Here is a 52,474-nt window from a genome sequence, read left to right as displayed (position 1 = left end):
ATTTTCTAAATCTTTCTTTTGTTTAGGCGTGGATACCCTTGCGTATATATATGTTTTTCTTTCTACACCATCAAACAATAATGAATAAACACTATCTTCATCATAATCATATCTTCCATTATACCCCCTTTTTTGTTCATTTTATCACATTTCCTTTATTAAACATAATATATATTTTTGTACCAAATTTGTTGAAAAATTAAGTTGCCGTAATATCCTGCTATCCTCTCACCTCCATATAAAACGCGGAGAGAAATTTTCTTACGTTAATCCGGCACTTCGTCGTTTTCTCACCAGCTTCCAGCTCCTGCATACGCAAGCGAACTTCCTCAAAATCAAACAAACGCGGGGCAAAGTGCTCGAAGGTAGGATTCGTGTAATCAGTCAAACCAAGTGAAGACAAGTGGGTGAAAGCTTGAAAGACCATACGGCGAATGCGCTGCTCCATAGCACGTATCTCTTTTTGTAACGAATTTTCGTCTTCATTCCCATGAATCTGCCGCAGTACTTGTATATATACTTCCTTCAACGGGGGCAAATCGTTTAACGGCTGAGTTTTCTCTTCTTTCTCAGCGAGCCATTGCATAATGAGCAGCAAATCAGATGCCCCCGCTTCACCGGCAATTCCTAATAACAGAAGAAGCTGGCGTACCTTCTGTTGAAGATGATTCTTCTCATAAACACCTAATCTCGTTTTCTCTGCCTCACTATGACCGTTCTTCCCTTTTTCATCGATCTCCTGCACCAACTTGCGAATGGAATGAAGGGAAGAGACGAGAGACAGATGATTCGCGACCCGTTTCAACACAGACACGACTTCATAACGGTTAATTGGTTTTTGAATATATGTATCTACACCTTGCAGATAAGCTTGACCAATCATTTCTTTGTTTTCTACTTGGGAAATCATCACGAATTGGCCAGAAAATCCTTCTGCTTTTAATTTTTTCATTGTTTGAATGCCATCAAGTCCAGGCATAAGCAAATCAATAAGCACGACATCAACCGAATACAACTGGTCAATTGAGACATCGAGTCCATCTGCCGCCTGTCCCACCACCTCTCCCAGACCGTTTTCTGTAATAATTTTCTCCAGCATTTTTCGAACAACCCGGTCATCTTCAATAAGAAAGAAACGAAGCGACATTAGGCCTCCTCCTCTCGAAGTAATTTGTCAGTTGGTATTCTTACTTGAAATTGCGTTCTATCACCATCATCATAAGTTATTTGTATGCATCCACTTAAACTCTCAACAATCTCTTTCGCATGCGTCAGACCGATTCCTGTTGACGGGTTGCCTTGTTCATCATATTTTGTCGTAAATCCCGGTTGAAACACCCAATCCCAGTCTTCTCTTGGAATTCCCGGTCCAGAGTCAGTCACATAAAACACGATTTCACCTTTGTCCAGTTCTACCCGCAGTTCAATCCAACCCGAAGATGAAACCGCTTCCACCGAGTTAGCCACTAAATTGTTCAACACGGAAAGAAGGGCATAGATTTGATTGGTGAACAAATTCACACTACATTTTTCTTCAAAACGAATACATTTTCCCAACAGTTCCGCATATTTTTGATTGGCACGAATAACCATTCCACAAAGTTCAGCAATATTCATACGTAAGGCAAATTCCTCTTGACGTATCAACTTAGACAAACCGGCTAAAATTCGCTGCGAATCTTTTTTCACTTCATGTACATGCTCAGCAATATACAAAGCCATGCGCGGCTCTACTTTTTCCGACTCGAGCAGCCGTGTATAAAGCTCGTAGCTTTGCCGCGTAATTTCCTCCATATGTGTCATCGACTTACGTAAATAAAACGCTTCTTCATAAAGACTCGTATTAATCATCACAAGGCGCTCGAGTTCCTGCCGCCGAGCTTCGCCTAAAGCTTTGATTTGACGAATCGATAAAATATTGTACAATCCCACTACGGAGAAACTGCGCAAGATGCCGAACAAAAGCAACATGAAAATCGTTTCCTTTGCAATGAGCGGGGATTCACCAACTAGCTGTCGAATCGATAGTTCAACGATGTTAGATGAAAAATCAATAGCCGTTCCAATTAATCCTACTCGAATCGGAAACTCTGCATATTGGGAAATCCTTGTCAAATGAACAAGCAAAGCGAAGCTAAAGTAATAAAAAGCCGCTGGAAAATGAATCAATAGACTATCATGCCATGACAGATGCCCGATCATTACATCGATGACACCCCGAAATCCTGTAATAAACACTCCTGTGCAAAAACCAGCAAGAAGAGTTGGGACGGAATGAAACCATAACAATCCGAAAAAGAAAGCAACACTTCCCAGCGAAAAGCGAAACGTACCGCCAAATGGCGTCACTTTCATTTCCCCGAAAAAAGCAGTAGCCAGCATAATAACCAGCAACAGCAATAGACGATCACGCATTGAATTCTCCTTTTTTACTATGAAAATAATAACTCCATTTCCTAATTATAATAAATTTATATTAGGAAATGGAGATTTCGCAATATGAAAAGTAAAAATACTTACACACGTTTATTTTCTAATCGTTTGGAAATCAAGGACAATGAATAATTCACCGTAAAATACATAAGCGCAACGAGCAGGAAAATAGGAATGACATAGTTTACATTTCTTCCGTTAATAATTTGCGCATGGTTCATTAGCTCTGGCAAAGCAATGACTACAGCCAGCGACGTATCTTTCAATAAAGAGATAAATTGGCTTACAATTGGCGGAACCATGCGGCGCAATGCTTGCGGCAGTATAATGTGCCACATCGTCTGCATATAGGTGAGGCCAGATGCCCGCGCTGCTTCAATTTGTCCTTTTTCAATCGAATTTAATCCGCTTCGCACAATTTCTGACAGCATCGCTGATTCAAAAATAACAAGCGCCAAAATCGCTGCATATAATTTGTCCAGCTTCATGCCTACTTCAGGCAGTGCGAAATAGGTGAAGAAAATAATCAATAATAGTGGTAGATTGCGAATCGTCTCAACCCCTACCGCCAAAACGTGAGCAACGACAGGAATTCGCGCGTAACGCAACACCCCTATGACAATTCCAATCGCAAAACTAAGCACAATCGATATAAATGCTACTTCAAGCGTAACTAAAAAACCTTCAAGCAAAAATTTAAGATGAATAGGAGAGTATGCGCCAATAAAATCCATTTTTTCTCCCCCCTTATCGGCTTCTTGCCAAGCGACGCTCTAGAAAACCGACGCCGAGGCTTAGTGGAACAGTTAAGACAAGATAAAACACCGCTACAAAAATGTAAACATCAAACGTAACAAACGTTTCAGATGAAATTAAGTCCCCGAAATACATTAAATCAAGCCCAGCAATAACCCCAAGTACGGAAGAGTTTTTTACTAGGTTAATAAACTGATTACCCAGCGGTGGAATGACAATTTTGATCGCTTGGGGCAAAATAACGTAGCGCATTGCTTGCAAATAAGTAAGGCCAGATGACCGTGCTGCCTCCATCTGCCCTTTAGGAACCGCAAGAATTCCCGCACGAATCACTTCAGCGATAAAAGCCGCAGTGTAAACAGTAAGCCCTAAAGTTCCGGCAGTGAATGAATCTAAACGAACTCCAAGCGCTGGTAACCCGAAGAAAAAAACAAATACAACTAGAATCAGTGGTATATTCCGGATAAATTCGACGTATGCCGCTCCGAGCCAATTTAGCAGTCTTACCGGCGCAATCCGGAATACAGCGATCACAATTCCAAGCAGCAGACTGCCCAATAAGGCAAGCAGACTGGCTTTTACCGTGTTGCCAAATCCTTGCATATACATATCCCAATGGTCAACAATAATTGAAAAATCAATCATCGTGTTGTCGTTCCCCCCTTTTTCTTTCAGAAGAAGCAAATGAGCGGCAGGGAATCCGCTCATCTGCTTACACATTCTTTATTGCTTCGGCTTTTCGCCAATCCATTTTTCATAAATTTTGTCATATTCGCCGCTCTCTTTTATCTCTTTAAGATATTCATTAATCACTTGTAAAAACTCCTTATCACCTTTTCGCACAGCAATTCCGTAAGGTTCCTCTGTAAACGTTTCATCAACTACCCGATAATTAGGATCTTGCTTTGCCATACCATAGAGCAGCGCGTTATCTGTCGTCAATGCATCACCTTGTCCTGCTTTTAATGCCGTAAATGCTTCCGCATAGTTTTCAAATTCTAAAACGGTCGCTTCAGGAGCTTTTTCACGAATGTTTTGCGCAGAAGTGGATCCCTTTGCGGTTAAAACAGTTACACCTTTTTTAATATCTTTCAAACCGTTAATTTTGCTGTCTTTTTTCACGAGCAATGATTGACCAGCCATGAAATAGACATCAGAGAAGTCAACTTCCTTCTTCCGCTCTTCTGTAATCGTCATCGTCGCGATAATCGCATCGATTTCCCCGTTATTCAACATTGGGATACGTGTTTTTGAAGTTACTTCTTTCAGTTCAATTTTGTTTTCATCCCCAAGAATTTTCTTTGCCAACCCTTTGGCGATATCAATATCAAAGCCTTCTACTTCTCCCGTTTTCGGGTCTTTTAACCCGAAAAGATTTAAGTCATATTTAACGCCAACGACGAGTTTGCCTCTTTCTTTAATTTTCTCTAACGTATTGCTTTCCGTTGTACTCGTTTCTTTCTCTTTGTTTTCTCCTCCTGTTTCAGTTCCGCCGCTGCATCCCACTAACATGGTAGCGCTAAGCATAGCAACAAGTCCAATGCCCATCATTTTTTTCCATACATTTTTCAACTTCATTCAAAATTGCCCCCTTTTCCTTAATTTAATGATTAAGAATTCTGCTCAAAAACAGGCGAGCCCGCTCTTCGCGTGGGTTTGCGAAAAACTCTTCAGGCGGTGCTTCTTCGAGAATTCTTCCTTGATCCATAAAAACGATACGATCGGCTACTTCACGAGCAAAACCCATTTCATGAGTCACAACTACCATCGTCATTCCTTCCTTTGCCAGTTTTTTCATCACATCAAGTACTTCGCCAATCGTCTCTGGATCAAGCGCTGAAGTTGGCTCATCGAACAACATGATTTTAGGATTCATTGCCAGTCCTCGGGCAATCGCTACACGTTGTTGTTGACCGCCTGATAATTCTGATGGATAAGCGTTAGCCTTATCAGGTATTCCTACCTTTTCTAGGTAATACATCGCTGTTTCTTTTGCTTCCTTCTCAGAAATGCCTAACACCTTGGTAGGAGCCAGCGTAATATTTTGCAGAACCGTTTTATGCGGATAAAGGTTAAAGTGTTGAAACACCATACCGATGTTGCGCCGCAGTTTATTAATGTCCGTATTTTTGTCATTCACCTTTACGTTGTCGACAATCAATTCACCGCTCGTAATGGTTTCAAGTCGATTGATACAGCGCACGAGCGTACTTTTTCCGGAACCGGACGGTCCGATAATAACAACGACTTCTCCTTGATTGATGTGAAGGTTTATATCTTTAAGAACATGAAAATTTCCATAATGTTTATTGACCTGATGAAAACTAATCAAAGAAAACCCCCCCTCCTTTTTTACTTTTTGCTCTGTTAACACATCATGCTGATGTTCCGGCTAACTAGATCGTGCTCAACAGCAGCGAAAAATCAACAATTATTGTTTAACCGAGGTGCGTTTAAAAAAGTTTATTTTTTCTGAATTGATTGTAATTATAAATCTACTGAAATCTACACGAAACGACAGTAAAAAACTTAATAAGAGGAGAAGTTGGTCATATGTGTTTGGTCTCACTCGTAATCATTTACTGCAAAGAGCTAAATTTTAAATTAGCCTTTACAACAATGGCTCCATAATCTTTTGTTCATTGGGCAAGCGGTGTTGTATCTTTGTAACCAAATGGGCTATTTCCTTCAGCCTTTAAAAGCTCGTTTATCCTTTTATTACTTTCACGAAAAACGTCCGTTGCCGCGGACCGTCATATTCGCAAAAATAGATCCCTTGCCAAGTTCCGAGAAGAAGTCTTCCTCCTGTAACAATGACATGTTGTGAAGCGCCGACCGTGCTTGCTTTCATATGAGCTGCCGTGTTCCCTTCCGCATGTCTGTCTAATTTGTGCTCCCATGGGTACACTTCAGCAAAACGGCGCATCATATCGCGTTTCACATCTGGATCCGCATTTTCGTTAATCGTAATCCCGGCAGTTGTATGCGGACAATAAACAACCGCAATTCCTTCTTCCATGTTAGCTTCGTTAACGACTTCTTGAACATAATTAGTAATATCAAGCATTTCATCACGTTGTGACGTGCGAATGGTAAATTTCTTTAACATAATCATCCTCCACCGTATATATTGTTTGTCAAAGAAAAAAAGTTTTTGTTATTGTAAAACTGTCTAATTTATTTTAATTGTTTAAAATAATATAGAATTATCATATCAAATTTCCATGATCATGCACACCTTTCGCAAACATTAATAACAAAAAGGATGAAAGTCATGGTACGAAAACGTTATGAAAATCTTGATAACGTATCGATGAAAAAGACATTTTCCGATTTTCGCCGCTGGCAGCGGGAGCGAAAAGCAAAACAAAAAAATAGTTCCTATCAAGTTCCACATGTAGATAAGCCGGAACACTCTCTCTTGCATATGAATCGCTCACATACACTTTTATCATGGATCGGCCATTCCACCTTCGTCATTTAAGTGAACGGAGTAACGATTGTCACCGATCCTGTTTGGGCTAATCGCTTAGGAACGGTAAAACGGTTAACCCGTCCCGGAATTCCGCTCAGTGACATGCCGGATGTTGACATCGTTTTAATTTCCCATAGCCATTACGATCATTTAAATTTCGCAAGCATTAGAAAGTTAAAAGGAAATCCGCGCATTTTTGTGCCGATTGGTCTTGGACGATTATTTCGCAAAAAAGGGATTGAAAACGTTGTGGAATGTTCGTGGTGGCAAGAAAAACATTATAACAAGATCACGCTTACATTTGTTCCTGCCCAGCATTGGACAAGAAGATCGCTATTTGACATGAACACATCTCACTGGGGCGGCTGGATCATTCAAGCAGATGGAAAGCCAACATTTTATTTTGCAGGAGACAGCGGCTATTTTCGCGGCTTTAAAGAAATCGGTGAGCATTTTTCAATTGATTATGCACTCCTTCCGATTGGTGCATATGAACCGAAATGGTTTATGGGGCCACAGCACATTACCCCGGAAGAAGCAGTGCAGGCCTTTATTGACTGTAAAGCCGAAACGTTTATCCCCATGCACTACGGAACATTTCCTCTTGCCGATGATACTCCGGAAGAAGCACTTGATCGCTTGCTTGCTGAATGGACACGGCACCAATTGGATGATGAAAGGTTAAAACTATTAAAGCTTGGTGAGCTTTTACATTGTGATTAATAAAAAATGGGAGCGGCTTTTTCATTTCCGCTCCTAAAGCTTTTTCAGCAAAGAAAGATTCGTGTGGGTTTGGATATGTATATGCAAGATCAAATTGATAATTTAGAACATAGTTCAATTGATTATATATTTGGCATAATAAAAGCACCTGCCTTCAGCAAGCGCTTTTCTCTGAGATACTCCTAAACAAAAAGCCTCAAAGTATAAACAAACCGTTTGCTTGTCTTCACTCACATTTATTGACTCTTATTTTAGTTAGCAAACAGACGTTGTCTTTTCAAATTATTCGTTTTAATCATGTCAATAAACGGTTCGACAAATGTCGGATCAAACTGCTTGCCGGCGCATCGCCTCAATTCCTCGATTGCCTCTTCAAACGTTTTTGTGCGCTGGTACGGTCTTTCCGTTGTCATTGCATCAAATGAATCGATAATACATAAAATGCGGGCAAGTTTCGGAATCTCTTCCCCCTTTAAACCGTATGGATACCCCTTTCCATCGTATCGTTCGTGGTGAAGCTCCACGAGTGGAATCAGTTCTTCAAACCTTTTATCCGCAGCAAGAATCTCCTTCCCCCATGTCACATGCTTCTTTATAATTTCCCATTCGTGTGGTTCAAGCTTTCCTTCTTTATTAATAATGTCCCTCGGCACCTCTAATTTCCCGATGTCATGTACGAGCGCACCTAAAATTAACGTTTGTTTTTCATGCTCCCCTAGTTGGAGTTTTTCGCTGAATTCAATGGCATATTTAAACACGCGCTTGCTGTGCCGATAGGTATATACATCTTTCGATAAAAAGATTTTCAGCTGCTGCTCAATCGCATCAAGCTCTTCTTTAAATTGCATCGCATCAAAACAGACATTTTTCTCATCATACACTTGCACATTGTTTTTTCCTTGCGCTTTCGCATAATATAACGCCTTGTCGGCTTTATGGATTAGCTCACCGGCATCATACGTGCCCTTTTCATATTCGGCGATCCCGCATGAAAACGACAAACAACGGTACGGAAGATTTTCCACTCCCGCAAAATATGTGTCATTCACTTTTTTACGTAATCGATCCAAAACAACGTACGCCTCATCTTTTGTCGTATTCTTCATAAAAGCAGCAAATTCCTCGCCGCCATATCGGGCAAGAACATATTTTTCGCTTTCCATTTCCGTTTTCAAAAATTCCCCGAAAAACTTTAACAGCTCATCCCCTTGAAGATGGCCGTTGCTGTCATTGTATTTTTTAAAATCATCCAAATCAAGCAGCGCCACGCAAAACGGTTCCTTCAGCTTACTCCATTTAGAAAACTGTTCATCCAGCACATTTTTAAAGAAGCCGTGGTTGTACAATCCGGTTAAATAATCTTTGTTCGCTTTTTCTGACACATCTTGATACAAATACAAAAATTTGCTAAAGGCAAATGAGATCAGCACAACTAAAATGGTAAATAAAAATAAACCGAAATATTTTTCTTCTGTCATTAAAATTGTTAAAACAAGAGAAAGCAATAAAGTAACTGAATAACTTACAAATGATTCTTTCAAAATACCTATTTTTAAGACTCCTTTGAACACATTAAACAAAGTTCCTGGAGAAGAAAAAATAAAAAATAAAGACATTAATGTAATATTTAATGTAAGATAAACAATTAAACTGATTAAATGAGAAAAAATATTATGAGTATTGACCCCGCCAATTTCTCCCCCAAAAACTATAAATGAATAATAGGAGCTGATAATCATTAAAGAATACATGGAGAAATTAAAAAGATGCTTCCACCATACAATTTTATTCTTATACAAAGCATAAATTAGATTATTTAAAAATAAAACATCAAGTGTCAAATCTAATCCGTATAAAAATATACAAGCCAAATAAATAGCCGAATCCATTGAAAAGGTATTATCTTTTGGAGGAAGATAGACTAGAAAGTGATTTAGTAAAAGAATTGCTCCAGACAACATATAAATTAAAACCCAATCTTCTAGTGGTTGAGCGTAAAAACTATTCTCTAGTATAAATAATCCTAAGCCTAAAATTGAGATGACAGCTATATATAATTTCTTATAATGTTTTGAAAACGGATATCTGTTAAGGTACATATTTTATCACTCTCATTGCTAAAATTTAATAAGGAGAAGTAAATGTAGTTACTTCTCCTTTAATCAAGATTAACCAAGTTTGTACCCAGATGTCAAAGCTACAATAACGGAACCAATAATAAATAAATTAATAAGAGCTTTTTTCACTGTTGCGTTCATCGCGTTCACCTCCCTTCATTGACCGTTTGAAGGGAAGATTTGTCGTTTTTGTAATCCAGCATAAGGTGCTGGATGAAGATGAACGCACCGACGTTCATAACAACGTCACCGATGCTGATCACTTGCTCCTTCGGATACGGAGCGGAAAGCGGAATAATGTCGCCAAGAAACGGCAACAGCGTCGAATTGTCAATCGCCATATGTTTGCCATATGTTCCAGCTTTTAAAGCATCTATATATTCCAGTCCTAAAAACTGACTCGCCTCAATCGAAACCGGCATTCTTCCGCCGTTTAGAGCCATAACAATAAAATTCAATAAAACTCCAATGAAAATAATCATAAAGCCTTGGTTATGTCGGTTTAACCATAAAAAAGCAAGTCCAACTATGTAAATAGCTATAAATAAATAATTGCTTAAAGAAGCAATTACACTCAACTTATTTTGCAACAAAAATATACAAATTTCGATACCTAACAAGAGCGGAAACAACCATCCCCACTTAAGTTTCATATATGCCAACCCTTTTAAACTCCCGCCGCGAAAAAAACCGATTAACAATGATAAAATAATTCCATCGTAGACCATTTCCATTCCCCTTTTAGCGCGTGCGTGCCGTTCTCTTATTCCGCGTTTTTGCTCAATTTGTATAACCGAATTTTATTATTTTTACAAAAATAGAAAAATAACGGAATTTTTCTCTATTTTTTATTAATATATATTTTTTATAATATTGTAAATAGGTATTTTTACCTATTATATATACGCTTTTACAGAAGAAATTAAAACTCTTTCACTTTACAAATGCGTTAGTGAAATTTTATTGATAAAATAATTTTTATTCTTCTCCAAAACAGATTGATCCAGTTATTTCATGGGAATGAGGAATTTTCTATAACAAGGAGCTAACTTTACCTACAACCTTTATCGACTTTACAACTGATTTTGATTTCCTCATCGGACATCTATTACTGCAAACGCTCCAATTTTACAAGACAGGGAAGCTAAAATCATGATTTAAATCGCTTACATGTTACATGTTGACCATGACGGACTAAAATAAATTCAATGCTGCTTTCCTGCTTCTCTTCGGTCATTGGTTGGAATCGTTGATATAATTCAACTACAGCAGCGTTTTTCCCCTTCCGTTGTCGCCGTTGTTTCAACATCAAAAATTCGTGTTTTATTTTCTTGAACGTAAGCCCCCGTATTATTCCTTCTTTTAAGTCTTTAATTTGTAAAGCCAAAAGTCCGGATTCTAGTCACTAACAACAAAACAACCCCAGAAACCACTTGGATTTCTGGGGCAAAAGGAAGTGTTATTGATTTCGATTGAAAATAACGAGTTTTAATTCTGTCATCTCCTCGACTGCATACCGTAAACCTTCCCGGCCTGTTCCGCTTTCTTTCACACCGCCATAAGGCATGTGATCGACCCTGAATGTCGGAATGTCATTAATCAGTACTCCGCCGACCTGAAGTTTTTCTACAGCCTCCCAGGCAACGTGAATATTGTTTGTATAAATACCCGCTTGTAATCCGTATCGAGAATCATTCACCAATTCTATCGCTTCATCAATTGATGTGACTTTATTAATTAATACAATCGGAGCAAATACTTCTTGACAAGATACTTTCATGTCAGGCCGAGCATGAAGGATGACGGTTGGCAGTAATATATTTCCTGTTCTTTTACCGCCTACGGCAACCGTTGCCCCACCTTGTTTCGCTTCCTCAATCCACTGTAAAGATCGCTCTACATCATTCGGCGTAATCAATGCAGACACATCCGTTTTTGGATCAAGCGGATCGCCAACATTTAATTGTTTAGTGGCAGCGATAAACTTTTCGACAAACTCCTCGTAACGTTTCTCATGCACATAAATCCGTTGCAGCGAAATACAAACTTGACCTTGGAAGGAGAAGGCACCAACTACACATCGTTGAATAATGGAATCAACGTCTACATCTTCATCGACAATGACGGCGGAATTGGAACCGAGTTCAAGGGTTACTTTCTTTAATCCGGCTTTATTTCGAATGCCGATTCCAACAGCCGGACTTCCTGTAAACGTAATCATGCTGATTCGCTCATCGGTAACAAGTTTATCCCCGACCGTTTTTCCGCTTCCCGTTACTACGTTTAATGCTCCTTTTGGAAGACCTGCTTGTTCAAAAAGCTCCGCAATAAAATACGCGGAAAGCGGTGTTTGGCTCGCCGGTTTGAGTACGATCGTATTTCCAGCCGCGATGGCCGGGCCAAGCTTATGAGCAACAAGATTCATCGGGAAGTTGAACGGGGTAATCGCTCCAATGACACCGATTGGTTCTCTTACTGTAAAAGCGACCCGGTTCTCCCCACCCGGTGCAGCATCTAATGGAATCGTTTCGCCATGAATACGTTTTGCTTCTTCAGCGGCAAACTTATACGTCTGAATCGTACGCCCTACTTCCGCTTTGGCCGTTGTAATCGGCTTTGCTGCTTCAAGCGCGATCATCTGTGCTGCTTCTTCTGCTCTTTCTTGAAGGATCTCTGCCACTTTTTCTAAAATGGCTGCTCGCTTGTGTGCCGGCATTTTCGCCATCATGTTTCTCGCTTGGTAAGCCGCTTCAATCGCCCGCTCAACATCTGACTCCGTCGCTACCGGAATTTCCGCAAGTGGTTCACCTGAATAAGGCGATGTTAATGTCGTATATGAAGTTGCTTCCACCCATTCTCCATTGATATACAGTTTCTTTTTTTCCATCGTTTCTCTCCTCTTTTTTCCTTAGTATCTTTTCAATTTAAGTATATTAGCTTAACAGTGCGATAAACAACCATCCGTCTACTTTTTGACTCATCACTTCGAATTCGATTGGTGACAAGTCAACCCGCTGTTCAACTATCGTTTCATCCCTTCCGTGTGTTCCAAGTGACAGCAAGTGACAGTAAGTCGTTTATTTTGGTTCAGTGACAACACCAGTAAAAGCGGATTGATAAATTTTTCTTATATCATCTTCCAACAATGGCAAAGGGCTTCGCGCTAATAGTCTCTTTTGCTTAACAGCATCTTGAGTTAAACTCTCTAAAGCGGTTTCAGGTATATCGAAACCGCCGAGCGTATTCGGAATTCCTACATCTTTCACTAATCTTTCAAGTTCTTCTACACATTTATAAGAAGCTTCTTCTTCAGAAAGGTAAGTTGAATTTCCTCCCAAAGCATTCAAAATATCAGCCATCCGTTTTGTGCAGCTTTTTCGAATATATCCCATTACATAAGGCAACAATACAGCATTTGATTCTCCATGTGGAATATGAAATTGGCCGCCTAATGGATAGGCAAGAGCGTGGACACCAGCCACCCCGGCATTAAAGAAAGCTAATCCTGCCAGATAGCTGCCGTTGCTCATATCAATTCGAGCTTGTTTATCATTTCCATTTTCGACCGCTTTTCGCAAAGAACGACCAATGAGCCGGATTGCTTGAAGCGCCAAACCATCCGTTATCGGGTTGGCATTGACTGACACATATGCCTCAACTGCATGAGTTAGCGCATCAATGCCCGTAGCCGCTGTTACGCGAGGAGGCACAGAAACGGTCAATTCCGGATCGACAATGGCCACATCCGCTAGAAGATAATCATGTGTCACTACATCTTTTGTCGTGTCTAAGGAAAGAACGGAAATGTTCGTCACCTCAGAACCTGTTCCCGATGTAGTCGGAATCAAAATCTTAGGCAGTCCTTTTTTATGCACTTTTTTTGTGCCGGTTAAATTTAAATAGTCAGCAACCGTTCCCTCATGTACAGCCAAAACTGCTGCCAATTTGGCCAGATCCATGGCGCTGCCCCCGCCGACACCGATAACCATATCAAATTTTCCTTGGCGCGTAAATGAAACGAGCTTCTCTCCTACTTCTAATGGCGGCTCTGGAACGACATCCGTATATAGTTCTACATCGTACCCGTGTTCGATAAGAGGGTTCGTTACTCGTTGAACCAAGCCGATTTTCTCAAGTACGGGATCTGTTATGACAAGTATCTTTTTCGGTGAAAAATTTCTTACCTCCGGAAGCAATTGTTCCAAAGCTCCCCATCCAGTATAGCTGAGTGGCGTGAAAACTAGTTTGGCAAAACTCATTGTCTCCCTCTCCTTTTCTTACTCATAATATCCTTCCGTCGATTTACGAAATTTCTTAAATTGTTCAGAATCATGACCAAACCAAACTTGTGAATTTGTTTCCTTCGCAATTCGACGGATTTTTTCAACTGTATTCATATAACCGAGAGAGTCGTAAATAATGCCAGGCGGCTTAATCGGCGGACCATAGCTTTCAGCCGTATAAATAGCATCAGAAGCAAGAATAATTCCACCTGTTTCAGGCAGCTCTACATGCAATCCAAGCATGCCCCATGCATGTCCGCTTCCAAAGTTAAGCACTTTAATTCCCTCTACCAGAAGAAGATTATCTTCATGTCGCTTTACTGTACGCCATTGAAGATTATTTTTAATCCAGGCATCAATATCTGCCCAAATGTATGCTCCTTCTTTTTGATTGCGGGCATAACATTGAAGCGCACCGTTTAACTCATCTTCGTGCACAATAATCGTTGCGTTCGTAAACATTTCTAAACATCCCGCATGATCGAGATGAAGATGTGAGGCAACGACGAACTTAATATCTTCTGGTCTAATTTTTAACTGCTCTAGACGATTGTGAAGGTAACACTCTTCGCTCGCTGTCCACGGAAACATTTGCTGTGTAGATTCCGCCCAACGTCCCTGAGGTCCCATCGAGTTTGGATTGCAGGCGGTATCAAAAAGAATTTTTCCTTCCGGATGATCAATTAACACCGTATAAATTGGAAATTCCACGAATTCTGTTTGAGCATTAGGATTATGAATTGTCGCTGGGTTATGCATCGCAATCATCCAGTTTTTATCCATTCTCATCCGGCCATTATCCATCACATAAAGTTTAGGATGTGTTTTAATAACGTTCGCCATTAAAATTCCCCCTCATAATGTAGTTTTGTTCCTCTAAATGATATAAACATTGTTTTTTGTCCACTTCGTAAACTCGAATAAAGAGAACGATTTTTTCTGTAACAATCCCTCGAAAACGTTGACTGCTTTTCGGTACTTGTTTAAAACTTCTGAAAGCAGTATATTCTTGCTAAAATAAACATATGAAATCAACATTTTAAAAGTCTGTTTTAATAAAAACAAATTTTAGTTCTATCATTTCTTGTATTGAATATTTTTGCCATTTGCTTTCCTCCTTTCTTTCTGCTCACTTTCTATTACATGCAAATATCGTGCCAAGACTAAGAATACGCTTACAATACAAAATTTTTAGAATATTAACAAACAAAAAGGTGAAAAAAATCACCATAAAAAAGGAAAAACTTAAATGAATGCTGAATAAATGAATAGTGATTTTTTTCACCATATGTTGAAGTTTTTCACCATCCAAAAGATAAGGAGGTCTCCATATGAAACAAACAATAATTGATCCTCATATATGGGAAAGCATTTTCTCCTCTATCCATAACGGGGTCATTGTGGTAGATCGAAACAGGAAAATTTTATTAATCAATTCTTCTGCAAAAAAGCTTCTTCAGATAGAAAATGAAAATTGGGAAGGAAAAGATATCCGGGAGCTTATCCCAACCACCCAGCTTCCTCATGTATTAGAGAGCGGAACAAGCTCGATTGGAGTAAAGATGAACATAGCAGGACGCCAATGTCTCGTCAATCGAACTCCTTTGTACCGGGATGGCGAATTAGTCGGAGCAATCAGCGTTCTCCAAGATATATCCGAAATGGAACACTATCATTCTCTTTTCAAGCAAATGGAAACGATTATCGAATTTTCAACAGATGGAATTTATGTAGTAGATAAGGAAGGAAAAACATTAATGGTGAACTCCGCTTATGAGGAAATAACAGGCTTCCGCAGGGAAGAGCTAATAGGCAAGCATATGGAAAATTTAGTTAGACAGGGATATTTTGACCAATCTGTATCTCTTCTCGTATTAAAAGAGAAAAAATGTATTTCCATTTTGCAAAAAATCGGCGGGAAAAAGGATGTTATTGTTACAGGAAATCCTGTTTTTAATAAACAAGGTGAAATCGAAATGGTTGTGACAAGCGTAAGAGACATTTCGCATCTTATCAAGATGAAAACAGAATTGGAAAAAGCTAAAAGTTTTTCTAAAATGAGCCATAATCGCTATACTTTCTCTATTGATGGTTCAGATGAAAAAATGATCTTTCTAAGCGATCCGATGAAACGAATTATTGAAAAAGTAAAGCAAATTGCCCCTTACCCTACAAGCGTTTTGTTAACCGGTCCATCCGGTGTAGGAAAGGAAGTAATTGCCAATCTCATCCATCATTTAAGCAGCCGGAAAGACAAACCGTTTATTAAAGTAAATTGCGGAGCCATTCCGGAACAGTTGCTGGAATCAGAGTTATTTGGTTACGAGAAAGGTGCTTTTACAGGAGCACGGCAAGACGGAAAAATAGGCCTGTTAGAATTAGCGGATCAAGGAACGATTATGCTTGATGAAATAGGTGAAATGCCATTAACTCTGCAGGTGAAGCTGCTGCGCGTTTTACAAGAAAAACAAATCCAAAGAATAGGCAGCAGTAAAGTTAAAAACTTGGATATACGAATTATTTCTGCAACGAATCAAGATTTAAGGAAGTTAATTTCGCAAGGGAAATTTCGTGAAGATTTATATTATCGGCTGCAAGTGGTTGAAATTCATATTCCGCCATTAGCCGAACGCCCGGAGGATATAGAGCCGCTATTGGATCATTATTTTTCTTTTTATTGCAAACTATATCGCATGAACAAACACTTATCTCCTGATACAAAAAATATTTTAAAAAATTATCATTGGCCCGGAAATGTGAGAGAATTAAAAAACCTTATAGAAAACATGATCGTTTCCGTACCGTCACAATCGATAGAACCTCACGATCTGCCGTTGCATATTTATGAGCAAACAAATTCAGGTGCTTCTCTAACACTTAAACAACGGGTCGAACAGTTTGAAAAACGAATGATTAGCGAGGCGATTCAAAAACATTCATCTCTTCGAAAAGCCGCGGAACAATTAGGAGTGGATCATTCTACTCTTGTAAAAAAACTCAAAAAATGGAACATGTCTGTTCGTAAGTAGCTGCTGATTGTAAAATCGAAGTTAGATTTTAGATATTAGGTAAGTACTTTGTTCTCCAAATCAGAGAATATTTTAACATTATTGACTTTTTAAAACCGTTTTAACATGTTCACCGAAAAAGTCTCCCACCTCTAAACAGAGTGTAGGTGGGAGAGATTCATCGGGGTGTTTCATGTCACCTTATGGGGAATTAATATCCGCCATAACCACCATACCCGCCTAGACCTGTACAAGAACATCCTACAATGACAAGTAAGACGAATAAGACAACAATTAAGGCAAACATGCTGCGAATTCCATCGCTCATATATAACACCTCCCATTCATAGTGAATAATCGATTTTTATGAGAATAACAGGTTCGTTACTAGCTCATAAAAAGCGAATGATTAGGGATGGCTAAATATGTTATCCCTGCTATTAAGATATGTTTTAAGAAAAAATTGGATTGGACAAACTCATCAATTAAAGAAAAATTCCACATTTATCTAACCGATATTATTTCGTTTTATTGCTAATCACCCAAATGTTTGCGTTCTTCTGCTTTTTTCGCTTCTTCTCTTTGCTTTTCTTCTTGTCTTTTTGCTGAGTAACTTTTTCTAATATTTCTTTTGATATTTTGTTAACTTGTTCATTAGCTTCTTCAATGATTTTCGCACGTGTCTCAACTAAATTCGTTTGAACGACGGTTCGTTCTTTCTCATATTCTTCTTGGCCAATCTCACCGGATGCCAGTGCTGCCTCTAGCTCAGCGATTTTTCTCTTGCCTTCAAGCTCTTTTTCTTCAAGTTTTGCTAATTTTTCATTCATTTTCTTTTCTAGTTTTTCTTTTGCTGTTGCAATATTTTTCGCAAGATCTTCTTTCTTCTTATGCGCCGTTTGTAAAGCTAGGATATTTTGTGCGAATGCTGCCTCTAATTGTTCACGAATGGAATCCGTTTCAACTGATAAATCTTCTGTTTGTTCCTTCGTAACTTTTTCTGGTTGTTCTTTTGTTACCGACTCAGCAACATGCTCTTCATCCGCTTTTTCTTGTTCAACTTTTTTAGATTGCTCCCAAACTTCAAGCAGCTCGGAAGCTACTCTATTCCAATTGTACCGGGAAACAGCAAGCTCTCTTCCTTTTTCCCCCATTCTTTTCATCAATGATTTGTCTGATAAGATTTGTGAAATCTTTTCTGCAAAACAGCCTGGATCCTCCGGGTTTTCCACGATAAGACCGTTCTCATTTAAGAGAATAACTTCAGGGTTTCCTCCTCTTGCTGTTGTTACGATCGGAAGACCTGCGGCCATCGCTTCATAGTGTACCCGCGCCAACGGCTCTTGCCATTGCGAAGTACATACAAATAAATCAGCTGCCGCAAACCAATTTTGTATTTCATCCGGCGCAACAAAGCCTGTTGTTACAACGGGCATCGGCAGCTTTTTTGCCAATGCCCGTACATATGCTACATAATCGGTTACGTCATTTTGGCTAAACCATTTGCTTCCAACTATTACTAACGCTAAATCTTTAAATTTTTTGGAAAGCTCCGGCAGCGCTCGAACTAATTTATCGACCCCTTTATTACTTGAAAGTCTTCCTGCAAATAAAATAACGGTTTTATTCTCTAAGCCATTTGCTTGCCGAAGTTCATTGCGTATTTTTTGCATTTTTGGATGATTTCTAGGCAAAAATCTCTCGCTGTCCACTCCGGAATAAATCGTACGTATCTTTGATGAAGCTTCTGGATATAGAGCGCTGATTACATTTCCAACATAATTACTAACTGTTACAATATTTGACACTTCTCCTAATGCTGCCTTTGCTTCTTCTGGAGTAATTTTTTCTGGATTGAACATATCATTGTGCATGCTTAAAGTAATTTTTGCTTGAGGGGCTGCATTTCGGACAGGCATGACGAGGCGTGGGCGATTAAAAATGTGGATCAGATCAAATGGATTCGATTCAACATAACGAACAACACCTTCGCGATATATTTCGAATATTTTTCCAGGTACGCGTACATAATGAATTCCATCTATGGTTTCTTGATCCGGAAGCGATGGATCACTTATTCCCAAAACCGTAATATCATGAAATTTGCTTAAATGTGGAAGAGTACCGGAAATATAAGTTTGGATCGCTCCGCCTAATACGGGAGGAACAGGAAGTTTTTCCGTACAAATCATTAAAATTTTCATATTTATTCCATTCCCTTCCAATCATTTTGAATTTCTTCCAACACAGGCCACTTTGACTGATCGGTATCGACAATCGTTTGGATTAATTGGGTTGTTTGTTCATTGAGAAAGATTTCAGGTTCATACACGACTTCTTTTATATTTTTGTAAAATTCGTTTGGCAGCGACAAATCAATTAGTAAAATCTCATATAATTGAGCAGTTATCGGATTGGCTTCATGGTACGCCTTAATCATTTCCCGTACCCACGTCACATCCCATCTGTATAAATCCGCCATTGTCCCGCTAATTAGCTTTCTTAAATCACGAATTGGAAGGTCAAATGCAACACCGTCAAGGTCAATAATCCACATTCCGTTGGCTCCCATTTGTCCATTGGACCAACCATAGTCCTGGTGAACTAACCCCCAATATGCATTTCCTTGCTTGCTCAATTCAAAATAGCTTGATTGAGTGAGCCTCTCTAGACTTCTTCTTGCTTGCTCTTCAAACTCATCGACCACATTCAATAAATGTGAACTTGCCGGCATTTCCTCATAAGCTTTGGCAAGACTTCGAAACCAATCCATTTTCTCTATGACTTTTTCATAGCTTTTTGGCCACTTATGCAATCTCGAAGCAATTTCAGCCCGTTCAGGAGGGATGTATCCCTTGCTTAAACGATGAAATTCTCCGAGGGCGTAACAAAGCTGCTTTGCTCCTTCTAAATCTTTTGTAACCGGTGCCAATGGTTCGATCCATTCGGCCACGAACCATAGCTTTCCGCCTGCCTCAACATAATTTTTTTCATCCTTTGTTTTTATGATTGGCGGCACCCTTGCTTCCTGAACATCAACTAAATATTCCTGAGCTCCCAGACTGAACAAACTTCTAGTTGGTCTTCGGTGCAACAGCTTCAAACTTTTTGGTCCTAAATTTGTCTCAAGCTTCCATATAGCTCCGCCTTTGTCCGGCTTGGTTGTGATTACTTGAATGTTATGAACGGATAAATCATAACTTTGAAGAACCTCTTCTGCTAATTGTTCAATATAGTCAGGTACAAAAAATTCATGAGTCAGTTCATCGACCACCCATGGTTCAATTACCGTCTTCTCCACACTATCCCTCCTATGAAATAGAAAAGCATCAGCTCAAACATTATTCTTGCCGTTCATTCAGCTCATAAAGGAGTTTACTCTCCTATCAAGCCTTACCTACGATAAAAAAGATAATTTGAGTGAATTTTATTTAATCTTTTTTCGAAAGATACAAAAAAGAAACACGAATCTGGCTTAGAATGAATATACTAGGTTATACCCAATAAATAGGAATTACATCAAAAAAAGCCTATAATAGTAGAACCTTCCTTTTTCCTTCCTGTTCAAAGCCCGCCATTCATCACCAGCCCCGCTTCCTTTAACGATGGAATGCTTTAGAGAAAATAAACAGAAATTCATAGGTGCAGTCATCGGCAAAAGCAGCGAACGACATTAAGTCACTTTTTGTATTATAGTTCGTGGAATAGGGCATCTTAAAATAAGGTATGCTGCATTTTTAATAAGGTATAGACAAATATAATAGTAAAGGCTGTTTTTTTAGTACAACTTAACATTGAAGTCATTCAGTCAATTTTATGTGCATGATAGTTTGACGGATGCAGGTATCATAAAACCCAGAAACCGTTTAGGCTTCTGGGTTTTATAATTTCTAAATAATTATCAATACTTCTTTAGGTAACCTTTTCGTTTGAAGCTCAAGAAATCATTGCAACTGCTCCCTCATTCTTGTAAAATGGACTTCTGAATTTAGTACGGGATAAATAAGTTTTGATACGAACCCATACATCTATACAAGGAGTCTTAAGCTATCAAACAGCGGGTTCAATATGTACAAGCCAGTAAAAGAAAAAGCATAAGAAGACCTTGATTACATTTCGAGGAGAAAAGAAAAGGAACCAAAGTCAACTCTGATTCCTTCTACTTAACCAATTTTATACTGTCTACTTTTACGATCGCAATGCACAGGCACTGATTTAACTTTTCTGTCTAAAACAAATTTTCATTTCTTCAGCTTACCCTGATATCCAGTCGAGATATCTATAGTTTGGATGCATTTTTAACAATTCTGATACGGTAACAAATTTGTATCCCCTTTTTTTAAGTTCAGGTAAAATTTGCTTGAGCGCTTCGATCGTTTGACGGCGATCCCCGCCGTAATCGTGAAATAAGACAATATCACCGTTTCGAGCATTAAGCAAAACCTTTTTACAATATTACTGACACCCGGCTCTTTCCAATCATACGTATCTTGATGCCATGACCACATCACGACTGTATACCCTTCTTTGTTTGCTACATTGATGATGGTTTCATTATAATACCCTCCTGGCGGGCGAAATAATTTAGGAGAAAATCCAGTCAATTCTACAATCGTTTGTTTTGCTTTTCTTAATTCTTTTCTAATTTCTTCTTCGGTAAGCCCTCTGAAATTGGAATGATTGTATGTATGATTAGCTAATTCATGACCGTCCAAAATTTCACGTTTTACTATATCGGGGTGAGCTTTTACACGGGAACCAACTATAAAAAAGGTTGCCTTGGCTTTGTATTGTTTTAAAATATCTAGAATTTGTGGAGTATATTTTGAACTTGGTCCATCATCGAATGTCAATGCAATTACTTTCTCTTTAGTTGGTACTTCCCAAATCGCTTTTCCTTGTTCTTCATAAAACCATCGTCCTTTATTATTGTTTGCTGTTATAGGTAATACATAAATAAATGACAGAACAACAGAACAACCTATCATAGAGATGAACCTTTTGAAAAACGTTTTATTTATCATCAAAACACCAACACTTTCTATGTGAATTCGTTGTTTGTGTTAGGATACTTATTTCTCCGTTTTTTTATAATTTTTCACAATCATTATTTTTTATGTTGATGTTGGTAATTCTTTTAAAACCAGTTCATGGAGGGGATGATGTATAAAATTTTGTGTAAGCAATTCACTAAATAAAAAGAAAAGAGGCAGGGCATTCTCAGATTTGCACAACAATTCTAAGAAAGGAGAACCCTGCCTCATGGATAAAAAGTATACCGAATTTTGACTTTGTCAATCAACTAGAAAACCTAATTCGTAAATTTCTTAAGATAAAGATACCGAAATTTGTAAATAACATAAGGAGTATGGGGAGACATGGCGTTTCCTTTCATAAGACTGAATATTCAGTCTTATGAAAGGTATACACGAGACCTCCTCCCCTAATAAAAACAAAATCTGAGAATACTCTAAGTATTCTTACACAAAATTCTTGAGGGTACGACAAAATTAGAAAATATTTGTTTTAGTATCATTTCTAACCTTTAAGCCCACCACATCTCGGTTAATGTTTCTTTAAAAAGAATTCCTTTTAACAGGCTTACCGCTTTGCTTAATCCTTCATCAATGGAGGCGAGCATATCTTCATGCTCAATAGAAAGGACATAATCATATCCTATCGCGCGTAAAGCACTGACGATATCCTTCCAAACCTTTTCGCCATGACCATAACCGACTGATCGGAACGTCCAGGAACGATCTAAGATTTTACTGTAGTGCTTTGTATCTAATACACCGTTCACGCGAATATTCGCTTTATCCAAATATGTATCTTTCGCATGGAAATGGAAGATGGCATTTTCACGTCCCAGTTTTTTAATGGCTTCTACCGGGTCAATACCCTGCCATACTAAATGACTCGGATCAAAGTTGGCACCAATGCTAGGTCCTACATGTTCCCTTAATTTTAATAAAGTCTCCGGATTATATACGACAAACCCCGGATGCATTTCAAATGCAATTTGATTGACTCCATGTAATTCCGCAAACTTCGCCTCTTCTTTCCAATAAGGGATCACCACTTCATTCCATTGCCATTCTAATACTTCTAAATATTCAGGAGGCCAAGAACAAGTCACCCAGTTCGGATATTTTGCATTTGGATGATCTCCGGGACATCCGGAAAAACCATTAATAACAGATACGCCTAAACGTTCAGCCAACAGTACTGTTTTTCTCCATACTTCATGAGATTCAGCAGCAAACTTTTTGTTAGGATGAAGCGGGTTTCCATGACAGCTTAGTGCACTAATTGTTAATCCTCTGCTTTCTATTGCACGCTGGAACGCCTTTATTTTTTCCGGATTTTCAAGCAGCTCATCCGGGTTACAATGACTGTTCCCCGGATAATTGCCAGTACCTAACTCGATGGCTTCAATGCCCATTTCACATATCTTATCAAGCATGTCTTCAAAAGCTAAATTTTGATAAAGTACTGTAAAAACACCTAATTTCATTGAAATACCTCCTGCCCTGTCTGTACTTTCACCCATCTTTTCTCCTCATTGCTTTTCAAAATCGCTTCAATCAACTGCATAATGTGGTGACCATCCTCAATCGTGGCAAACGATGTTGAGGATGGGTTCGGAGATGTTTTTACTGCTTGGTAAAAATCAATGAATAGATTTTTTAAGCCATCTGGCCAACCTTCTTGATGTCCGCCAGGGTAGTGTGCGAGCGAAGCAGGGAAAGCTGATAATAATGAAGGATCACGTACAAGCTCTATATTCGCCTCATCACGTCTGCCAATCCACAATTTATTCGGTTCCTCTTGATTCCAATAAAGAGTACCTGATTTTGCAGCAATTTCAAACGTGAGACAATTTTTCCTGCCGGCGTTCACCTGTGATACGACAAATACACCGTGAGTACCGTCTTCAAAATGAACCATCACACTTCCGCAGTCTTCACTGTCAACCTGTATTTCCTCAAACACTTCCTGGCCTTTGCTTTTAAATGTTTCGACTTCTCCAATCGGTCGTTTTCGTATTGGATGTACAGTCTTTAAATCAGCAAATACTTCTACAATTTTCTTATTAAGAACATATTGAACGGTATCACACCAATGTGAGCCGATGTCAGCAATGGCACGAGATTTACCGTTTCTTTTCGTATCTAAACGCCAGTTGTAATCTGTATCATACAGAAGCCAATCTTGAAGGTAAGTTCCATGCACAAAATGAACTGGTCCATATTCCCCTTTTTGAATGAGCTCCTTTGCCTGAGCGACAAGCGGATAATGCCGATAGTTAAAACATACTCCGGCTACTACATTTTTTGATTTAGCCAATTCCACTAATTCGCGTGACTCTTCACTCGTCATTGCCAGCGGTTTTTCCGATAGTAAATGCTTACCCGATTCTAACACTTTTTTATTGATATGATAGTGTAGATAGTTCGGAGTGCAGTTGTGAATCACATCAATTTCCGGATCACAGATTAAATCATCTACACTTCCATAAAATTTTGGAATCGCAAACTGCTCTGCTGTTTTTTTCGCTTTCTCTAACGTACTGGCACTGATCGCTGCCACTTCAATACCATTCAATCGTCTTAAAGCTTCTATATGCGATTTCGCAGAAAATCCCGTTCCAATAATTCCTACTTTGATGATCGACATATGCTTCCTCCTATTTCTTTAATGTTTTTCTTCCGAATGCTACAGCTAAAATAATGATTAATCCTTTCACAATCATTTGTTGACTAACATCAAGCCCCATTATGATTAAACCATTGTTAATCGTACCAATCATTAATGAACCAATGACTGTTCCAATAACTGTACCAACTCCGCCAAATAAACTTGTTCCACCAAGAATAACAGCTGCAATCACAGATAGTTCATCGCCTTCTCCAAATGTATATCTCCCTGCGTGCATCCGCCCTGCATATAACATTCCAGCAAATCCAGCCATCAAACCGGATCCTACAAAGACTAAAAATTTAATTTTTGAGGTTTTCACACCTGAAAATTTTGCAGCCATCTCATTTCCGCCGGTTGCTAATGTTTGTCTTCCAAAAGCTGTCTTTTTCAAAATAATATGACCAATAATAGTAATAATGAGTGTCCAAATTAATAAAATAGGAATTGAGCCAATGTCACCTGAGCCAAATAAAAAATTAAACGTTGAATGAACAATTGGAACTGGTGCCGTATCTGTAATCCACATCGCTAATCCCTTTACAATTCCCATCATCCCTAGCGTTACAAGAAAAGAGGGGATTGCCACTTTGGTAATAAGAAGCCCATTGATGATTCCAATCGCCAGCCCCGTTCCTAATCCAGCAGCGATTCCTCCAAATAAACCAAGACCCGCTTGGAGTGCTAATGCAGCTGTTAACGAAGCTAATGCAGTAATTGAGCCGACAGAAAGGTCAATTTCACCCGTGCTGATAACAAAAGTCATCGCTACTCCCATAATCGAGATCATCGCGGTTTGTCGTGCGATATTTAATAAATTGGACGTTGTTAAAAATCCTTCATCATGTAAAGTAATAGAAAAATAGATGATAACACCAACGAACGCAATATATACGATATAATTTCGCCAATCAAATGCTTTTAATCGTTTAGCAGGACTTAAATTATTTTGTAGATTGAATGAATCATTCATCTTAATATCCTTGGATGGCATGTTGGAGTACCTCCTCTGAATCAATCTCTTTTCTTTTCAGCTCCTTAACAACTCTACCTTCATGAACTACAATGATTCGATCACTTACTGCGAGAAGCTCAGGAAGTTCTGAAGAAATGACTAATATTGATTTTCCACTATCCGCTAATTCACGAATAATATCAATAATCTCCGTTTTCGCCGCAATATCCACCCCAATAGTTGGTTCATCTAAAATCAAGATATCAGGGTTATTCGCTAACCATTTTGCTAAAACAATTTTTTGCTGGTTCCCTCCAGATAACAATCCAGCTGTTTTAAAAATATCATCCGTCTTAATATTTAACCTTTCAACAAACTGTTCAGCTATCTTATTTGCCTTTCGCTCATCTAAAAAGACTCCTTTTTTTATTTTGGAAAGAATAGGCAAAATAATATTTTCTTTTACACTATGTTGAAGTATGAGTCCTTGCATTCTTCGGTCTTCCGGAATAAGTGCGAGACCTGCAGCAATTGCATCAGTAGGACTTTTAATTGTATGTTTTTTTCCTTTTACAAAAATTTCCCCGCCATCTATTGGATCGATTCCAAAGATTGCGCGGACCATCTCCGATCTCCCGCTCCCCATTAATCCGGCAACACCAAGAATCTCTCCAGGATATAAACGAAAACTAATATCTCTTACTTTTGTTCCAGACGAGAGATTTTTTACTTCTAAAATAGGAGTTCCTTCAATCGAATAAAATCTTTCTTTCCATTCAAATGCTTTATCTAAATCAGCACCTACGATATGCTGAATTACTGTTTCCATAGTGATCTCGTCACAACTTTCAGTAGCAATTTTTTTGCCGTCACGTAAAATCGTAATTCGATCGCAAATTTGAAAGATTTCATCCATACGGTGTGATATATAAATAATGGAAATACCTTTCTTTTTTAGCTTGTTTATAAAATTAAAAAGAATTTCTGTTTCTTTTTTAGTTAAGGATGAAGTTGGTTCATCCATGATTAAAATTTTTGCGTTCTGTGATAAAGCTTTCGCAATTTCAGTCATTTGCCAATAACCTACACCAAGGTTTCCGATAATATCTGTTGGATTGATATCAACTTCCAATTCCTTCAATAATTCTTTTGTTTTTGCAATACATTCTTTATCATTAAGAATTCCAATTGCGTTTTTTGGTTCCCTCGTTAAAAATATATTCTGAGCAACAGTTAACGTCGGAACTAAGCTAAACTCTTGGAAAATCATTGATATATAATTTCTTTTCGCATCTTCAGTATCATTAATAGACACTTTTTTTCCTTCTATAAAAATTTCTCCTTCATCAGCTTGATAAACCCCTGTTAATATTTTCATCAATGTTGATTTTCCAGCACCGTTTCCTCCCATAAGGGCGTGAACTTCTCCTTTTCTTAGTGAGAAGCTTACGGAATCAAGAACCTTAATACCATTAAAAGATTTTGAAATTCCTTCCATCGATAGTAGAGGTTGCTCCATTATGATCACCTTCCTTTAATAGGGGCTACTCTTGTTAAGAGTAACCCCAAAAACTTCTAATTTACATTCACCAATTTCTTATCTAAATTTACCCAAACCCCTTTTTCAGCGGACTCTAAAATTGCGTCACAAATGACTGCAATACGATAACCATCATAGAAGTTTGGTGAGACCTCAGTATCTTCGACAATGGATTTTAAGAAATCATAAATTTCAATGATTTTTGTTTCTCCATATCCGATTCCTAATGCCGGAATTGGCCATAATCCCTCACCATATGGGTGTGCAGGTCCTGTATAAACTGTTCTGAATCCTTTACTGTCACTTGGGTCATCAGCAAAACATACTTGCAGTTCATCACGACGCTCATAGTTAAAATATAATGAACCTTTTTCACCATGAATTTCAAATGTTAAGAAGTTATTACGACCCCAAGCATTACGGGTTGCTTCTATACTACCAATGGCACCGTTTTCAAACTTCAATAAAGTAGAAAATTCATCATCAACATCAACTACACCCTTAGGAGCATCTGATTCACCTTTTATTGTTCCTAACTTATCAACGCCACTAGTTTGAATCGGTCTTTCCGGTACCCACGTTTTCGTAATAGCCATAACCTCTGAAATTTCACCTACAAGATAGCGGGCGAAATCAATAACATGTGTTCCAATATCACCTAATGCACCAGAACCGGCTACTTTTTTCTGGAAACGCCATGATAATGGTGAATTAGGATCTGCTGACCAATCTTGCAAATAAGTTCCACGGAAATTAAGGATTTTACCAATTTTTCCTTCTTCAATATATTTTTTAGCAAGAGCAACAGCTGGTGTTCTTCTGTAGTTGAAAGCAACCATATGTTTGACTCCAGCTTCCCTCACTGCATCCCACATCTTCTTTGCTTCTTCGGCATTTCTTGCTAACGGTTTTTCACAAATAATATGCTTTCCAGCTTTCGCAGCTGCAATAGCGATTTCCGCATGCGAATCATTCGGTGTTACGATATCAATAATATCAATACTTGGATCCTCTACGACTTTTCTCCAATCAGAAGTATAGTTCTCATAACCGAAACGTTGGGCAGCTTCTTTTGCTAATTCTTCTGTTACATCTACTATTGTTTTACGATACGGAATCCCCGGAGCAGGCCAGAAGAACATAGGCATCCCCGCATATGAAAGCGAATGCGCTTTCCCCATAAATCCAGCACCGATCATTGCTATGTTAAACTTTTTCATATTTGTAACCTCCCTGTTAATCTCAAAAATTATTATTAATTGTTTTATTTTGCTGCATTTTGAATAGATTCAGGAGCATCTTTATGATAGACAAGCTTCCATGCATCCAGCACATTTTCTTCTGTCACTTTTAATGACGGAACTGCCACATAAGCTGGAGCCTGTTTTCCAAGCAAAGCATAACCAGCTAAAATCGCCTCTGCGATCCCTTGGTCATACGGTAACTGTGCCCCTAGTCCTTTCACAATACCACCGGAAGCGATTTCTAACGCAACATTTGTCCCTAAATCAATTGTTGTAATAACTAAATCATCACGTCCCGCTGTACGTGCAGCTGCTAATGCACCTTCGGCAGGTACATCCCAAACTACAAAAATACCATCTAAATCTGGATGTTTCGTTAACATACCAGAAGCTACTTTTTCGCCATCACTAGGGGCTGTAATACCACCTCGTGCTACAATTTTAATATCCGGATACTTTTCTTTTATTGTCTTTTCAAACGCCTCTGTTCGCTGTTTTGTTACGAAGAAGTCCGCATCGTGGAAAATAACACCAACTTTCCCTTTTCCACCAAGCTTTTCTGCCATAATTTCTGCAGCTGCAACACCATTTCCATAGTTATCTGCTGAGACAACACTCACATAATCTTTACCTGCTTCTAATCCCTGTGGTGCATTATCCATAAATACTAACTTTACACCTGCGTCCGCCGCTTTTTTGTATGCTTCAGCGGTAGAAACAGGGTCAACCGGAATACTGACTATAATATCAGGATCCTTTGCTAGTACCGTTTCAATATCTGAAACTTGTTTTTCTGCCTTAAAATTGGCATCGGTCACCGCTACTACCTCAATACCCATTCTTTTAAACGTTGCTTTTAGACCTTCAATTTGAGCTGTTGACCAGTCGTTACCTGCATAATGCATAACAATTGCCGCTTTATAGTTTCCTTCTTTAATTTTGTTAACTTCCTCTTCAGTTAGTTGTAACGTTTTTGCTGAAACAGCTGTTTCTCCGTGAGGACCTTTACTTAAAATTTCTTGGTCCCCGGATATATCCGGATTAATTGTAATTGGCCCTGAAGTAGTATTTTCTGCCACCTCTGTAGTTTCTGTATTCCCTGTTTCTGATGACTCATTAGAAGAATTTGAAGCGCTTTCTTTTTGATTACACCCAGCAAGCACAAGACTACTAATAAAAAGAACCGTTACTAACATCATGAAAATTTTTCTCATATACCCATCCCCTTTTCTTGAAATACTAGCCTATTTTAGAGACCCAAACTCTTTAAAAAGTCCCGGCTAATTTCCGCACCTTTTTTTGGGTCCGGATAGCTGTCTAATTCTACAGTAATCCATCCGTCATAATGAAATTCTTCTAATGCTTTCATCATTTCAGCAAAATTTTGATGACCTTTCCCTAAAGGTAAAAATTCTCCATTGTCGTAATCTTTAAAATGAACGTATTTAATCCGAGAAGCGTATTTTTTTATAACATCGACCGGATTACCGCCTCCTGCCTCTATATGCGCGGTATCAGGACATAGATTAATAGACGTTAATGTCATTAACTTATCTAATTGTTCAGGAGATTCGACTATTGTTCCTAAATGAGGATGGTAGCTTGGGATTAAGCCGTATTTTTCTGCAATTTCTACAACTTTATTAAGGGCATGTCCTAAATCCGTGTAATCGCTTTCTAAAATGCCATTTGCACGAATGGCCCCACCCCCAACAACTAAATGCTTTGCACCTAATTCAGAAGCAAAAGCAGCTACTTTTTCAATTTTTAATAATTCTTCCTCTAAAATATCTGGAAAAATAAAATTTCCACCTGAATAAACTGCTATAAAATCTAAAGAATACTGATTCATTAATGCTTTAAACTCTTCTTTTTTATCGATATATTGCATGAGATTTCCATCAAAAATTTCAAATCCTTTGTATCCGGATGCAGCAATATCTTTTAATGCTTCCTCCGTCGAACCATTTGCAAGGTAGTAAAGGTCTTTAACGGACGTAACTCCTGCTGGGTGACCAACTACGCCCCCCCAAGTATTGGTTTGATAACCTAACTTCATTTTTCTCCCTCCATTCAATTGTTTGTCATGTCATTTTAACAACATAACATTCATCTATAGAACTTTCCTCACCTCCTCAATAAATGTAATCGATTACATTTTACTTTTATTAAATATAATTTTCCCATAAAAACAAGCGCTGATTAGGGCTGTTTTTAAGCCCCGATTACAAAAACTGCTCCGTAGATGTTTCTATATAATGTAATCCATTACATTTTTTAAAATTAATTAATTATTTTGAAACATATTCCTTGCATGTCTCACGAATCACCAACTGATCTTCAAGTATATATTGATTTTTTTCTAATTGATCTTTATTAATTAGCTTTATTAATAGCTCCATCGCTTTCTTTCCTATTTCAAACATTGGCTGTGAAATGGTAGTAAGTGCCGGCTCATAAATGGATGAAAATTTTATGTCGTCAAAACCAACAACCGAGATATCATCAGGAACATGCAATCCTTTAGATTTGATGGCTTTTATTGCCCCAATAGCCATTTCATCATTAGCAGCAAAAACGGCTGTCGGAGGTTGATCAAGTGCCAGAAATTTCATCATCATGTTATAGCCACTTTCAAAAGAAAAATCGCCCTCTTGCACTAAAAACGACTCGATTGGAATATTATGTTGTGCCATAGCCTGTCGAAATCCCTTTAATCGATCACGGCTCAATATAACATTTAGAGGACCGGATATAAAACCGATTCTTCGATGTCCTAAATTGATTAAGTATTCCGTCGCTTTTCTTGCACTGCTGATATTATCTATGGAAACGGTTGGAATTGTAGAGCCTTCTAAGTACTCACACGCAAGAACAACAGGAAATTCACCAGCAATCTCCTCTAACAAATGAGATTCAAGTCTCGCTGTCAACAAAATCATTCCATCTGCTTTTTTCTGGCGCAATATATCTAAATATCCTCTTTCACGTTCTACATTATTACCTGTATCCCCAAGAAGGACTTCGTAATCGTTTTCAATTGCCACATGTTCTATTCCTCTCAATACCTTTGAGAAAAATGTGTTCGTAATATCTGGTACGACAACAAGTATTGTTTTTGTTTCCAATTTCCGAAGCTGTCTAGCTAATATATTTGGCTGATAATTTAGTTTTTGTATCGCTTCTAAAACTTTTTCGGTCGTTTCCTTTTTCACATTGCCAGAATTGCTTAAAACTCTGGAAACAGTAGCTGTAGAAACATTCGCTAATTTTGCAACATCACTGATCGTTACCATATTTTATATCTCCGTTTCTTGAGTTTTATCTGAGGTTATTGTAATCGATTACAATTAAAATTTCAACTATTTTTTTATTTGTATATTTTCAGAACAATAACATGTTATCAAATGCATAAATGTACGCAAAAAATCCATGTTCATCATTCGAGAACTGCGCGAGACAGAAAAGGAAAAGAAGATGAAAAAGAGTAGAGAATCTTATAAGAATGCAAAAACTTAATTAATACTCATTTCTTTGTAACATTCGCTTTTCCTTTTCGTTCTACTCACTTCCTATACATAACGTAAATATCGTACTAAAACTTACGTACAGTTATTGATTATAAACAATGTGAAATCGCAGTAGCCACGGCGAGCGTAAGAGACATTTCTCTCGTCTTAGATGAAAACACAATTATAAAAAGCTTTTTGGAAACAAGCCCTCATCGAATATATACTTTCTTTTTTATTGATCGTTCAGATAAAACATTATATTCTAGGCGATTCTAAAAAGTAAAACAAGTTGCTTCTTCCGAGACAAGTATTCTGTTAATCGGTCCGCCCGATGCAGGAAAAGAAGCAAACGCCAATCTCCTCCATAATTTATAACTTATGGTATTTAAGCAATTATCACCATTAATGCAAGAAAACTGGAAAACATGGTTGTTTCTGTTCTATCCCAGCTCATCAATCAAAATGATCGACCTCTACATATTTACAGCCAAGCCACCGCCCCATCTATACAGAATTATGACCGAAAGTGAAAATGAGCATTCATCTGTCCCTTCAACATTTTTTCACGTACTTCTTTTGTCATTTCATTGCGGATTTCTCGTGTTGTCACTCCTTCTTCCCGTTTATCAGCAATTTCCATTAATCGTTCAACATCGGCAAACGAGTATTTACGAATTCCTTTGGATCGTTCAGGAAAAATGAGCTTCCGCTCTTCATAATAACGAATTTGCCTTGGGGATAATCCAGTCAACTCACTCACGATTCCAATAGAGATGACTTTTTTAAATTTATATGGGTCATTTTTCTGAGCCATATCGTTCACCTCTGTAAGAAGATACTTAACATAAGTATAAATAGATTTGTTAGAAATTGTTACTTTTTTGTTAAAAAATCTTACATTAATTATTTTTTATGTCATAAAACATAACAAATTAAATGTCGGAATCTAAAAAAAGAGGTATAATGAAAAATAAAAAAGGAGTGGAAAAAATGGGAAACCTCTTTCAGAAAGCAATAGCAAAACAGAAACAATTTTATATTTACGAACTAATCAAAACAGGCATGTTTACGGATATTAGTTCACTCACACAATGGACTGTTAAAGAATTGCGCCATGAATACGAGCGAAATGTATTACAGAGGAAAAAGAAAAAAATAGGGGGATAGCAATGGATCTAAAAGCTCTTGAGCTGGCAAAGCGAATTGTTGAGTTGGATCGGCAGAGGGACGCTACTTTTGAACAGTTGATTCGTTTAATTGGCGAACGCGCTTATGAAGTGATACGAGCAGTACAAAACCGTATATAAGTTTCATTAGCAAAAGGGGCTGACACTTGTTTTTTGTGTCAGCCCTCCCTTTCCTCGGATTGGCGGAGTATTGGCACTGCCGCCAACCATTTTATTTCCTTAAACGTGTTCCACCCTTGCTCTTCCTCCAGCGCCAATCCATGATTTTCTCCACTGTCTTTGTACAATCGTGATGAGTACCGTACATAAAACAGCGATTCCACTTAAAACGAGAAACCCATGAGTAAAAGAACCTGTTGCTAACTTCAAGTTCCCCAAAATTTTTGGCAGAAAATAACCTCCAAAACCTCCTGCTGCACCTACAATACCGGTAATTACACCAATTTCTTTTTGAAAGCGCTGAGGAACGAGCTGAAATACAGAACCATTACCCATTCCTAAGCTCATCATAGCTACAAACAGTAAAATTGTTGCTATTGTTAATGTTGGAAGAGTGGAAAGTAACGCCATCATAACGCAAACGACACTGTATAGAATGATTAACATTCGAATTCCACCAAGTTTATCCGCTAGCCAACCTCCAATCGGTCTGAAAAAGCTACCGGCGATAACACAGATAGTCGTAAAATCGGCTGCTTTTACCGGATCCAAACCGTACTGTGTATTAAAGAAGATGGTCAAGTAGCTTGACATACCAACGAAACCGCCGAAAGTGACGCTATAAAATATACAAAACAGCCATGTATCTCTTTGCTTCAAAACTTTTATATAATCGACTAACTTTTTCGGTGCAGGTTGATTAGGACTGTCTTTAGCTAAAATTGAAAAGATGATGAATGTAATGACAACAGGGATAAGAGCAAATCCGAAAACAATATTCCAGTCTCCATAATGTTGGGCAATACGATTAGCAAACAGTGTAGTGATAACAGTCCCGCTGTTCCCTGCTCCGGCAATCCCCATCGCCAAACCTTGATACTGCGGAGGATACCAGCGGCTGGCCAGCGGTAACGCCGCGGCAAAACTCGCCCCGGCAATTCCCAGCAATAAAGCAACAATATAGAGCTCTGACAAATTATCAGCAAATTTCCATCCCCAAATTAACGGAACAAACGTAACAACCATGCCGATTTGGGCTGTTTTTTTCGGGCCGATATAGTCTGTGAGAAATCCAAGAACAATTCTAAGAATAGAACCGCCCAATATAGGCAAAGCGACCAAATTCGCTTTTTGTGCAGCATTCATCTGAAAATCATTCATGATGATGACGGAAAGCGGACCAAGCAAAACCCATACCATAAAGCTGATGTCAAAATACAAAAATGCACTAAATAATGTAGGAGTATGGCCGCTTTTCAAGAAACTTCTTTGCTCCATCACACATTCTCCTTCACCCATTTTTTGATATAAAAGCTATATTCTGTGTGTACTATGGAATCTTGCTGCGTTTTCATCGAAGTTTTGAATACACCGATTTTTCCATCCGTGTTATAATGATTATGAAAGCATTTTCTTCGAGCGCTTCCTAATCTAATTTATAAGGAAGTGCTTTTTTTAATTTTTTTCTAAATTAACAATCGGGCTTATTCTTACAGCACAAATTTTAAATCCAGGCATTTTGCAATGAGGATCTAATGAATCATCGGTAATTTGATTAATATTTTGTATTCCACTCCAATGAAACGGCACAAAAACAGTATCCTCACGAATTTTGTATGAGTATTTGCTTCTTACAACAGCCGCGCCTCGTTTTGTTTCCAGCTTAACTAATGTATTATTTTCAATTTTATATTTTTTAGCTGCATTCGGATGGATTTCGACAAATGATTCAATATGACGTGACGCTAATGCTGGACTTTTCCTCGTCTGGACACCAGTTAAGTAATGGGATAAAACTCTTCCGGTGGTTAAGTAAAGCGGATACTGTTCGGTTATTTGCTCTTTCGGAAATTGATTTTCAACAACAGCCAGCCGCGCTTTTCCATCACGGTGAGCAAACGACTGTTCGAACATTCTTGCCGTTCCGGGATGGTCAAAAGACGGACACGGCCAATATACCCGCTCCTTCCGCAAGCGCTCATAAGTGATACCGTAGTAGTCAGCCTTTCCTCCCCGGCTAGCGAGCCGTAGTTCATTAAAAATTTCTTCCGCTGATGAAAAACGAAAATATTCTCCCCTGCCTAAAACATCTGCGATTTCACAAAGAATCTCCCAATCTTGCTTCACTTCTTTCGGGGGTATTTTCGATGCCGGTCTTAATGTTACCCTTCCTTCTAGATTAGTTATCGTTCCTTCATCTTCTAAATAAGAAGAAGTTGGCAATACTAAATCAGCTAGTTGTGCCGTTTCTGATAAAAACAAATCGACAACAACTAAACACTTTAACGTTTTTAATGCCTTCTTTACAAATTGCGCGTTCGGACTCGATACAATAGGATTAGATCCCATAATAAACATTCCAGTAATCTCTCCAGCGGAAATTTTTTGCATCATTTCATAAGCGGAAACCCCTTTTCGAGGCAATTCATTTTCAGAAATTCCCCAGACGTCGGCGATATATTTTCGATGTTCTTCATTTTCAATATCGCGGTAACCCGGGAGCTGATCGGCCTTTTGCCCATGCTCCCGTCCTCCCTGTCCGTTTCCTTGCCCGGTGATTGCCCCATAACCGCAACCCAATTTACCAATTTTTCCTGTTACTAATACTAAATTCAAGAAATTACGTACGGTCATATTACCATTTGTTTGTTGCTCCACGCCTCTAGCAGTAAATACCATCCCGGTTTGCGCGCTTGCATATTGAATCGCAGCAAAACGAATAACTTCAGGAGCAATTCCTGTTAATTGTGCGATTTCATCTAACTGGATTCGATCTATATGCTCCTTTAGCTCCGCAAATCCTTCCGTTTTCTCATCTACAAAAGCATAATCTACATATCCTTCGTCAAAAATAACTTTAAGAAAACCATTCACTAACGCAGCATCGGTCCCTGGTTTAATTTTCAAATGTAAATCAGCTAATTCACATGTTGCCGTTTCCCTTGGATCGATTACGATGAAATACGAACCGTTTTGTTTCGCTTGATGAAAATACGGCATGATCGTCGGCTGACATTCAGCAATATTCGTACCCGCTAAAATAATACAACGGGCAAACGGAATTTCCGATAACTTATTAGTTAATCCTCGATCGATTCCAAACGTATCATTCATCGCCGATGCTGCTGCGGACATGCAAAAACGTCCATTATAATCAATGTGTTTCGTCCTCAGCGCAACGCGGGCAAATTTCCCTAGCAAATATGCCTCTTCATTTGTTAACGAACCGCCCCCATAAACTCCTAATGCGTTGAACCCATCATATTTTTGAATTTTCCTAAAATTTTCTTTAATAAAATCTAAAGCATCTTTCCAACTCACACGAACAAATTGACCATTTACCTTTAATAGCGGAGATTTCAAACGTTCCGGGTGCAAAGCATGTTGATGAGCGTTTAACCCTTTGATACAAAGCCGGCCGTGGGAAGTAGGGTTATCCTTCGGAATCACTTTATAATGAGCCCTTTCAACAACACGTTCCTCAACAAGCTGCATCGTACATTGAACACTGCAAAACGGGCATTGTGTATCAAACAACGTTTCCGACGCGCGATCTTTTTGTTTTAGCCGAAAATAATTTAACAAATCTTTTGTCATTTTGCTTCACCTATTTCTTACAATTGTACATAAATTTTCTCGTTCTCAATTTCCACTTTATACGTTTTGACACAACCACGATCAGGTGCTTGCACATTCCCATCTCTCATGCAAATTTTCCAGTCGTGCAGCGGACAAAAGAGAAACTCCCCGCTGACAATTCCTTGTGACAAATCTCCTCCTCTATGCGGACAACGATTTTCTACCGCGTAAACATGATCATTCGATAAGCGAAACAGCGCCAGTTCCATATGCCCTATTTTTACACACTTTCCTATTCTTTTAGGAAGATGATGTAACGCTCCTACCTCAATTCGTGCCACATTGATTCCCTCCTAATGGTTTACTGGAACTTTCAAATCTCTGAATAATTTTTCTTGAATCTCTTTATTCTCGACAATTTCTTTCCACGGATCTTTTGCCGCTACTAAAGCTTCCTCAAGACGAACAAGCAGTTGTTTGCGGTTATCGACATCAAAAATCACTTCCCGAATGCGTTCAAGTCCGACTCGTTCAACCCATTTGGATGTTCTTTCCAAATAGTTGGCCGACTCGCGATAATATTGAAGAAAAGCACCTGTAATTTCAATGACCTCTTCTTCAGTTTGAACGGTGCATAATAAATCCCCTGCACGTAAATGAGTACCGCCGTTTCCGCCGACATAAATTTCCCAACCGCCATCAACACCGACGATGCCAACATCTTTAATTCCTGATTCCGCACAATTCCGCGGACAGGCAGACACCGCCATTTTCACTTTATGAGGGGTATTGAGGCGCTCCAATTTCTTTTCTAAATCAATGCCCAATTGAGTAGAATCTTGCGTTCCAAAGCGGCAAAATTGTTTGCCGACACACGTTTTTACCGTTCGCAACGCTTTTGCATACGCATATCCGGACGGCATATCCAGCTCCGCCCACACTTTCGGCAAATCTTCCTTTTTAATTCCTAATAAATCAATGCGCTGACCACCTGTTAATTTAATCATCGGAACATTGTATTTTTCAGCGACATCGGCAATTTTCCGCAATTGCTCCGCTGTTGTCACCCCTCCGTACATTCTCGGGACAACGGAATATGTTCCATCTGCTTGAATGTTAGCGTGCAGCCGTTCATTGACAAACCGAGATTCATATTCATCCTGATATTCTGTCGGATATAACATACTTAAATAATAATTTAAAGCAGGACGGCATTTCGAGCAGCCTTCTTCATTTTTCCATCCAAGTACATTCATAACTTCTTTGACGTATTTTAAATTTTTGGATTTAATTTCCTCAATTACCTCTTCACGGCTTAATGTTGTACAGCTGCAAATGGTTTCTTTCTCCACGCTGCGATCAAATTCTTCTCCAATCGTATATTCTAAAAGCTCCGCGACAAGTCCTTTACATCCTCCGCAAGAACGGGAGGCGTTTGTACAATCTCTTACTTGTTCAACCGTTTTAAGCCCTTTTTCTACAATCGCCTTGCAAATCGTTCCTTTCGTCACACCGTTACATCCGCAAACCACTTCATTATCTGCCATTTCTGCCGTCATACTTTTGTTTGATTGATTGGATGATGGCCGAAAAAATGACACTTGGAATGATTCTGAAATATTCTCGTTTTTCTGAATCATGTCGAGCAGTTTTCGTCCGTCACTTGTATCACCAAATAAAACGGCACCGATCATTTTTTCATCACGAATAACAACTTTTTTATAAATCCCGCGGAACTCGTCATATACTTTAATAGATGATGTTCCTTCTTGATCCATAAACTCCCCGGCAGAGAATACATCGACTCCAGACACTTTTAACTGGGTAGAAACGACAGACCCTGTGTAAGTTCGTCCTTTAATTCCGCAAAGCTTCTCCGCCAAAACTTTTCCTTGCTCATAAAGAGGAGCGACAAGACCGTAAACTATTCCGCGATGTTCAGCGCACTCGCCGACCGCATAAATATGAGGGACACTCGTTTCTAAATAATCATTTACGATAATGCCACGGTTCACAGCGATACCGCTTTGCCGTGCAAGTTCAACATTCGGCCTGATCCCAACGGCCATAACGACTAAATCAGCAGCGATTTCCGTTCCATCTTTAAAGCGAAGACCTTCTACTCGGTCATCCCCGATAATTTCTGCTGTCTCCTTTTGCAAAAGAAATTTCATTCCTTGTTTTTCCATCTCTCGTTGTAATAATTTAGATGCAGTCGGATCAAGTTGACGTTCCATTAAATGTTCCCAAATATGGACAACATTCACTTCCATACCTAGATTTAAAAGACCTCTGGCAGCCTCTAAACCTAACAATCCACCGCCAATAACCACTGCTTTTTTATATTTTTTTGCATATTCCATCAACATTTCACAGTCTTTTATATCACGAAACGCAGTTACTCCTTGTTTATCGCTCCCCGGTATCGGAAGAATGAAAGGTTTAGAGCCTGTGGCAATAATTAATTCGTCATATTCGGCAACTCGCCCCTTGTCCGTAAACACAAGCTGTTGTTCTTTATCGATTTTGACTACCGTTTCCCCGACAAAAAGATGAATATTATTTTTCTCGTACCATTCCCAATCATTCATTGTAATATCATCAATCGATGTGTCTCCTTGTAATACCGTTGATAACAAAATACGGTTATAATTCGGATAAGGCTCGCTTCCGAAAATGGTAATTTCAAATAAATCGCGATCAATTTTTAAAATTTCTTCGATACAACGCACACCTGCCATACCGTTACCGATGAGCACTAATTGTTTTCTCTTCATCTAACGATCCCTCCGTAACATAGCAGTTGAATTTTCAACGATGAAACCATATTACATACCAAAAGAATAAATATGAATATTAAAATTTTGAATAATATCATTGCTCCCCCCTTTCTTGTTGCTGCGTACCTCTATCTTATCAAAATATTAAATTTTATCACTATTTATGTTATAAAATTTAACATTGTTTTTTCATAAAAACTTTTTTGAAATATGCGATAAGACTTATACCAGGAATGTTCAAGCCACGAAATCGTTTCAGGCAAATAAACAACCTCTCCAATAATGACAGGCACTTGGATTTTTCTTTCCTTCTTGCCGGGCTGTTAGTACTTGCAACTGTATATTGCTGTGCTGCTGTTCCTTTATAGATGTTCTGAATGACCGTGATCACTTTTGTTGTCTTTTCCAATAAATATTGTTTAATCCTTGATTTCCTTTCTACCGCTATCTTCTCACAACCGAATGATTCATTCTTCCAAAAACACTTTTTCCCATTTCTGTTGCCCTTGCATTTTGCTAATATTTAAAAAAAGAAAAACAGAAGCGCACGCGCAAATGGCTTCTGTTACAAGAAACGAGTGATGGTTTTATCCCTCGGTCCTGCCTAAAATGTACAATTAGCATAATTTTGGCAGTTCAAATATACACTTTTAATCATTCATATCGAATTATATATATGCTTCAAAATTACTAAGCTTATATTTTATTGGTAACGATTCGTATTCTTTTCCCTTGGCTACACTATCCTTATGTTTATTTGTCTTTCTTTTATCGGCATAAAAGAGACTGAATTTCGTCTAAATCCGCTATGAATTGCTTTATTTCTTCCTGCGACAATTTCACAGGCATTTGATCGTAAAGAACGAGGATCTGGCCTTTCTCCTCATTTTGCTGGTTTTTAAGATAGGCTGACAGCTGCTGCATCTGATGCGGTTGAAGAACAGATTCAACAAAAAACTGTTTTAACTTTTGGATGGTGAAGACATTCATTTCATTGTCATATTCACCAGAAATAATGCGTCCTTCGATCCATGACATCCCTGCTATTCCTCCTGTTTTTGGTTTCATTTAGTGTTTCCTGAAAATCCATTTTTATGAGCACTCATTTATTTTCAACAAAGCGTTATAAGTCTGATTGATACGTTCGGGCAGTGAGGAGAGATCCCGCGTTTATCCGTTAGAAATCTGTTGAGAAAAAGGATCTCAACAAAAGAAAAGTAAACAAAAAGAGACTGTCTCATAACAGCTTTTGAGTCAGCCTCCTTATCTTTATTTTCCATTAGCTAGAACATATTATACGGAGATTTTTATTTTACAAATAACAGATCCGGCTCGCTTAAATATTTCTTAAGTTCGTTTAAGGCTTTTTGGGCTAAAACGCCGTCAATCAAACGATGGTCATAGCTGAGCGATAAGGCCATCATCGGTGCGATTTCAATCGAATCCTGAACAACGATAGGTTTTTTCTCAATTCTGCCGATGCCTAAAATACACGATTCCGGATGATTGATAATCGGGGTAAACCAAGAGCCGTCAGCTGAGCCGATATTCGATATTGTACACGTAGATCCCGTCATTTCATCCGCTTTGATTGAGCCGTCTCTTGCTTTTTTCGCAAGCTCTTCGATCTCTTTGGCGATCTGAAATAACGACTTTTGGTCTGCGTGTTTAATCACCGGAACGACAAGACCGCGGTCGGTGTCGGCGGCAAAGCCGATATGATATTCATCCTTTAAAATAATTTCTTCTCGTTCATCATCTAAGGAAGCATTTAACATCGGATATTTTTTCAGCACGGCTGTTAACGCTTTCACTACATAAGCGAGATAGGTGAGTTTAATCCCCTCTTCATCGGCAAATGGTTTTACCCTTTCACGATGGAACACAAGATTGGTTACGTTGGCCTCATCAAAATGAGTTACATGCGGGATCACCGATTTCGAATGAACCATCGCCTTTGCGATTACTTTTCGAATGCCGGTAAGCGGAATTCTTCGTTGACCTTGCGTGCTCACTTCCTCTTTTGTTGTTTCCCTGCCGGCTGCCGCTTCTTTTTCGGCTTTTGCTTGTTCTTGTTCTAATTTTCGTTTTGCTAAGACAGCCTCAATATCGCTTTTTAATATTCTTCCGTTAGGACCGGTCGGTGTCACTTCTTCAAGGCTGACATTGTGCTCTCTCGCAAATTTGCGTACAGATGGTGTTGCTATGAAAAACCGGTTTGGTTGTTTTTCCTTTTCTTCGCTTTTCTTTGCCGCGTTTCGAATATCTTCTTCCGTGACCTTGCCGTTAGGACCGGTTGGCGTGACAAGGCGCCAATCAACCCCGAGTTCTCTCGCTAATTTTTTTACACGCGGAGTAGCTTTTCTTTCTACAGGAGCCTCTTGCACAACTTTTTGTTGCTCCTCAGTTGAATTGTTTGTTAGCTCCTCTGTTGAAGGCGCTGTTTCATCGGCTGTTTCGATGACAGCCAATACAGCCCCGACCGCGGCAGTGTCGCCTCTTTTTTTCCTGATTTCTTTTACAACACCTGACTCCGGAGCTTCGATTTCCGAAACAGCTTTCTCTGTTTGCACCTCCACGAGTGTATCACCTTTTTCGACTGCATCACCTTCTGAAACATGCCAGAAAGTGATCAAGCTTTCATCATGATCATCGGATAGTCGCGGTAATTTTACTTCGATTAACATATCTGCCTCCTGGATGGAAATCAATTTTATTCATTGACTAATTTCATTGCTTCGTTGAAAATTTTGTCTGCATTCGGCAGTACAAATTGTTCAAGCGGACGGCTGTATGGAATTGGTACATCCGGAACAGCCAATCTTTTGACCGGTGCCTCCAAATCATATAAACCTTCTTCTGCTGCGATCGCGGCGATTTCTGCCGTCATGCCGTAGGATAAGTAATCTTCATCGACTACCAGCAAACGATGTGTCTTTTTTATGGACTGAAGAATCGTTTCGCGATCTAAAGGAACGAGTGAACGCAAGTCGATCACTTCCGCCTGAATTCCATGCTGCTCCAGCTTTTTAGCGGCTTCTAAAGCGTGATGGGTTGTCATTTGAATGCCAACAATCGTAATGTCTGTTCCTTCTCTTACCACTTTCGCCTTGCCGATTGGCACGGTGTACGCTTCTTCCGGAACATGTCCGACGGATGCATCCAGCTGATCCATCCATCCCAATCCTTGCAATGTTTTATGAAACATAAACACAACTGGATTATCGTCCCTAATAGCGGAAATCATCATTCCTTTCAAATCATACGGAGTGGATGGCGCCACCACTTTCATTCCCGGTAAGTGGGCAAAAGTAGCATATAATGTTTGCGAATGCTGAGCAGCATCGCTGTATCCTCCGCCAACCGCCGTCATTAATACCATTGGCAGCTTGACACTTCCTCCTGACATATACGGAATTTTGGCCATATGATTGTAAATTTGGTCCATACAAACACCGAAGAAATCCACGAACATTAATTCGACAATCGGCCGCATTCCTTCTGCAGCGGCTCCAATGGCGGCTCCAATAAAAGCCGTTTCAGAAATCGGTGTATCGATTACCCTTTCAGGACCGAACTTTTGAAATAATCCTTCGGTTGCCCCGAATATCCCTCCGTATACACCGACATCTTCTCCCATGACAAACACGTTCGGATCTCTTTCCATTTCTAATCGAATCGCTTCTGCAATCGCTTTATTTCCCGTTAATAAGCGTTGCTTTGTTTTTTGCATTTTTATGACCCCTTTCTTATAGTCGTGATTAAACAAAAAGATCTTTTAAAGCATCTTCCGGTGCAGGATAATCGCTTTCGCGCGCGAATTGATAAGCAGCTTCGACTTCCTGCTTTGCTCTATTTTCCAATTCGCTCAGCTGTTGTTCTTCTATTCCGTACTCTTTGATTAAGAGCTGGCGCATACGGACAATTGGGTCTTTTTCTCTTAGTAAAGTGACCTCGTTTTTATCCCTGTAAACCTCCGGATCTCCTTGGAAATGTCCTAAATAACGGTACGTTTCAATTTCAATAATCGATGGTCCCTCCCCCTTTCTCGCCCGTTCCACCGCTTCTTTTGAAACGTTGTACATTTCAATCGGATCATTGTCTTTCACATAATATCCTTTTATTCCGTAAGCGGCAGCTCTTATATCATTGGATGGAACAGATGTGGATGCGGATTTAGGAACAGAAATTCCGTATTGATTGTTTTCAATCACGACAATAAGCGGCAAATTCCACAGCGCCGCCATATTTAAAGATTCATGGAAAGCTCCTTGGTTGGCGGCTCCTTCCCCAATAAAAGCAACCGCTACCCAATCCTTTCCTTTTTTCTTTGCGGCGAGCGCTGCCCCAAGTGCATGCGGAATACCCGCACCAACAATTCCTCCACAGGAAAATTTGACATCTGGATCAAATAAGTGCATATGCCCCCCTTTTCCTTTTCCGAGTCCCGTCACTTTACCAAAGATTTCAGCGGTCATTCGGTTTAAGTGAACTCCTTTTGCGATCGCATGATGGTGTGGACGGTGCGGAGACGTTACCGTATCTTCTTTCGTTAGATGAACACATATACCAACAGCGGCCGGTTCTTGCCCCGTTGCCAAATGCATTTCGCCCGGTACAGGTCCTGCACCGATATTAAAGACAGGATTTTTTCCTTCGGCATAGGCTTCAGCCATTTTGTCCTCGTAATAACGAATTTTGTACATTGTTTCGTACATCCAAGTAAGATGATCAACAGAAATTGTCAACTTGCTCTCCTCCTTCATTGAAAATAAAACGCTTTCATCTATACTAATATGCAAAAAGCATGCCAATATAGGCGATTGAGGAAGTGAAGAGCGATGAAATTTGTCGATTTACCACAAATAGTTTCATAGTTCTATCAAAAAAATCTAGAAAATTTTTTTGCGCGATCATAGATTCAACTAACATTTTTTCAGTAAAAAGCAACAAAGTGTTCCAAAATGGGACACTTTGTTGCTACATATTAATACAATTTGATACAAAATGAAACGGTTATTTGGTTAATACGGGATGTTAAATTTTCTCATTTGTCGGTAAAAAGTACTTCTGGAAATTCCTAAATGCTTGGCTGCTTTCGTGATATTTCCGTTAAATAGACGCAATGCCTGAATAATGGACTGTTTTTTAATATCATCTCTATGCACCAACATCTCCTCTGTTTTTTGTCCAGAAAACATTTGAAACACTTCTTCCGGCAAATCTTCGGCAGATAAAACTGGCTTTGTGCTCCGGTTTAATGTTCTTTCAAGTATATTTTGCAATTCCCGGATATTCCCCGGCCAGTCGTACTGGATGAGCGCCTGTAAAAAGTCCGTCCTGATTTCTGGAAACGGTTTGTTTAATTTTTTACTAAGCTTATCGATAAAGTGACGGACAAGAAGCGGTATATCCTCTTTTCTTTCCCGCAAAGGCGGCAAAGTGATCGGCATGACATTGAGGCGAAAGAACAAATCTTCCCTGAAGCTCCCCTTTTTGACTTCATCACGGAGATTTTTGTTCGTAGCCGCGATAATTCGGACGTCCACCGGTATCACTTTATGTCCGCCGATCCGCATCACTTCTTTTTCCTGGATGACCCGTAAAAGAAGAACCTGCATTTCCAAAGACATTTCGCCAATTTCATCTAAAAAGAGAGTACCGCCGTCAGCAAGTTCAAATTTTCCCGCACTTCCTCCTTTTTTAGCTCCGGTAAAAGCGCCGTCTACATAACCAAACAGCTCGCTTCCAAGAAGATCGCGGGGAATTCCAGCACAATTGATGGCAATAAACGGTTTGTTTTTTCTCTTGCTTGCATTATGGATGGCCTGCGCGAACATTTCTTTTCCTGTTCCGCTTTCTCCTAGTATTAAAACGTTTGAGTCGGTCGCTGCCGCAAGTTTGGCTTCATTCACTTTTTGAATGAAATAAGGATGCTGTCCGATAATATCATCGAACGTTATTTTTGCCTGGTTGCCGGATAAGCGATTAACAAATTGGCGCACTTTTTGAATTTCTTTCAGCATGATCATCGAACCGATCCAATGTTTATCTTTATAAATCGGAATTTTATCGACCATGACATGATGAATATTTCTTGATGGCTTCACTTTTAAATGTAATTCCTGATTGTGAAGATAGACAGGAGCCTTTGAAACAATGTCTTTATTTGTAAAAAGCTCGTTAATCCTTTTTCCTTCCAGACACGATTGATCAAGACAAAGAAATTTCTTCAGCTGATCGTTAGCCTTTATAATTTTTCCTTCCGTATCAATAATAAGGATGCTTTCTTTCATATTATTGGTTGTCGCTTCAAGAAACCTTTGCATCATGATATTTTTTTCTGTATTTTCATTTAACTTCAATTGATACTCAATGGCTTTCACCGCTGAAACGACCATCCCCAATGTGTGAGGATGCACCTTTTCATATGGGCCGGATACGTTTAATACGCCGATAATGTTGCCTTTTGAATCATGGATCGGGGCTGCGGAACAAGTCCATGATTGGCATATTTGTGAATAATGTTCCTCAGCAAATATTTGTACAGGTTGATCGAGAACAATGGAGGTGCCAATCGCGTTAGTGCCCATCGTTTGTTCACTCCAATCCGCTCCTTCGACAAAGCCGATTTGAGCCGCCTTTGCCAATGTGTCCGGATCGCCGATTGATTTTAATAGCTGTCCTTTTTCATTACAAAGAATCACTAAAAATCCGGAGCCCTTTACGATGGAATAGAGTCCTTCCATTAGGGGAGTGGACCAATCAATAAGTTTTTTGTATCGTTCCGTTTCAATTTTCTTTATATGGCCATATGGCTGGAAAGGATCTACTTTCCATTTTTTTGAGCGAATCCATGAGTCTTTGACAATGGGAGAAAGTTCTGCAGCTAGTTCATTTTCAAAAATAAAGCGCTTCCACATTTCTTTGACATCCTCCCGCCGACTGTTCACGCAAAAACACCTCCGCAAAATTTTAAGTGGTGATCCATCCATGAACTAGTTTACCGTTTTTTCACCATCAAAATGAAGTGACGATGATGATTGCGACTTCGTTGGTGTTTAGAGCGTGCAGCCTGATCGATTCCAGCTGTTTTTCTATTTAACATTAAACATAGTTAAATGGTTACTATTCTTTGATAAAAATAGATTTGGGGTAGATCATGTTTACAACTGTCTCAATGACTTTAAATATCGTTTTTCGGCGCTTGCTTCTTGTATCTGCAGGCTTTAAACGCCGAGCATCCGTATGGCCAAAAAACGCAAAAGATACGTGTTAGCCGATATTTCATGCATTTCGATCATTCGTTTTTTCGTCATCGAGTTGGTTCTGTTCGATGTTTTTTCTAAAAAGCAGCATACCGTTTCCTTACTTTTTCTGTTCAGGAACAAGCACCATTCCTAGCTGATAATATTCTTTATCTTCCAGAGAAGTTCGGTTTACGTTTTTCTAAAAAGGCGCGAACCCCTTCACGATGGTCTTCGGTTTGTCTCATTTTTTGTTGACCGATCATTTCAAGATGCAACGCTTGAAGCAATCTACCCTTATTTAATTCCGTATATATTTTCTTCGTCTCAATCATTGCTTGCAGCGGCTTTGTTTTCCATTGTGCGATTTTCTCATAAATTTCATTTGCATCTTCGACGATTTCATCGACTAAACCGATTCGGAATGCTTCTTCGGCACTCATCGTTTTCCCTTGCCAAATCAGTTGCTTTGCCTTCGCCTCACCTAATCTTTTTTCCAGGAAGAAATGTCCTCCACCATCAGGAATTAAACCAATCCCAATAAAATTCATCGCTAAACGGGCAGACTTCGTTGCGATTAAATAATCGCTTGCTAAAGCGAAACTAAATCCTAATCCCGCCGCTGGTCCGTGAACCGCAGCAATCACTACTTTTGGCAAACTGTACAGTGTGATGATTAATTGTTTAATCGTTTCCATAATATTTACGAATTTTTCTTGATCTTCTATGTTTAACATCGTTTTGATATCGCCACCTGCTGAAAATCCTCTCCCCTTTCCTGTCATAAGTAAAATAAGAGCATCACTTTTTTCAACTTCTTTTAACTTTGCCATTATTTCCGTCAGCATCTGTTCATTCATCGCATTCAATGAATCTGGGCGATTCAATTCCAGTATCGCCAATTGGTTTGCGAAAGTAAGTAATACCGTTTCCATTTTTTATCCTCCCATTCAATCATTTCTCCTTGGATTATTTCAGCACGTTAGCGAAAAATCCTTTTTATTTTTCTGATAGTATGGCATAAAAACTCAAAAACTTCATTCGTTTGCATCCTCACGACTTGCGGCTTTTCACTATAACCATACAGCTGGTTGGCAAGCAGTTGGTTTTGAATAAAGTATTTCACAACTCATATAGTCGTTTTTGTCGGAATATGCTAATATCATTTTGAAAGACATTTCCTCAACTGCTTCTCTATCTTCTGCCACTCCTCTACTCCTATCCATCTCCTACGGAAATGTCATATCCTTAAAAAGAAAGGACAGTGAACACGAGTGCAAGAACAACTCCTCATACAATTAGTGGATCTCGTTCAAGGCTTGACAGAAGACATGAAGAGCGTCAAACAAGATACGAACACATTAAAAGAAGATGTACGAGGTCTTAAACAAGATGTCGAAACATTAAAAGAAGATGTACGAGGTCTTAAACAAGATGTCGAAACGCTAAAAGGCGATGTGCAAAGTCTCAAACAAGATGTCGAAACGCTAAAAGGCGATGTGCAAGGTCTCAAACAAGATGTCGAAACGCTAAAAGGCGATGTGCAAGGTCTCAAACAAGATGTGGAGACACTAAAAGACGATGTGCAAGGTCTCAAACAAGATGTGGAGACACTAAAAGACGATATGCAAAGTCTCAAACAAGATGTCGAAACGCTAAAACAGAGAATGGACAAGCAAGAGGAAGAACTTTATTTGTTAAAAGTGCAAATGGATGAGAACACAAAAATGGTGAAAGCCATTCGGGACAATCAGGTTGAACAGCGCAGTCTTCAGGATAGCATGATGCATGAGATTGCCCATATTCGTCGTGAGATGGCCACAAAAGAAGACATCATCTATATTCATCAACGGTTAGACTACCAAATTAGCCGCATCGCCCGCACAGAGGAAAAGCTTCACTTATTAAAAACACATCATTGACAAATAAGACTGCCCCAAAAGCAACCATCGAAATATCAAAATAAAAATAGACCTCGCTTGAACGGCAATGCTAGGAAGAGGTCTATTTTTCGTATTCATATACTTCATCTTTGTTTCTGATACGAGACTCCCTTTTTATAAAGTGAAAAAAGCGTTTGCGGAACGGCCTCGATAACATCTGTCGCAAGCACATCCAATGGTGAATGCTCCTTCTCGACGAGCGCATCCGCCGCTTTTCCATGCACGAACACGGCATTGCAAATCGCTTCTTGAATGTTGTCGTGCTGCATGATAAACGCAAGAATGATTCCAGTGAGTACATCACCGCTTCCGCCTTTTGCCAACGCCGGATTTCCGCTCGTATTCACGTATTGCTTTCCATCTGGAGTCGTGACAATGGTGTAAGGTCCTTTTAACACAAGGTAGACACCATAGTTCATTGCAAATTGCTTGGCAATGCCAAAACGGTCTTTTTCAACATCGTGAATGGAAACACCAAGCATTCGCGCCATTTCTCCAGGATGCGGCGTTAAAATCGTCGCTTCTGTTCGTTCACGTACTATCGAAACATAATCGTTCCAAAAATATAACGCATCCGCATCAAGAACGACTGGAACATCTTGGCATAGCACCTTTTGGACAACATTTTTCGTTCCCATCGTTCTCCCCATGCCCGGTCCTGCGGCAATCGCGTCAACATCCAAGGTGATCAAATCGATTTCCCCGGCAAAGCAGCCGTTCAACGATGAGCATGGATGATACATCACCTCTGGAATATGGGTGGCGGCAACGGGATAAACATCATCCGGAACAGCCATTGTCAGCAATCCAGCTCCGCTTCTTAAAGCCGCTTTTGCGGCCATAGTGACAGCGCCTGTCATATTCCGCGAGCCGCCAATCACAAGCCCTTTTCCATAAGTACCTTTATGGGACGAACGCTTTCTTACCGGCAGCGTTCTTACGACAGCCGCTTCACTCCATAGTTGGCGAAACTCGGCATTTTTTTCTAAAGAAAGCGGAGGAATACCGATATCCACTACGATTAATTCACCATAGTAATCAGCTGTTGGAAATGTGTATGCACTTAGCTTTGGATATTGAATCGTAATCGTTACATTCGCCTGAATCGCTGTTTCCACCTCTCCCCCGTCCGCTGGAATTCCACTTGGTACGTCAATCGCATACACAACAAGTCCCTTTGTTTCGTTCACTTTCTCAATGATTTCTTTATATGGAGAGCGCAATGCTCCATTTACGCCAATTCCAAGCAAAGCGTCAATGATCACATCATAATAACGTAATTGTTTGATAAATTCCTTCTCATTTCCTATGTAATTCTTTACTTCATATCCCGAATTTTCATAGATTTCAAGTGCTTTTTTCGCCGCGCCTTTTACTTTTTCCTTTGGCGGTATTAACCATAAATCCGTCGTATAACCATGGCTCTTTAGCACCCTCGCAACAACAAACCCGTCGCCGCCATTGTTGCCTGTTCCCGTTAAAACAGCGACGCGCTGAGCAGGTTGAATTCGTTCCAGCAAAACTGTAGCGACAGCTTGTCCGGCATTTTCCATCAACGATTCTTCACTCATGCCGATTTGCTGAATTGTATATCGATCAATCGCGTACATTTCTGAAGCAGTCACAACGTGCATGAAGATCACCCCGCAAATTTTTAATCTCATACAAGTATTTTAAATCACTTTTTCCTATTACGTATAGTTTACTAACCATGTTGACGTTCTTCCCTGCCTATATGAAAAACTCGTTAAAAAATTTTTTTCTATATACACCAAGAATGTAAGCGTTATCTTCCGTTGACATAGATAAAAATATATTGACAATCATTTTTTCAAGAATTATTATTGTTGTAAAAATTGAATACGATCACCGCTTATCAAGAGTGACCGAGGGAACAGGCCCTATGACGTCCGGCAACCTCCTTATAACAGGAACGGTGCCAAATCCTGCAGAATGGCTTTCATTCTGAAAGATAAGTCGTGTACAATAGATACCCGATGCCTCTTTCTGAATGAAAGAGGCATTTTTTCTTATCATAATTTGCAAGGATAAATAATACGAGACTGATCCAAAAGCAAAGTGTCAGACCCCACAACACAATATGTAAGACAGCGCATGGATAAATGAACGATATATGTGAAATGCATGTGAGGTCAAACACTTATAGATCAGACACGTATAAGGTGAACGTTTGCTGTCTTCTTTTCAATTACGAAACGATGTGAATAAATAGAGAAATAAAAACAGGGGGGATTCGATGATTGAGGTAAGAAATTTAGTAAAAATATATTCATCCAAAAAAAATAAAGTCATTGGCGTAGATAATGTTTCTTTAACCATCAAAAATGGTGAAATCTTCGGGATTGTTGGCTATAGCGGCGCCGGGAAAAGCACGCTGTTACGATGCTTAAATCTTTTAGAACGCCCGACATCCGGCCAAGTTATTATCGATGGTGTCGACTTAACAACTTTAAATAAAAAGGAATTGCGACAAGCACGCTTAAAGATCGGAATGATTTTCCAAAATTTCCACCTCGTAAGTTCAAAAACAGTATTTGAAAATGTCGCATTTGCTTTAAAAGCCGCAAAAAAATCAAAAGAGGAAATTGAAAAAAGAGTGAATGAACTGCTGGAAATGGTTGGTCTTACTGATAAACGCGATGCGTACCCTTCCCAGCTAAGCGGCGGCCAAAAACAACGAGTCGGAATTGCGCGTGCACTCGCAAACGAGCCGACTGTCCTTTTATGCGACGAAGCAACATCAGCGCTTGATCCGAGTACGACAAAGTCGATTCTAGCCTTGTTGAAAAAGATTAACCGCGAACTTGGAATTACGATTGTGTTAATTACTCATGAAATGGAAGTCGTTAAAGACATATGTGACCGTATTGCCGTGATGCAGAATGGAAAAGTGATCGAATTAGGAACTGTGTATGATATTTTTACGAATCCGAAAGAAGAGCTGACAAAATCGTTTATTCATAGCGTTCTGCAATTTGAGCTTCCTGACCATTTATTGAAAAAACGCACTGGAACAATTATAAAAATTCAGTTCAAAGGTGAGATGGCCGAAGAAGCAGTTGTTTCTGATATGCTCCAAACCTTCAAAGTAAAAGGGAATATTTTACATGGAAAAATTGAGTACATTCAAGATATGCCGCTTGGAATTTTCATTATGGAACTTACAGGAGAGCCTGATGAAGTTCAGCGGGCTATTGATTATATTTCCGCAAGAACAAATGGATTGGAGGTCATTGCAAGTGCTGCTTGATTCGCTTATCAATTTAGTTCCTGAACTGAATAAAGCGTTTTTAGAGACGCTTTACATGGTTGCCATTTCTCTATCGGTGGCGATTATCGCCGGACTTCCTTTAGGAATTTTATTATTCGTCACCGACCGCGGGCTATTTTTAGAAAATACAACCGTTAAATCGATCCTTGGATTTGTCGTCAATATGATTCGTTCGATTCCTTTTGTGATTTTGCTTGTTGGACTGTTGCCGCTCACTAAACTCATTACCGGAACAACCATCGGACCTACAGCAGCTTCTGTATCATTGTCCGTTGCGGCGACTCCGTTTTTTGCCAGAATTGTAGAAACTTCTTTGCGGGAGATTGACAAAGGTGTGATCGAGGCAGCTGTTGCTGTCGGGGCCACGCCTTGGATGATTATAAAAGACGTCCTCTTACCTGAAGCCCGTCCCGGCATTGTGCACGGAATTACGATTACAACGATAAGTTTAGTCGGATATTCAGCGATGGCAGGAATTGTCGGCGGCGGAGGAATCGGGGACCTTGCGATTCGCTTTGGGTATTACCGATATGACAATAC

42 protein-coding genes, 3 pseudogenes and 1 riboswitch (1 of these 46 running past the window's edge) are annotated in these 52,474 nt (G+C 39.2%); of the genes and pseudogenes, 7 read left to right on the top strand and 38 right to left on the bottom strand.

Translation table 11 applies throughout. The features are described from left to right. The 8 genes and pseudogenes from B0I26_RS12790 to B0I26_RS12750 form a co-directional block, all read right to left on the bottom strand. A pseudogene (locus tag B0I26_RS12790) lies at positions 1-120 on the bottom strand (IS607 family transposase); the annotation flags it as partial. Positions 121-220: 100 nt separating this feature from the next. Beyond that, positions 221-1,147, bottom strand: a complete 927-nt coding sequence (locus tag B0I26_RS12785) for a response regulator (protein ID WP_111645813.1) — start codon at positions 1,145-1,147, stop codon at positions 221-223. Continuing rightward, the gene (locus B0I26_RS12780) at positions 1,147-2,415 is read right to left on the bottom strand and encodes a sensor histidine kinase (protein WP_111645812.1); all 1,269 of its coding nucleotides are present in this window, start codon (positions 2,413-2,415) and stop codon (positions 1,147-1,149) included. The genes B0I26_RS12785 and B0I26_RS12780 overlap by 1 nt, the downstream gene beginning before the upstream one ends. A gap of 101 nt (positions 2,416-2,516) precedes the next feature. Further along, positions 2,517-3,167 carry an amino acid ABC transporter permease gene (locus B0I26_RS12775; RefSeq protein WP_111645811.1) on the bottom strand — a complete coding sequence of 217 codons (651 nt, stop codon included), beginning with the start codon at positions 3,165-3,167 and terminating at the stop codon, positions 2,517-2,519. A 13-nt stretch (positions 3,168-3,180) separates the two neighbouring features. After that, positions 3,181-3,834 carry an amino acid ABC transporter permease gene (locus B0I26_RS12770; protein ID WP_111645821.1) on the bottom strand — a complete coding sequence of 218 codons (654 nt, stop codon included), beginning with the start codon at positions 3,832-3,834 and terminating at the stop codon, positions 3,181-3,183. A 78-nt stretch (positions 3,835-3,912) separates the two neighbouring features. After that, the gene (locus tag B0I26_RS12765) at positions 3,913-4,767 is read right to left on the bottom strand and encodes a glutamate ABC transporter substrate-binding protein (RefSeq protein ID WP_111645810.1); all 855 of its coding nucleotides are present in this window, start codon (positions 4,765-4,767) and stop codon (positions 3,913-3,915) included. Positions 4,768-4,792: 25 nt separating this feature from the next. After that, on the bottom strand, positions 4,793-5,521 hold the full coding sequence (locus tag B0I26_RS12760; RefSeq protein WP_111645809.1) for an amino acid ABC transporter ATP-binding protein: 729 nt from the start codon (positions 5,519-5,521) through the stop codon (positions 4,793-4,795). Between the two features lie 375 nt (positions 5,522-5,896). Then, positions 5,897-6,298: a secondary thiamine-phosphate synthase enzyme YjbQ gene (locus B0I26_RS12750; protein WP_111645808.1), complete on the bottom strand. Its 402-nt coding sequence runs from the start codon at positions 6,296-6,298 to the stop codon at positions 5,897-5,899. A 165-nt stretch (positions 6,299-6,463) separates the two neighbouring features. On the opposite strand from B0I26_RS12750, the pseudogene B0I26_RS12745 reads away from it, so the two are divergent. Continuing rightward, positions 6,464-7,387: pseudogene (locus B0I26_RS12745) on the top strand (MBL fold metallo-hydrolase). Positions 7,388-7,638: 251 nt separating this feature from the next. Here the strand turns inward: B0I26_RS12745 and B0I26_RS12740 are convergent. The 5 genes from B0I26_RS12740 to ahlS form a co-directional block, all read right to left on the bottom strand. Continuing rightward, positions 7,639-9,486, bottom strand: coding sequence for a diguanylate cyclase (locus B0I26_RS12740; protein ID WP_111645807.1), 1,848 nt, complete (start codon positions 9,484-9,486; stop codon positions 7,639-7,641). Positions 9,487-9,650: 164 nt separating this feature from the next. After that, on the bottom strand, positions 9,651-10,232 hold the full coding sequence (locus tag B0I26_RS12735) for a DUF5317 domain-containing protein (protein WP_111645806.1): 582 nt from the start codon (positions 10,230-10,232) through the stop codon (positions 9,651-9,653). 731 nt (positions 10,233-10,963) lie between these two features. Further along, complete coding sequence (locus B0I26_RS12725) at positions 10,964-12,391, bottom strand: aldehyde dehydrogenase family protein (protein WP_111645804.1); 1,428 nt, start codon at positions 12,389-12,391, stop codon at positions 10,964-10,966. Positions 12,392-12,581: 190 nt separating this feature from the next. Further along, complete coding sequence (locus B0I26_RS12720; protein ID WP_111645803.1) at positions 12,582-13,763, bottom strand: iron-containing alcohol dehydrogenase; 1,182 nt, start codon at positions 13,761-13,763, stop codon at positions 12,582-12,584. 18 nt (positions 13,764-13,781) lie between these two features. After that, a complete protein-coding gene (gene ahlS, locus B0I26_RS12715; protein WP_111645802.1) occupies positions 13,782-14,630 on the bottom strand; it encodes an AhlS family quorum-quenching N-acyl homoserine lactonase in 849 nt (282 codons plus the stop codon). A gap of 488 nt (positions 14,631-15,118) precedes the next feature. Here ahlS and B0I26_RS12710 point away from each other — a divergent pair, with 488 nt between their 5' ends. Then, positions 15,119-16,816: a sigma-54 interaction domain-containing protein gene (locus B0I26_RS12710; RefSeq protein ID WP_111645801.1), complete on the top strand. Its 1,698-nt coding sequence runs from the start codon at positions 15,119-15,121 to the stop codon at positions 16,814-16,816. Between the two features lie 190 nt (positions 16,817-17,006). Here the strand turns inward: B0I26_RS12710 and B0I26_RS12705 are convergent, their stop codons facing one another. From B0I26_RS12705 to B0I26_RS12645, 13 genes and pseudogenes are all read right to left on the bottom strand, one after another. Next, the gene (locus B0I26_RS12705) at positions 17,007-17,123 is read right to left on the bottom strand and encodes a YjcZ family sporulation protein (protein WP_111645800.1); all 117 of its coding nucleotides are present in this window, start codon (positions 17,121-17,123) and stop codon (positions 17,007-17,009) included. A gap of 190 nt (positions 17,124-17,313) precedes the next feature. After that, on the bottom strand, positions 17,314-18,999 hold the full coding sequence (locus B0I26_RS12700; protein ID WP_245934789.1) for a glycosyltransferase family 4 protein: 1,686 nt from the start codon (positions 18,997-18,999) through the stop codon (positions 17,314-17,316). 2 nt (positions 19,000-19,001) lie between these two features. Then, complete coding sequence (locus B0I26_RS12695; protein ID WP_111645799.1) at positions 19,002-20,096, bottom strand: CotS family spore coat protein; 1,095 nt, start codon at positions 20,094-20,096, stop codon at positions 19,002-19,004. Between the two features lie 953 nt (positions 20,097-21,049). After that, positions 21,050-21,819, bottom strand: a pseudogene (locus tag B0I26_RS12690) (polysaccharide deacetylase family protein). Positions 21,820-22,340: 521 nt separating this feature from the next. Next, complete coding sequence (locus B0I26_RS12685; RefSeq protein ID WP_111645798.1) at positions 22,341-23,312, bottom strand: sugar phosphate isomerase/epimerase family protein; 972 nt, start codon at positions 23,310-23,312, stop codon at positions 22,341-22,343. Next, complete coding sequence (locus B0I26_RS12680) at positions 23,309-24,475, bottom strand: Gfo/Idh/MocA family protein (protein ID WP_111645797.1); 1,167 nt, start codon at positions 24,473-24,475, stop codon at positions 23,309-23,311. The genes B0I26_RS12685 and B0I26_RS12680 overlap by 4 nt, the downstream gene beginning before the upstream one ends. Before the next feature lie 10 nt (positions 24,476-24,485). Further along, entirely contained in the window at positions 24,486-25,490 is a 1,005-nt protein-coding gene (locus B0I26_RS12675) for an ABC transporter permease (RefSeq protein ID WP_111645796.1), read from the bottom strand. Beyond that, positions 25,471-26,970 carry a sugar ABC transporter ATP-binding protein gene (locus B0I26_RS12670; RefSeq protein ID WP_111645795.1) on the bottom strand — a complete coding sequence of 500 codons (1,500 nt, stop codon included), beginning with the start codon at positions 26,968-26,970 and terminating at the stop codon, positions 25,471-25,473. The genes B0I26_RS12675 and B0I26_RS12670 overlap by 20 nt, the downstream gene beginning before the upstream one ends. Positions 26,971-27,026: 56 nt before the next feature. Continuing rightward, a complete protein-coding gene (locus tag B0I26_RS12665) occupies positions 27,027-28,211 on the bottom strand; it encodes a levoglucosan dehydrogenase (RefSeq protein ID WP_111645794.1) in 1,185 nt (394 codons plus the stop codon). Between the two features lie 44 nt (positions 28,212-28,255). Continuing rightward, the gene (locus tag B0I26_RS12660; protein ID WP_111645793.1) at positions 28,256-29,449 is read right to left on the bottom strand and encodes a substrate-binding domain-containing protein; all 1,194 of its coding nucleotides are present in this window, start codon (positions 29,447-29,449) and stop codon (positions 28,256-28,258) included. 35 nt (positions 29,450-29,484) lie between these two features. Continuing rightward, on the bottom strand, positions 29,485-30,294 hold the full coding sequence (locus B0I26_RS12655; protein WP_111645792.1) for a sugar phosphate isomerase/epimerase family protein: 810 nt from the start codon (positions 30,292-30,294) through the stop codon (positions 29,485-29,487). Positions 30,295-30,526: 232 nt separating this feature from the next. Next, positions 30,527-31,531, bottom strand: coding sequence for a LacI family DNA-binding transcriptional regulator (locus B0I26_RS12650; RefSeq protein WP_111645791.1), 1,005 nt, complete (start codon positions 31,529-31,531; stop codon positions 30,527-30,529). A 730-nt stretch (positions 31,532-32,261) separates the two neighbouring features. Continuing rightward, positions 32,262-32,561: a MerR family transcriptional regulator gene (locus tag B0I26_RS12645; RefSeq protein ID WP_111645790.1), complete on the bottom strand. Its 300-nt coding sequence runs from the start codon at positions 32,559-32,561 to the stop codon at positions 32,262-32,264. A 149-nt stretch (positions 32,562-32,710) separates the two neighbouring features. Between B0I26_RS12645 and fbpA the strand changes: the two genes are divergently transcribed. Both fbpA and B0I26_RS18360 read left to right on the top strand, forming a co-directional pair. Next, positions 32,711-32,914, top strand: coding sequence for a Fur-regulated basic protein FbpA (gene fbpA, locus B0I26_RS12640; RefSeq protein WP_245934788.1), 204 nt, complete (start codon positions 32,711-32,713; stop codon positions 32,912-32,914). Positions 32,915-32,916: 2 nt separating this feature from the next. Then, on the top strand, positions 32,917-33,054 hold the full coding sequence (locus B0I26_RS18360) for a hypothetical protein (RefSeq protein ID WP_181502894.1): 138 nt from the start codon (positions 32,917-32,919) through the stop codon (positions 33,052-33,054). Between the two features lie 99 nt (positions 33,055-33,153). On the opposite strand, the gene B0I26_RS12635 is transcribed toward B0I26_RS18360, so the two are convergent. The 11 genes from B0I26_RS12635 to B0I26_RS18865 form a co-directional block, all read right to left on the bottom strand. Then, positions 33,154-34,371, bottom strand: a complete 1,218-nt coding sequence (locus tag B0I26_RS12635; RefSeq protein WP_111645789.1) for a nitrate/nitrite transporter — start codon at positions 34,369-34,371, stop codon at positions 33,154-33,156. Between the two features lie 177 nt (positions 34,372-34,548). Then, positions 34,549-36,690 carry an assimilatory nitrate reductase catalytic subunit NasC gene (nasC, locus tag B0I26_RS12630; protein WP_111645788.1) on the bottom strand — a complete coding sequence of 714 codons (2,142 nt, stop codon included), beginning with the start codon at positions 36,688-36,690 and terminating at the stop codon, positions 34,549-34,551. A gap of 17 nt (positions 36,691-36,707) precedes the next feature. After that, positions 36,708-37,013 (bottom strand): nitrite reductase small subunit NirD, encoded by a 306-nt coding sequence (gene nirD, locus B0I26_RS12625; RefSeq protein WP_111645787.1) that lies wholly within the window; start codon positions 37,011-37,013, stop codon positions 36,708-36,710. 12 nt (positions 37,014-37,025) lie between these two features. Further along, positions 37,026-39,449, bottom strand: coding sequence for a nitrite reductase large subunit NirB (gene nirB / locus B0I26_RS12620; RefSeq protein WP_111645786.1), 2,424 nt, complete (start codon positions 39,447-39,449; stop codon positions 37,026-37,028). Positions 39,450-40,220: 771 nt separating this feature from the next. Beyond that, positions 40,221-40,490 carry a hypothetical protein gene (locus tag B0I26_RS12615; protein ID WP_111645785.1) on the bottom strand — a complete coding sequence of 90 codons (270 nt, stop codon included), beginning with the start codon at positions 40,488-40,490 and terminating at the stop codon, positions 40,221-40,223. Between the two features lie 269 nt (positions 40,491-40,759). Continuing rightward, positions 40,760-42,139, bottom strand: coding sequence for a dihydrolipoamide acetyltransferase family protein (locus B0I26_RS12610; RefSeq protein ID WP_111645784.1), 1,380 nt, complete (start codon positions 42,137-42,139; stop codon positions 40,760-40,762). A gap of 26 nt (positions 42,140-42,165) precedes the next feature. After that, entirely contained in the window at positions 42,166-43,185 is a 1,020-nt protein-coding gene (locus B0I26_RS12605; protein ID WP_111645783.1) for an alpha-ketoacid dehydrogenase subunit beta, read from the bottom strand. A 28-nt stretch (positions 43,186-43,213) separates the two neighbouring features. After that, a complete protein-coding gene (locus B0I26_RS12600; RefSeq protein ID WP_111645782.1) occupies positions 43,214-44,200 on the bottom strand; it encodes a thiamine pyrophosphate-dependent dehydrogenase E1 component subunit alpha in 987 nt (328 codons plus the stop codon). Between the two features lie 276 nt (positions 44,201-44,476). Further along, on the bottom strand, positions 44,477-46,405 hold the full coding sequence (locus tag B0I26_RS12595) for a sigma-54-dependent Fis family transcriptional regulator (RefSeq protein WP_111645781.1): 1,929 nt from the start codon (positions 46,403-46,405) through the stop codon (positions 44,477-44,479). Between the two features lie 464 nt (positions 46,406-46,869). Next, positions 46,870-47,634 (bottom strand): enoyl-CoA hydratase, encoded by a 765-nt coding sequence (locus B0I26_RS12590; RefSeq protein ID WP_111645780.1) that lies wholly within the window; start codon positions 47,632-47,634, stop codon positions 46,870-46,872. Between the two features lie 138 nt (positions 47,635-47,772). Further along, the gene (locus B0I26_RS18865) at positions 47,773-47,907 is read right to left on the bottom strand and encodes a hypothetical protein (RefSeq protein ID WP_281268705.1); all 135 of its coding nucleotides are present in this window, start codon (positions 47,905-47,907) and stop codon (positions 47,773-47,775) included. 66 nt (positions 47,908-47,973) lie between these two features. Here B0I26_RS18865 and B0I26_RS12585 point away from each other — a divergent pair, with 66 nt between their 5' ends. Next, positions 47,974-48,621 carry a coiled-coil domain-containing protein gene (locus B0I26_RS12585; RefSeq protein WP_342767127.1) on the top strand — a complete coding sequence of 216 codons (648 nt, stop codon included), beginning with the start codon at positions 47,974-47,976 and terminating at the stop codon, positions 48,619-48,621. 104 nt (positions 48,622-48,725) lie between these two features. Here B0I26_RS12585 and B0I26_RS12580 read toward each other — a convergent pair whose 3' ends face one another. Then, entirely contained in the window at positions 48,726-50,276 is a 1,551-nt protein-coding gene (locus B0I26_RS12580; RefSeq protein WP_111645779.1) for an NAD(P)H-hydrate dehydratase, read from the bottom strand. A 236-nt stretch (positions 50,277-50,512) separates the two neighbouring features. After that, positions 50,513-50,621, top strand: a riboswitch (SAM riboswitch). Positions 50,622-50,899: 278 nt separating this feature from the next. Here B0I26_RS12580 and B0I26_RS12575 point away from each other — a divergent pair. Then, entirely contained in the window at positions 50,900-51,913 is a 1,014-nt protein-coding gene (locus tag B0I26_RS12575) for a methionine ABC transporter ATP-binding protein (protein ID WP_111645778.1), read from the top strand. Then, a protein-coding gene (locus B0I26_RS12570; protein ID WP_111645777.1) for a methionine ABC transporter permease crosses the window boundary here: on the top strand, positions 51,903-52,474 show its 5' portion. Its footprint extends 94 nt past the window's final position; only the first 572 of its 666 coding nucleotides appear in the window; it begins with the start codon at positions 51,903-51,905; the stop codon falls past the right edge of the window. Before B0I26_RS12575 ends, B0I26_RS12570 begins: the two co-directional genes overlap by 11 nt.

This window comes from Paranoxybacillus vitaminiphilus (assembly GCF_003259935.1).
Lineage (GTDB): Bacteria > Bacillota > Bacilli > Bacillales > Anoxybacillaceae > Paranoxybacillus > Paranoxybacillus vitaminiphilus.
This window is presented reverse-complemented; position numbering and strand designations above follow the sequence as displayed.

What these genes read in the sequence shown, in the direction of transcription:
- B0I26_RS12655 (WP_111645792.1), bottom strand. Translation starts at nt 30,294, where the DNA reads ATGAAGTTAGGTTATCAAACCAATACTTGGGGGGGCGTAGTTGGTCAC.
- B0I26_RS12735 (WP_111645806.1), bottom strand. Translation starts at nt 10,232, where the DNA reads ATGGTCTACGATGGAATTATTTTATCATTGTTAATCGGTTTTTTTCGC.
- B0I26_RS12650 (WP_111645791.1), bottom strand. Translation starts at nt 31,531, where the DNA reads ATGGTAACGATCAGTGATGTTGCAAAATTAGCGAATGTTTCTACAGCT.
- B0I26_RS12750 (WP_111645808.1), bottom strand. Translation starts at nt 6,298, where the DNA reads ATGTTAAAGAAATTTACCATTCGCACGTCACAACGTGATGAAATGCTT.
- B0I26_RS12605 (WP_111645783.1), bottom strand. Translation starts at nt 43,185, where the DNA reads ATGCAAAAAACAAAGCAACGCTTATTAACGGGAAATAAAGCGATTGCA.
- B0I26_RS12685 (WP_111645798.1), bottom strand. Translation starts at nt 23,312, where the DNA reads ATGAAATTAGGTGTTTTTACAGTACTTTATCAAAATTTAGCTTTTGAA.
- B0I26_RS12575 (WP_111645778.1), top strand. Translation starts at nt 50,900, where the DNA reads ATGATTGAGGTAAGAAATTTAGTAAAAATATATTCATCCAAAAAAAAT.
- B0I26_RS12705 (WP_111645800.1), bottom strand. Translation starts at nt 17,123, where the DNA reads ATGAGCGATGGAATTCGCAGCATGTTTGCCTTAATTGTTGTCTTATTC.
- B0I26_RS12665 (WP_111645794.1), bottom strand. Translation starts at nt 28,211, where the DNA reads ATGAAAAAGTTTAACATAGCAATGATCGGTGCTGGATTTATGGGGAAA.
- B0I26_RS12590 (WP_111645780.1), bottom strand. Translation starts at nt 47,634, where the DNA reads ATGGAAACGGTATTACTTACTTTCGCAAACCAATTGGCGATACTGGAA.
- B0I26_RS12660 (WP_111645793.1), bottom strand. Translation starts at nt 29,449, where the DNA reads ATGAGAAAAATTTTCATGATGTTAGTAACGGTTCTTTTTATTAGTAGT.
- B0I26_RS12680 (WP_111645797.1), bottom strand. Translation starts at nt 24,475, where the DNA reads ATGTCGATCATCAAAGTAGGAATTATTGGAACGGGATTTTCTGCGAAA.
- B0I26_RS12785 (WP_111645813.1), bottom strand. Translation starts at nt 1,147, where the DNA reads ATGTCGCTTCGTTTCTTTCTTATTGAAGATGACCGGGTTGTTCGAAAA.
- B0I26_RS12740 (WP_111645807.1), bottom strand. Translation starts at nt 9,486, where the DNA reads ATGTACCTTAACAGATATCCGTTTTCAAAACATTATAAGAAATTATAT.
- B0I26_RS12580 (WP_111645779.1), bottom strand. Translation starts at nt 50,276, where the DNA reads ATGCACGTTGTGACTGCTTCAGAAATGTACGCGATTGATCGATATACA.
- B0I26_RS18360 (WP_181502894.1), top strand. Translation starts at nt 32,917, where the DNA reads ATGGATCTAAAAGCTCTTGAGCTGGCAAAGCGAATTGTTGAGTTGGAT.
- B0I26_RS12670 (WP_111645795.1), bottom strand. Translation starts at nt 26,970, where the DNA reads ATGGAGCAACCTCTACTATCGATGGAAGGAATTTCAAAATCTTTTAAT.
- B0I26_RS12675 (WP_111645796.1), bottom strand. Translation starts at nt 25,490, where the DNA reads ATGCCATCCAAGGATATTAAGATGAATGATTCATTCAATCTACAAAAT.
- B0I26_RS12615 (WP_111645785.1), bottom strand. Translation starts at nt 40,490, where the DNA reads ATGTCATGGATCGAAGGACGCATTATTTCTGGTGAATATGACAATGAA.
- B0I26_RS12770 (WP_111645821.1), bottom strand. Translation starts at nt 3,834, where the DNA reads ATGATTGATTTTTCAATTATTGTTGACCATTGGGATATGTATATGCAA.
- B0I26_RS12710 (WP_111645801.1), top strand. Translation starts at nt 15,119, where the DNA reads ATGAAACAAACAATAATTGATCCTCATATATGGGAAAGCATTTTCTCC.
- B0I26_RS12645 (WP_111645790.1), bottom strand. Translation starts at nt 32,561, where the DNA reads ATGGCTCAGAAAAATGACCCATATAAATTTAAAAAAGTCATCTCTATT.
- nasC (WP_111645788.1), bottom strand. Translation starts at nt 36,690, where the DNA reads ATGACAAAAGATTTGTTAAATTATTTTCGGCTAAAACAAAAAGATCGC.
- nirB (WP_111645786.1), bottom strand. Translation starts at nt 39,449, where the DNA reads ATGAAGAGAAAACAATTAGTGCTCATCGGTAACGGTATGGCAGGTGTG.
- B0I26_RS12610 (WP_111645784.1), bottom strand. Translation starts at nt 42,139, where the DNA reads ATGTTAATCGAAGTAAAATTACCGCGACTATCCGATGATCATGATGAA.
- ahlS (WP_111645802.1), bottom strand. Translation starts at nt 14,630, where the DNA reads ATGGCGAACGTTATTAAAACACATCCTAAACTTTATGTGATGGATAAT.
- B0I26_RS12635 (WP_111645789.1), bottom strand. Translation starts at nt 34,371, where the DNA reads ATGGAGCAAAGAAGTTTCTTGAAAAGCGGCCATACTCCTACATTATTT.
- B0I26_RS12720 (WP_111645803.1), bottom strand. Translation starts at nt 13,763, where the DNA reads ATGAGTTTTGCCAAACTAGTTTTCACGCCACTCAGCTATACTGGATGG.
- B0I26_RS12725 (WP_111645804.1), bottom strand. Translation starts at nt 12,391, where the DNA reads ATGGAAAAAAAGAAACTGTATATCAATGGAGAATGGGTGGAAGCAACT.
- B0I26_RS12700 (WP_245934789.1), bottom strand. Translation starts at nt 18,999, where the DNA reads ATGAAAATTTTAATGATTTGTACGGAAAAACTTCCTGTTCCTCCCGTA.
- B0I26_RS12765 (WP_111645810.1), bottom strand. Translation starts at nt 4,767, where the DNA reads ATGAAGTTGAAAAATGTATGGAAAAAAATGATGGGCATTGGACTTGTT.
- fbpA (WP_245934788.1), top strand. Translation starts at nt 32,711, where the DNA reads ATGAAAAATAAAAAAGGAGTGGAAAAAATGGGAAACCTCTTTCAGAAA.
- B0I26_RS12780 (WP_111645812.1), bottom strand. Translation starts at nt 2,415, where the DNA reads ATGCGTGATCGTCTATTGCTGTTGCTGGTTATTATGCTGGCTACTGCT.
- B0I26_RS12775 (WP_111645811.1), bottom strand. Translation starts at nt 3,167, where the DNA reads ATGGATTTTATTGGCGCATACTCTCCTATTCATCTTAAATTTTTGCTT.